The organism is Stenotrophomonas sp. CASM114 (genome assembly GCF_049384325.1).
Lineage (GTDB): Bacteria > Pseudomonadota > Gammaproteobacteria > Xanthomonadales > Xanthomonadaceae > Stenotrophomonas > Stenotrophomonas muris.
The window spans coordinates 338,728-395,180 of record NZ_JBMRGJ010000002.1 but is presented as its reverse complement, the minus strand read 5'-3'; the positions used below and the strand labels follow the sequence as shown (position 1 = coordinate 395,180).

The following is a 56,453-nucleotide window of genomic DNA, read 5'->3' as shown; positions in this document are numbered from 1 at the left end:
CGCGTGGTTGCGGCTGGGCGGCCAGAAACTGCCGACCACCTCCTTGTCCTTCAGGCGCAGGATCGCGATCGCGGTGCTGTCCTCCCTCGGCACCGTTGCCGCTACGTACTCGCCCCCCGGCGAGATCTTGATGTCGGTGAAGGTCTCCCGGCGCAGGTACTGCGTCAGCTCCACCGCCCCCGCGCTGCCTGCGGCAACGCCCCCGATGACGGCCAGTGCGGCCGCCAGAATCGTCCTGTGCATCCTTTCCCTGCTCCTGTGGACACCTTGTCCTGGTCTCCGATTCTAGGCAGGGCAATGGGTTTCCCGCCAGAGCCGGAAAAGACGACGGCACCGTTGCCGGTGCCGTCGTTGCCACTACCTTGGAGAGAGAGTCAGGACGTGGGTTCGGGGGGCGTGCGCCGGGTCAGTGGACCCCGCGCACCGCCAACATGAGGGCCAGGATGCTGAGGATCACGGCGATGGTGCCGTCGAGCACGCGCCAGGTGCTGGGCTTGGTGAACAGCGGCGCCAGCAGGCGTGCGCCAAGGCCCTGCGCGGTCAGCCACAGGCAGCTGGCCGTGACCACGCCCGCAGCGAAGGCCATGCGGGCATTGCCGAAGTTCTCGGCGATGGAGCCGATCACCATCATGTCCAGCCAGAAGTGCGGGTTGATCAGCGAGAAGCCGACCGCGGCCATCAGCACCGCGCGGCGGCTGCCGTCGTCGCTGTCGGCCTCGCCCATGCCACCGCCGCCGGCGATCGCACGGCGTGCCGACTTCATCGCATACCAGGCCAGGAACGCGACACCGGTCCACAGCACGGCGGTGGTCAGCCACGGCAGCGCCGAGGTGAGCGTGCGCAGGCCGGCCACGCTGGCAAAGATGAAGATGGCATCGATGGCCGCGCAGGTGGCGACCACCGGCACGATGTGCTTGCGCAGGATGCCCTGGCGCAGAATGAAGGCGCTCTGGGCCCCGACCACGGCGAACAGGCCGATGCCGGTGGCTGCACCAGAGAACCAGGCACCGAGGCCGGTGCTGGCGGAGATGACCGAGAACATGGGATTCACTGCCTTGTATTGCTTGGGGGACGGTGCCTCGCGAAGGCGGACAGCACCGGAACGGGCGCCATTGTCGCGCCGCAACATGGAAAAGACGAGCTAAACTTCCTAAACCAACATTAGCGGAGCTTAATTCGATGCGCATCGATCACGCCCAGCTGCGCGCCCTGGCCGCGGTGATCCGCGAAGGCAGCTTCGACCGCGCCGCGCAATCGCTGAATGTCACGCCCTCGGCCATCTCGCAGCGGGTCAAGGCACTGGAGGACCGGATCGGCCGCCTGCTGGTCAAGCGTGGCACCCCGGCCACCGCCACTGCCGAGGGCCAGTTGCTGGTGCAGCTGGCCGAGCAGACCGCCCTGCTCGAACACGATGCGCTGCACCGGATGGGCCTGGCGGATGAGGACCTGCCCCAGGCCAGCATCCCGGTGGCAGTGAACCACGACAGCCTGGAAACCTGGTTCCCGCAGGCCGCGGCGCAGTTCGCGCAGGGCACCGGGACCACCCTGGACCTGCGCGTGGAGGACCAGGACCACACCGTCGAACTGCTGCGCCAGGGCACGGTGCTGGGCGCGGTGACCACGCTGGACGAGCCGGTGCAGGGCTGCCAGATCCACGCGCTGGGCAGCATCCGCTATGCAGCGACCTGTACTCCTGAATTCCGCGAACGCCACTTCGCCAAGGGCGTGACCGCGCAGGCACTGGCGCAGGCACCGGTGCTGGTATTCAACCGCAAGGACGACATGCAGTCGCGCTTCGCCCGGCGCATGGCCGGCGACGACCTGCCCAGCACTGCACCGACCTGGTGGATTCCCTCCACGCGCGCCTTCGTGCAGGCCAACCTCGGCGGACTGGGCTGGACCATGAATCCGCTGCCGCTGGTCAAGCGGCACCTGGACGCCGGCCGCCTGGTCTACGTACGCCAGCGCGCGTGGGAAGACGTGCCGCTGTACTGGCAGCACTGGAAGGGCGACGTGCAGACCATGGCCCTGCTGACCCGCGCCGTGCTGGATGCATCCTCGGCATTGATCCGGCGCAAGCGCTGACGCACAGCGCAAAAAGGGGACGGAGGGGATTAAGTCGCTTAAGGCCAATACGACATCCAAGGCAAATGCGACTTAATCCCCTCCGTCCCCTTTTTCGGGGCTCCATCGGATCTCCATCAAGCCTACACACCGGGTCCATGCGCGATGCGGATACTGGCGGGCCGACCATTACAAGGATGTCCGGCATGCCCGTGTACCTGCGCGACGCCCGCCCCGAGGATGCCGCTGCCTGCATCGACCTGCGTGGGCGCACCCGCGAGAACGCCTTCAGCGCCGAGCAGCTGGCCCAGCTGGGCATCACTGTGGACAGCTGGGCGGCCGGCATCGCCCAGGGCGATTCGATCGGCCGCGTCGCCTGGGAGGGCGAGCGCATGGCCGGCTATTGCTTCGCCGACCGCGACAGCGGCGAGGTGCTGGTGCTGGCCCTGCTGCCGGACTACGAGGGCCGCGGCATCGGCCGCCAGCTGCTGCAGGAAGTGGTCAGCCTGACCCGCGATGCCGGCCACCGGCGGCTGTTCCTGGCCTGCTCGGCCGACCCGCGTTCGCGCTCGCACGGCTTCTACCGCCGCCTGGGCTGGCGCCCGACCGGCGGGGTCGATGAGGCTGGCGACGAGATCCTTGAGCTGGCCTGATCCCACCGTCGCCGGGCATCGCCTGCCGCCCGAGTGACAGCGCCGCGAAACGTCGGATGCTGCGTTGCATCAAAAAAGGACCGGATCCGGTTAGAATCACCGGTGGATGATGCAAGGCGTTGTTTCTTCACGCCCTTTCCCTGCCCCACGCGCATCCTGACCCCTTCCCCTCCGCCAACGATCCCGCCCCCATGAAGAAATTTGGCAAGGCTCTTCTCGCCCTGCTCGTGCTGCTGTTGCTGGCCGCCGCGCTGTTCCTGTACTGGCCGCTGACCCAGCGCTCGGTGCCCGCCGCCAGCAACGACAAGCCCGTCGATGTTGTGCTGGTCGGCGCCGGCATCATGAGCATCACCCTGGCCACCTACCTGCAGGAACTGCAGCCGGACTGGAACATCCAGGTCTACGAACGCCTCGACGGCGTCGCCGGTGAAAGCTCCGATGGCTGGAACAACGCCGGCACCGGCCACTCGGCGTTCGCCGAACTGAACTACACCCCGGAACTGCCCGACGGCAGCATCGAGACCAAGCGCGCGGTCGGCATCGCCGAATCGTTCGAGGTCTCGCGCCAGTTCTGGTCGCACCAGGTGAAGGAGGGCCGGTTGAGCCAGCCCAGCGACTTCATCAACCCGACCCCGCACATGAGCTTCGTCTGGGGCGATGACAACATCGCCTACCTGCACAAGCGCCAGCAGGCCCTGGTCAAGAATCCGCTGTTCTACGGCATGCAGTACTCCGAGGATCCGGCCCAGATCAAGCAGTGGGCCCCGCTGCTGATGGAAGGCCGTGACCCGAAGCAGAAGGTTGCCGCAACCTGGATGCCGCTGGGCACCGACGTCAACTTCGGCGTGATCACCCGCCAGCTGACCGCCGGCCTGCAGCGCAGCCCGAACTTCAGCCTGCACCTGAACCATGAAGTGAGCGCGCTGCGGCAGAACGCCGACAAGAGCTGGAACGTGACGGTGAAGGACCTCAAGGCCGGCACCGAATCCACCACCCACGCCCGCTTCGTGTTCATCGGTGCCGGTGGCGCCGCACTGAAGCTGCTGCAGATGTCGGGCATTCCGGAATCGAAGGACTACGCCGGCTTCCCGGTCGGCGGCCAGTTCCTCGCCTTCCAGGGCCAGGACGTGACCTCGCGCCATGGGGTGAAGGCTTACGGCATGGCCGAGACCGGCTCGCCGCCGATGTCGGTGCCGCACCTGGATGCGCGCAAGCTGGACGGCAAGCCGGTGGTCCTGTTCGGGCCGTTCGCGCTGTACAGCACCAAGTTCCTCAAGCACGGCTCGTGGTGGGACCTGTATTCCTCGGTCACCCACAACAACGTTGGCCCGATGCTGGAAGTGGGCAAGGACAACCTGGACCTGGTGCAGTACCTGATGGGACAGGCGCGCCTGAACGATGCCGACCGCCAGGCCGAACTGGTCAAGTACTTCCCCAATGCCAAGCCGGGTGACTGGAAGCTGGTCACCGCCGGCCAGCGCGTGCAGATCATCAAGCGCGATCCGCTGAAGGGCCCGGTGCTGCAGTTCGGTACCGAGATCGTGACCGACAAGGACCACACCCTCGCCGCCCTGCTCGGCGCGTCGCCGGGCGCGTCGACCTCGCCGCCGATCATGCTTGACCTGATGGCCAAGGCCTTCCCGGAGCAGATGAAGGCCGGCTGGGAAACCCGCCTGCGCGAGATCGTGCCGTCGTACGGGCGCAAGCTCAACGACAGCGCCGCGCTGGTCAACGAGATCCGCACGCTGACCAGCCAGACCCTGCAGCTGCCCTACCTGGAGGTGCCGGTGGACGCGAACGCGGCATCGCCCGCTCCGGCCGCGGTTCCGGCGCCGGCCAAGGAAAAGCGCAACGCCAACGAGGAGCTGCAGGCGCTGTAAGCCCGCAGGTTCCTTTCGATGCAGACGGACGGCCACCTTCGGGTGGCCGTTTGCGTTTGGGCAGGCTACCGCCTGTAGAGCCGAGCCCATGCTCGGCTCCGGCAAAAAGCAGCCGAGCATGGCTCGGCTCTACAGAAAGCGATGCCCCGTGCCGGGAACCCTGCGCACAATGACGCGAATTGTAATGTTGTTAAGAATTATTTACATTTGCGTCCTGCGCAGTGACCGCGCCTCGCCCCCAGACGGACCTGACCGTGCCCGAAGCCGCCGCCCCGGGTGCTGGACGACTGTTGCCGCCCCTCCCCGCCTCCACGCTTCGAGCCCACCATGTGCCTGACCTTCGATAACCGCCTGCCCCGCCGCGCGCTGCTGCCGGCCGCCCTGCTTTCGTCGTTGACCCTGCTGGCCACGCCCAGCGCGTTCGCCGCCACTGATGGCGCAGCCGACGCCAAGACCCTGGACCGGGTGAGCGTGCGTGCCGAACAGTCGGCGCCGCCGGCCAGTACCACCCGCCTGCCGATCACCCTGCAGGAAACCCCGCAGTCGGCCACCGCGATCAGCCTGCAGCGCCTGCAGGACGAATCGCTGTTCAGCATCAACGATGTGATGCGCAACGTGACCGGGGTCAGCGTGTCCTTCTATGACACGCAACGCCCGCTGTACTACGCGCGCGGCTTCGCCATCACCGACTTCCAGGTCGACGGCATTCCCACCTACAGCGGCTCGACCAACCAGGAGTACGACACCGCCTTCTACGACCGCATCGAAGTGATCCGCGGTGCCAACGGCCTGCTCAGCGGCGCCGGCGTGCCGTCGGCCACGGTCAACCTGCTGCGCAAGCGCCCCGGCAAGGAATTCGACGCGTCGTTCGCGGTCAGCGCCGGCAGCTGGGACTACCGCCGCATGGAAGCCGACGTAACCGCGCCGCTGACCGCCGACGGCCGCTTCCGCAGCCGCGTGGTCGCCGCCTACACCGATCGTGGCCTGTATTACGACCGCTACAAGGAAAACAAGATGGCCGGCATGGCGGTGCTGGAAGGCGATGTCACCGACAGCACCACGGTCACCGTCGGCTACCAGACCCAGGACAACAACCCGACCGGTTCGACCTGGGGCACCGTGGCGTTCTTCGACAACCAGGGCAACTTCGCCCATCTGGCGCGCTCGACCAACCTGTCGCCGAAGTGGAGCTACTGGAAGCGCGAAAGCAATACCGCCTTCGCCAACCTGGAACAGCGTTTCGGCGACCACTGGCTGCTGAAGATCAACACCGCCTACACCCGCGGCAACGTGCAGAACGTGCGCCTGTACGGCACCGGCAACCCGGACCCGGTGACCGGCGCGGGCATCTACCTGCGCGCGGCCGCCGGTGATTCGAAGGACACCCGCCGCAATGTCGATGCCTACCTGACCGGCAGCTTCCCGCTGTTCGGCCGCGACCACGACCTCACCGTCGGCGCGCAGTGGTCGGACCTGGAAGGCACCACCAATACCGTGGCGCTGAACTTCCCGGGCGACTGGGCGACCTGCGGGCGTGAGCGCTGCTACTACATCCCCAACGTGTTCAACTGGAACGGCGACATCTCCGAAGTGACCTACACCCGCACCGGCGCACGCCGCGTGGCCAAGACCACGCAGAGCGGCGTCTACCTGGCCACCCGCCTGCGCCTGGCCGAGCCGCTGTCGCTGATTGCCGGTGCGCGCCTGAGCCGCTGGGAAACGCTCAGCCGCTCGTACAACGCTGCCGGCGCCTATACCGGCACCAGCGGTGCATACAAGGTGAGCGATGAGGTCACTCCGTACGTGGGCCTGGTCTACGAGATCACCCCGAACGTGTCGGCCTATGCCAGCTACACCGAGATCTTCAATCCGCAAAACTACAAGGACCGCAACGAGAACCTGCTGGCACCGGTGCAGGGCTCGAACCTGGAAGCGGGCATCAAGACGCAGTGGTTCGATGGCCGCCTGACCGCCAATGCGGCGGTGTTCGAGGCCAAGCAGGACAACTACGCGGTGCGTGACATGAGCGTGCCGGAAGGTACGCTGAGCGACGGCAGCTCGGCCTATATCGGCATCAACGGCACCAAGGCGCGCGGTTGGGAGATGGACGTCAACGGCGAGATCCTGCCGGGCTGGACGGTCAATGCCGGCTACACCCGCGTCAAGGTGACCCGCGCCGCCACCGACCTGCTGTACGCCAATCCGCCCAAGGACCTGCTGCAGTTCAACACCCAGTTGCAGCTGCGTGGCGCACTGGAGCGACTGAGCATCGGCGGTGGCCTGCAGTGGCAGAGCCGGGTGCAGGGCTACAACATCGCCTACCCGCTCGGCGGCACGGTGACGGTGAACCAGCCGGCGTATTCGCTGGTGCAGTTCAACGCCAACTACCGCATCAGCGACAACTGGACCGCGACGCTGAGCGTGCGCAACGCGCTGGACAAGACCTACTGGGCCAACCTGGACTACAACAACTTCGGCGAGCCGCGCTTCGTGTCTGCCAGCCTGCGCTGGAAATTCTGAGGCAGGCGGGGTTGCCGGGCTATGCCCGGCACCTTGTAGCGTCGAGCCATGCTCGACTGCTTTTCGATCAGGCGTCGCGGCTTTGGAACGAAGGGCAGTCGAGCATGGCTCGACGCTACAGGGACCTCAATCGCCGCAGCTGCCGCCGTCCCCCCCACCACCATCACTGCTGCAGTCGGAGCTGCTGTGGCTGTGATGGCTGTGGCTGTCACCGGAATAGCCAACGGAGGTGTCATGGCTTGCGCCGCCATCCCCCCGGCTGCCCGAGCCATCGGCCGTGGCCACTGCCAGGCACAGGATGGCGCCGACCAGCGGCAGCAGCCAGACCAGCAGCAGCTGCACCGCGCGGCCACCCGCCGACAGGCCATCACGCCTGACGATCACCACGGTAGCCGCCACGTTCAGGCCCAGCACCAGCAGGACCAGCAGAAGGGCAACGATCAACATTCGGCGGCTCCATGCCTGGACTTGAGGGCATTATGGGCCTGCCAGCCCGGCAATGGCCCTGCCCGTCATGAAGATGGGACAATGCAGGGCGCGCTGGCCTGCCCCGTGGCCGCCGGCGCCCCTCGCACCACACGGAAGAAGAAGAACAACAACATGCTGAAAGTCATTTTCGATACCGACCCGGGCGTCGACGACGCCCTGGCCCTGCTGTACCTGCACAAGCACACCCAGATTGACCTGATCGGCGTCACCACTACCTTCGGCAATGCCTCGGTGGAGTCGACCACGCACAACGCGCTGTACCTGAAGCAGGCCTGGGGCTTCGCCGCCCCGGTCGCGCGCGGTGCCGGTGGCCCGCTGCAGCCGGAAGCCACCCCGGAAGCCTGGCCGGTGCACATCCACGGCCACAACGGCCTGGGCAACCACCCGGTGCCGACCGAACTGGACGTGGCCGCCGACGCGCGCCCCGCTCACCAGCTGATCATCGACCTGGTCCGCGCCCATCCGGGCGAAGTGACCCTGGTCGCGGTCGGCCGCATGACCAACCTCGCGCTGGCCCTGCAGCAGGCCCCGGACATCGCCGGCCTGGTGCGCGGCGTGGTGATCATGGGCGGCGCGTTCCACGTCAACGGCAACATCACCCCGGCCGCCGAGGCCAACATCTGGGGCGATGCCGAAGCGGCCGACGTGGTGTTCACTGCCAGCTGGCCGGTGACCGCCATCGGCCTGGACGTGACCACCCGCGTGGAAATGGACCGTGACGGTCTGGACAAGCTGGCCGCCATCGGCGGTGCCGATGCCGAACTGGTGCGTGCGCTGTCGCAGGATTACGTGGATTTCTACCTGCAGGCCGGCCACAAGGGCATGGTCGTGCACGACTGCTGCGCCTGCATCGCGCTGACCCGACCGGAGCTGTTCCAGTTCGAGCGCGCCAGCGTGCGCGTGGCCACCGACGGCGTCGCCCGCGGCATGACCATTCCCAAGCCGGAAGGCCTGGCGTTCGGCCCCAGCGTGTGGGACGGCCACGTGGTGCAGTCGATCGCCATCGGCGTGGATGCGGCCGCGGTACTGGCCGACATCGAGCAGACCCTCAAGGTCTGACCCGCTAGCGCCTGGCCCTGCCCGGGACCGTCTCGGGCAGGGTCCACAGCACCGGCAGCACCAGCACCGCCACCAGCGCGATCATCGCGCCTGGCGCTGCTGCCCAGCCGCTGCGCTCCACCCACCATTGCGCCAGCCATGGCGTTGCCCCGCCGAAGAAGGCCGTGGCCATGGTCACCCCCAGTGCCAGCCCACTCACCCGCCCTTCGCCGGGGAACTGCTCGGCCGTGGCCGGGGCCGCGACCGCGCTCACGCCGCCGGCCACGCAGGCCAGCAGCACCGCCGCCAGCGCAATGCCCAACGGCGGCGCCTGTGCCATCCAGGCGAACAGGGACAGCGGCAACAGCGCTGCCAGCAGGGTCAGGCCCAGCAGCATCGGCCGCCGCCCGACGCGGTCGGACAATGCGCCACACAGCGGCGTGATCGCAATCACTGCCACCGCCGCAATTGTCGAAAGCCACAGTGCATCGCCCTCATCGTGGCCCCCTGCGTGCAGGAACGCAGGCACATAGGTGATGCCCACGTAGTAGGTGATCGATCCCAAGGCCGAGATCGCGAAGGTGCGCGCCACCGCCAGCGGGTGGTGCTGCAGCACATGCCGCAGCGGCGTGGCAGGAATGCTGCCTTCGCGGCGCTGGCGTTCGAACTCAGGCGATTCGTGCATGCCCGAGCGCGCGACCAGGATCACCAGTGCCAGCGCAGCGCCGACGAAGAACGGAATACGCCAGCCCCAGCTGTCCAGCTGCGCGGGCGCGAGCAGCGCCACGGTGACCGCCGAGATCGCTACCGCCAGCAGTGCGCCTACTTCACTGGCGGCCGAGGCCAGCGAGGTCACCAGGCCACGCCGCCGCGCCGGTGCGCTTTCCAGCAGATATGCCACCACGCCGGTGTACTCACCGCCCACCGAAAACGCCATCACGCAGCGCAATACCAGCAGTAGCACGCCCGCCGTGGTACCTGCGGTGGCCGCGGTCGGCAGCAACGCAGTGGCCAGCATCGCCGCCGCCATCAACGCCATCGAAGCCAGCAGCATCCAGCGCCGGCCCAGGCGGTCGCCCAGGTGGCCGAAGCACAGCGCGCCCAGCGGGCGCATCAGGTAGGACACCGCGAAGCCTGCCAGCGTGACCAGCAGCGCCTGTTCGCCGCCGCCGAAGAACACCCGCGACAGCACCGTGGCGAAATACAGGTACAGGGTGAAGTCGTACCACTCCACTACCGTGGACAGGCCCGCTACCCACATCGAGCGCTGCCGCGCCGCGGTCATTGCGTGTTCGCCTTCAACAGCCTCGGTCCCGGTTGCACAGGTTCGGGGCAGGATGTCATGGCCCGGGTGAAATACCGGTCATCGGCCATCCGCTGCCTGCATGTACTGGGTTTCATGGCCGGTGAAGCGCTCACCGTCAAAACCGAAGCAGAAGCGCCCTTCCTCGAACACGCGGTAGACCAGCAACGCGCCATCGAGGCAGAAATGCTGCCGGTCCACGCCCGTCTCCAGTGTCCCGTAGCCGGTAGCATCACCGCCCTTTCCCGCCGGCCCGGTGAAGGCATCGAACGGCAGTGGCGTCGCCCTGCCCGTGCGGGTATCGACCAGCACCAGCGTGCGCTGGAAATACTCCGGACGATCATCGACCTGTACCAGCAGGTAGTGCCGGTTGAAATTGGGTTTCTGATGCTGGAGGGCATCTTCGATGGCTGCGCGGTGCCGCGCATCGCAGAAGTCGACCGGGCTGTAGCGGTAACTGCAACCGTCGTGGTCGTAGGGCAGGTTCATGCCGGAATAGCTGATGCTTCCCTCGCTGTCCACGTCGTGGCCCAGTTCCGGGGTGCTGCACAGCAGCCACGAACCCTGCGCATCTTCGGGATCGGCCATCAGCTTCGGCTCGCGGCCCGCCTCGTAAGCCGCACCACCCGGGAAGTCCTGGCCGAAACGCTGGCGGACGATGGGACGTGCCTTCTCCAGCGGCAGGCCGATCCTGGCCCCACGGAACGAAACGAATGTCATCGTCGGCAGGATCACCTCTTCCACCGGCAGCCCCTTCCACTGCCCCTGCACGCAGAACGTGGCGATCTCGTTCTCCACGTCTTCCTTGCAGGGCTTCGGCGCGTTCGCCGCCAACCAGGGATGGGCCGGGCGCCCGGTCTGCTGATCGATGTACCAGCCGTCCAGCGCGCAGGTCGGCAAGGCGTCGAGCAGCGGAGAGAGATCTGTTGCGGTGGCCGGGGCGGCAGGCGGTGTGCCCGCTGCGGGTGCGTCGGTCGGTGGGTCCGGTGTGCGCTGGCAGGCCGCCAGCGCGAGCAGACCGACCAGCAGCGCGACGTGGCGCGGGCGCTGGATTGAATGCTGCGTTCCCTGCATTGCGTGTTTCCTGGTTTCGACACTCCCTGCAGATGATCGCCGATCCCAAGGCCGTGCAGGAACGTCACAGATCCCACATCGGGGTCAGAGCCCTCCGCTCCCGCAAAGGGATCCGACCCCGCCCGTTACCCCGGCAGCTGCAGCTCCGCCCTCAGCCCGCCACCCTCGCGGTTGCGCAACCGCAGCGAGCCGCCCAGCGACTGCGCCAGCTGCACCGCGATGGCCAGGCCCAGGCCAGTGCCGCCGGTATCGCGATTGCGCGAGCTTTCCAGCCGGTGGAACGGTGCCAGCACTGCCTGCAGCTGGTCTTCGGGAATGCCGGGGCCACGGTCGGAAATTCCGATCCACACCCTTCCGGCCTCATCGCGGCCCGCCTCGATCTCGGCGGCACCGGCGTAACGCAACGCGTTGTCGACCAGATTGCCGACCACCCGGCGCAGCGGCTGCGGCCAGGTCTGCACGACCAGTCCAGCGGGTGCTCCGCCACTGACCGGCTTGCCCATGTCCTCGTAATCGCCGACCACACTGGCCAGGAACGCGCCCAGGTCCATCGACACCGGCGCGCCACTGGCGACGTGGCTGCTGCGCGCATAGGCCACACCCTCGCGCACCAGTTGCCCAAGGTGGTCGAGGTCGGCCAGCAGTCGCTGCTGGGTGCTGTCTTCAGGCAGGGTCTCCACCCGCAGCTTCATGCGCGTGATGGGGGTCTGCAGGTCATGCGAGATCGCGGCCAGGATCTGCAGGCGTTCACTGACATGGCCACGAATGCGTGCCTGCAGTGCGTTGAGTGCGGCTGCTGCGCCGCCTACTTCCACAGGGCCATCTTCAGGCAGTGCAGGCCCGTCCTTGCCCGGCTGCAGATGCTCCACCGCATGCGACAACTGTTGCAGCGGGCGCATGGCCAGGCGCACCGCCAGCCACGCGCACACCAGCAGCAGCGCCAGCTGCACCAGCAGCACGGCGGGCAGCCAGCGCGCCAGCGGCAGGCCCGACGGGGTGACTTCAATGGTCAAGGGTGTGCCGTCGTGCAGGCGCAGTTCCACCTCGAACCGCTCCGGCAGGCGAGCCACCTGGCGCGCCTGCAACGGATAACGGTGCTGCAGGCTGTCATCGATGATCGCCGTGACCTGGCGTGCACGATCGGTCTGCAGCCCCGGTCCGGCCGCGGCCGGGCGCAGCAGGTAACGGTAGGTGCGCCGCTCCAGCCGCGGCACCCAGGCATCGCGCTGGTCCGCGGGCAGGTGCTCCAGCAGCGCGACACTCACGGCCACGTCTTCGTCCAGATTGCGCAGCATCATGCTGCGGGTGGACTGGTAGCGTTCGAAGAACAGCAGGCCGAAGGACAGTGCGTGGGCCAGCGCCAGTCCGCCCAGCAGCACCAGCAGCAGCCGCGCCGACAGCGTGCGCGGCCAGCGTGGGCGGCGCGCGGTGGTGTTCATTCGTCCGGCCCCAGCAACTGCACCGGCACGCTGAACACATAGCCTTCGCTGCGCACGGTCTTGATGTAGGTCGGCTCGCGTGCGTCGTCACCCAGGCGCTGCCGCACGCGGCTGACCAGCAGGTCGATCGAGCGATCGAACAGTTCGGCATCGCGGCCCTGGGTGAGGCTGAGCAGCTGGTCGCGGCTGAGCACCCGATTGGCGTGATCGAGGAATACGCGCAACAGGCGGAATTCGGCGCCACTGAGTGGATACGCGGTGTCCTGTGCATCCAGCAGATGGCGTGCGGTGGTGTCCAGGCGCCACTCGCCGAAGGCCAGCTGGCGACCGGCTTCGCTCACCTGCAGGTTCGGCGGCAACATCCGGGTACGGCGGATCACCGCATTGATGCGTGCCAGCAGTTCGCGCGAAGAGAAGGGCTTGGTCACATAGTCATCAGCGCCCATTTCCAGGCCGATGATGCGGTCGGTCTCGTCGTCGCGGGCGGTCAGCAGCACCACCGGCACCGCACGATGCTTGCCGGCGCGCAGGTTGCGGCACAGGCTCAGTCCGTCCTCGCCCGGCATCATCACGTCCAGCACGACCAGATCCACGGCATGGGTCTCCATCAGCGCGCGCATGGCCCGGCCACCGTCGGCCTGGCTCACGCGCAGGCCGTTGCGTTGCAGGTAATCGGCCAGCATCTGGCGGATCTCGCTGTCATCGTCGACGACCAGGATGTGCGGTACGTGGTTCATTGCGTTCTCGATGAGGACGAAGGTCAAGGCCGCGCGGCGCGGCCATGGTAGCGCGGCTCAGGGGTTGGCCAGCAGGCGCTGGATCTCGCTTTCGGTACGTGCGTAGTCGCCCTCGCCGTAATGGCGGTAGACCACCCGCCCCTGCCGGTCGAGCAGGTACAGTGCGGGCCAGAAGCGGTTGCCCCAGGCGTTCCAGATCCGGTACTGGTTGTCCTGCACCACCGGCCAGGTGATGTCCAACCGTGCGATGGCCTTGCGCACGTTGCCAGGCAGCCCTTCATAGGCGAACTCCGGCGTATGCACGCCGATCACCCTCAGGCCCTGCGACGCGTAGCGTGCATGCCACTGGTGGACATACGGCGCCACGTTGAGGCAGTTGCTGCAGGTGTAGGTCCAGAACTCGACCAGCACCACCTGCCCCCGCAACTGCTCCAGTGTGAGCGGCGGGCTGTTGTGCCAGGGCCCGCCACCGTCGAACCCGGCGGCGGGAACGGCCTGTGCCGGCTGCGCATCGGCCTCCGGGCTGGGCCAGGCCATCAACAGCGCAGCCCCACCCAGCACGCCCATCAGCAACGGCAGCACGTACGCACGCAGGCCGGCCATCGCTCAGCCCCCCTGCTCGGCCAGTGGCAGTTCCGCCGGCTTCACCCCCGCCGCTTCCAGGATGCTGTCGGCCACCTGCGCCGGATGCGAGAGCAGCGACACATGGCTGCTGCCGATCGATTGCAGCTGCGCGCCAATGCGCTTTGCGGTGGCGGCCTGCAGCTGCGGCGACAGCATGCGATCGTCACGGCTGAGCACGTACCAGCTCGGCTTGCTGCGCCACGCCGCAACGTTCACTACTTCGCCCAGCGCGCTGGCCTTCAACGGGACCTGCGTGCTGTACAGCAGTGCGGCCGACTTCTTCATCACGTCCGGCGCGAAGTCCTGGGCGACAGCGTCAGCCGGCAACGTCAGGTAGCCGTTCCTTTCCTGCAGGCGGGCCAGGCCCGGACCGACCGGGAAGCCTTCGCCCTGTTGCGCCGATGATTGCCCTGCATCCGGCGCGAACGCCGCCACGTACACCAGCGCCTGCACCTTCGGGTCATTGCCCGCTTCGGTGATGACCGTGCCACCCCAGCTGTGGCCGACCAGCACCACCTTGCCAGGCGCAGCGGCAATCGCACGACGGGTGGCGGCGACGTCGTCGGCCAACGAGGTGAGCGGATTCTGCACGGCCACCGCCGGCAGCTTCCAGTCATGCAGGGTGCTGATGACCTTGCTCCAGCTGGAGCCATCAGCGAACGCGCCGTGCACCAGGATGACGGTGGGCGGTGCAGCGGTATCGGCCTGGGCAGCGAAGGCAGGGGCGGCGGCGGCAAGGGCGAGAGCGGCGGCCAGCAAGCAGGTACGGATCATGGGGGGCACTCCGGAGTTGGGAGTGGCCATTTCCGCCTGCCGGTGTATCGGCGCTGTTTCGCCGCAGCGCGGAGTTGTACCGGACTGTAGGGCGCAGGCGGGTTTCTACAGTGGGATACATTCGCGCGCCGGTCCTGGCCGGGCGCTTTCGGGTGGATATCGCTGCCCGCACGCGGGCGCGCAACGCCCCGATGCGCATCCGCGCATCGTCTTTGTATCTGACTGTACGAAACCCCGGCCGCGGCCACAGTCGCTGACAAAACCCCGGGCAACGGCACACGTTGCCGATACCTGCGCCGCCTGGAATGGCTCCCATCGACCACTGGCCCGCAGGACACCACCATGATCAGCACCGCTTCTTCCGTGTATACGCCCCGCCTGGACGCCGTCGGCCGCTGGCTCTCGCCATTGGCGCTGCGCACCCTGCTGGCCTGGGAGTTCTTTGAATCCGGCCGCGAGAAGCTGGGCGGCCAGAACTGGTTCGCCGACCTGGAAGGCCGCTTCCCGTTCCCGTTCTCCACACTGCCCGCGTCGCTGAACTGGCAGCTGGCCACGTGGCTGGAACTGGTGGGTGCGGTGATGCTGCTGCTCGGCCTGGCCACGCGCTCGGTGGCCTACGTCTTCTGGGTACTCACCATCGTTGCCATCGCCGCCGTGCACTGGCCCGACCAATGGAACGGCCTGGGTGAACTCTGGCAGGGCTATGCGATCACCGACCAGGGCTACGGCAACTTCAAGCTGCCGTTGCTGTTCCTGGCCATGCTGCTGCCACTGATCCTCAACGGCGGTGGCGCACTCAGCGTGGACCGGCTGCTGGCCGGCCCCGGCCGTGCCACGGCAGGAAATGACGGCCTGGGTTGGGGCGTCAGCCTGATCGCCCTGCTGCTGCCGGTTGCCGCGCTGTTGCCCGGCATCGGCTTCGGCGGTGCCCTGCTCGGCGGTGTGCTGCTGCTGGGCCATCTGCTGCGCCGTCGCCGCGCCGCCTGAGCCGACTCCCCTGTTCCCGCGCGTTTCGCTTTCCGTCGCCTCTTCGGCGGCGTCCATCCCGCACGCCCCGCGTGCTTTCCCAAGGAGTCACCACCATGTCCATCTCGACCAAGAACACCTCTTCCTCCCGCCAGCCGCGCATCGGTGCCATCGGCATCGCCCTGGCCGGTGGCCTGCTGCTGGCCGGCCAGGCCGCGGCGATCCAGCCGCTGGCGATCAGCGCGGTGGCCATGAGCGCCGCCGCCGAAGGCAAGTGCGGTGAAGGCAAGTGCGGGGCCAACAAGGCCACCACCGGCAAGCCCGCCGGCAAGGCCAAGGTGGCCGAGGGCCAGTGTGGCGAAGGCAAGTGCGGCGACGCCTCGTTTGCCCGCACTGATCGCGACCACGACGGCAAGGTCTCGCGTGCCGAGTTCAATGCTGTGGCCGCCAAGCGTGCCGCCGAGTTCGACCGCATCGACACCGACCACGACGGTTACGTCAGCGAGCAGGAAGCGCACGACTACCTGCGCAGCGTCTACACCGCCAACGGCAAGCCGATGCCGAAGGGCCTGTTCTCCCGCGTTGCCGATTGATCGACGTTCACCCGGCGCCGCCTTCAAGGCGGCGCTCTCTGTGGAGCATCCGCCATGTCCCTGCCCCTGCCCACCCATGCCGCCGGTCTTGGCCTGCGCCGTGGCCTGATCGACGAACTGCTGGCCATGCCGGCCGGTGCCATCGACTTCCTCGAAGTCTCCCCCGACAACTGGATCGGCGTCGGCGGTGCACACGGCGACGCGCTGCGCCAACTCAGCGAGCGCCACCCCTTGACCTGCCACGGCCTGTCGCTGTCGCTTGGCGGTCCTGATCCGCTGGACCGCACCCTGCTGGCACAGACCCGTGCCTTCCTCGACCTGCACCAGGTGCAGCTGTACAGCGAACACCTGAGCTACTGCGCCGCCGGTGGCCATGTCTACGACCTGCTGCCACTGCCGTTCACCGCCGAGGCCGTTCACCATGTCGCCGGCCGTATCGCCCAGGTGCAGGACATGCTGGGCCGACGCATCGCCGTGGAGAACATTTCCTACTACGCCGTTGCCGGCGCGGACATGAGCGAGATCGACTTCATCAACGCCGTGCTCGCCGAAGCCGACTGCGACCTGCTGCTGGACGTCAACAACGTCTTCGTCAATGCCTGCAACAACGGTTACGACGCCTTCGAATTCCTGGCCCACGTGCCGTCCCACCGTGTCGCCTCGCTGCACGTAGCGGGCCACTTCGATGAAGACGACGGCTTCAAGATCGATACCCATGGTGCGCCGGTGAAAGGCGTGGTCTGGGCCCTGTTGCGCGAGGCCTACATGCGGGTGGGCGTGCGGCCCACGCTGCTCGAACGCGACTTCAACTTCCCGCCGCTGGCCGGGTTGCTGGCCGAGATCGCGCAGATCCGCCAGGCGCAGGCTGAGGCACGTTGGCCGGAGGTGGCCCATGGCTGAGCCGCTGGCTACCCTGCAACGGCGCTGGGCCGATCATGTGCGGGACCCTGCAAAGACCGCACCCGATGGCGTGGAGGCGCGCAGGCTGGCGGTATACCGCCGCCTGTGCATCGACAGCCTGGACACCCTGCTGGCCGGCAGCCTGCCGCGCCTGCAACACCAGTTGGGCACGTCGCGCTGGCGCGACACCGTGGCGCACTACTACGCCCACCACGCCTGCCAGACCCCGTTGTTCCCACGGATCGCCGGCGAGTTCGCGGCCTGGCTGGCAGTGCAGGACACGGTGGCACTGCCGGGCTGGGCGGCGGAACTGGCGCACTACGAGAGCACGCAGCAGTCGCTGCACATTGAACCGCGTGGCGCTGGGTGTTTGCTGCAGCGCGTACCCGAGGACAGTGATGTGCTGGCGGTTTCGCCGCTGGTGCGGGTGCTTGGGTACCGGTGGCCGGTGCATGAGGACGAGGGGCTGAAACCGGTGTTGGGCGCAGCTCCCACGCTGCTGGTGATCCAGCGCCGCGCCGATTTCAGCCTGAAGGTCGAGCAACCGTCACCGCTGGCCTACGCGCTGCTTTCGGTCTTCGGTGACGACGGCGCGCGTGTGGATGAGGCACTGCAGGCGCTGTCCGAAACACATGACGTGGCAACGGACGCATTGCGTGCTGCTTGCGTGCCCGTTCTGGGCGAGCTGTGCACGGCGGGGGTGCTGGTTGCATTGCCTGCTTTCTGAGGTGCCGGCCAGCGGCCGGCACTACCCGTTCATTGACCGGCAAGCGGCCGGCACTACCCGCCCCCTACTTCGAGGTCTCATCATGGCTGCTTCCAACATTTCCTTCCTGCACGGCTGGCGCCTGTTCGTAGCCATCGCCGTGGTCCTGATCGCGTTCGCACTGACCGCCTTCGCCCTGTATCCCGATGCAGCCGAAGGCAGCCGCGCGGCGATCCGGCTCACCGCCCGCACATCGTTCCTGCTGTTCCTGGCGGCATTCACGGCATCCTCCTTCGCCACCCTGCTGCCCGGCCCGTTCACCCGGTTCCTGCTGCGCGAACGGCGCATCATCGGTCTGTCCTTCGCGTTCTCGCACCTGCTGCACGCAGTCGCCATCACCAGTTTCGGCATCCTCAACCCGGCGTTCTGGCCAGCACGCTCCGCGCTGGCCAACCTCCCGGGCACGGTGGGCTACATCGCCATCCTGGCGCTGGCCATCACCTCGCACCGGGGGCTCGCCCGGCGCATGGGACCCACCGCCTGGCGTCGCCTGCACGTCACCGGCATGTGGATCATCGCGGCGGTGTTCACCTACTCGTACTTCAAGCGCGTGCCCGGCAACTTCTGGTATGCGGTGCCGTCGGCGCTGCTGTTCACCGCCTTCGTGGTGCGCTGGATCGCCAAGCGTGCGCAGGCCCTGCGTCGAAGTGCGCATGCGCGGCCGCCGCTGCGGGCGGCCTGACGGGCCAGGGTCAGATCCCTTTGCCAAAGGCAAAGGGATCTGACCCCACATCAGGTCAAGGCGCGCGGCGCAGCGTGATCAGGGTGATCTCCGAAGGCACACCGATGCGCGCCGGGAAACCGGCCCAGAGGCCCGCGCCGTTGCCCACGTACAGCGTCATCCCCTCCACGTCGTAGCGGCCGGACACGAAACCGCCATTGGCCCGCTTCACCAGCTGGTCCATGCCAATGATCTGCCCGCCATGGGTATGCCCGGACAATTGCAGCTTCACCCCGCGCGCCGCCGCCTCGCGCGCGTTGCGCGGGCGGTGGTCAAGCAGGATCACCGGTGCAGAGGGATCGGCACCGGCCAGTGCAGCGTCCAGATCCGGCAGCGGCAGGCCGTAGCGTGCGGCCACCGGATCGGTGACACCGGCGATGGTCAGCGCCGCATCGCCGCGCCGCACCTGCAGGTGGCTGTTCTCAAGCACCTGCATGCGCAGCGCGCGGAACGCCTGCATCCATTGCTGATACTGCGCGTAGTACTCATGGTTGCCGGTGATGGCAATGACGCCGTCCGGCGCCTGCAGATCGGCCAACGGGCGCGCGTCGTCACGGCGGGCCTCGACGCTGCCGTCGATCAGGTCGCCAGTGATCACGATCAGGTCCGGCTTCAGCGCGTTGCTCTCGTCCACCACCCTGCGCACCCAGTCGCCGGTCAGCAGGCGGCTGGCGTGGATGTCGGTCAGCTGCAGCACGCGATAGCCGTCGAACGCAGCAGGCAGATCCTTGATCGCCACGTCGATCTGCCTGGGCTGGGGCACGGCCATGCCCTGGCTGACGCCATAGCCACTCACAAGTAGCGCCAGCAGGCCGGCCAACGGCCGCAGCTTCGAGGCGCGCAGGGCCGATACGATGCGCGGCCAACGCAGCAGGCGCGAAAGCAGCAGGCCCACATCCAGCACCAGCATCAGCAACGCCAGCAGCAGCACCGCCGTGGAGCCGGTGGCCAGGACGGCGATGGCCATCCTCGGGATTTCCGGTGATGCCATCGTGCCCCAGAAGGTGGCCACGATGCGCAGCTGCACGGCCATGGCCACCACCAGCAGCGACAGCACGACCTTCAACCCGATGGGCATGCGCAGCGGCCAGAACAGGCGCCAGGCCACATACAGGCCCATCAACAAACCGATCGTACTCAGCACTGCAACCATCCATGACAGAAAGCGGGCCCGCCATGGTGACGGCTGCGGGTCGTGTTGTGTAGAGCCGCGCCCATGCTCGGCTTCTCGACACGCAGCCGGGCATGGGCCCGGCTCTACAACAACAGGCGGTCAGGCCATTCCGTCGAGGCGCTCCACCCGCAGGCGGGCGATACGGCGCTTCTCCATTGCCAGCACGGTGATGCGCACGCTGGCCACCTCCACTGCGTCGCCGACGTCCGGCAGGCGGCCCAGCTGCTCCAGCACCAGACCCGAGATGGTCATGTAGTCGGCACTGCGGGGCAGCGACACGCCCGCCAAACGCTGCAGGTCGTCCAGGGTCAGCGCACCATCGGCCTCCCATTGATCCTCGCCCTGCGCCACCACGCCATAGCGCTCGTCCTGGGTATCAACCAGGTCACCGGCAATCGCCGCCAGCAGGTCGTTGGCGGTCACCAGGCCCTCCACGCTGCCGTACTCGTCCACCGCCACCGCCAGCGGCACCGGATGTTGGCGGATCAGTTCCAGCGCCTGCAGCGCACTGGCAGTGGACAGAACGTACTGCGGTTCGCGCAGGTTGCCCTCCAGCTGCAGTGGCTTGCCCTGCAGCAGGTCGGCCAGCACGTCCCGGCTCTGCACCACGCCACGCAGGCTGTCCAGGTCACCGTCGCCGACCAGCAGGCGCGTATGCGGCGAGGCCACCAGGCGCGCCACCACATCCTCCTGACCACGCGCCAGGTCGATCCATTGCACGTCGGCACGCACAGTCATCACGCTGGACACCGGACGATCGGCCAGGCCCAGCACGCTGCGGATCATTTCGTGCTCCGCCGGCTGCAGGCGCTCGTCGGCGTCCACCTGCTCGTCCACGCCTTCGTCGTCGTGGCCGTTCGCTGGACGCGCGCCCAGCATCCTCAGCACGGCATCGGCGGTGCGCTGGCGGAACGGCTGGCGGCGCTCGTTGCGCTCACGGTTGAAACGCACCCACTGGTTGAACGCCTCGACCAGGATCGAGAAAGCGATCGCTGCGTACAGGTAGCCCTTCGGGATCTTGTAGCCCAGGCCTTCAGCCACCAGGCTGAAGCCGATCATCAGCAGGAAGCCCAGGCACAGCACCACCACGGTGGGATGCTTGTTGACGAAGCGGGTCAGCGGCTTGCTGGCCAGCAGCATCAACGCCATGGCGATGGTCACGGCCGCATACATCACGCCCAGGTTGTCGACCATGCCGACGGCGGTGATCACCGAGTCCAGCGAGAACACCGCGTCGAGCACCACGATCTGTGCCACCACCATCGCGAAGCTGGCATAGACCTTCTTGCCATCCTCGTGATGCTCGCGGCCTTCCAGCCGTTCGTGCAGTTCCATGGTGCCCTTGAACAGAAGGAACAGGCCACCGCCCAGCAGGATCAGGTCGCGCCCGGAGAAGCTGTGGTCGAACAAGGTCACCAGCGGCTCGGTCAACTTCATGATCCAGGCCAGCGCCGCCAGCAGCACCAGCCGCATCAGCAGTGCCAGCGCCAGGCCGATCACCCGCGCGCGGTCGCGCTGGTGCGGCGGCAGCTTGTCGGCAAGGATCGCAATGAACACCAGGTTGTCGATGCCGAGAACGATCTCCAGCACGACCAGGGTTGCAAGGCCCATCCATATCGAGGGGTCAGCCAACCATTCCATTTCAGGTCCGTTTCGTCAGTGGGTAAGGGAAAAGGGCGTCCACTCAGTCGGCATCCTGCGCCTGCGCCGGGTCATGCCCAAGCAGGTCGCCGGGCGTGCACTGCAGCTCGCGGCAGATCGCATCCAGCGTGGAAAAGCGGATGGCTCGCGCCTTGCCGGTCTTCAGGATCGACAGGTTCGCCAGGGTGATGTCGATGCGCCCGGCCAGCTCGGACAGGGTCATGCCCCGTGCCTGCAGCATGCGGTCCAGGGTGATGACGATCGCCATCAGATGACACCATCAAGGTCATCGCGCATCGCCGCGCCCACGGCGAACACGCGTGCGAGCACGAACAGCATCAGCACCGCCACCAGCCCGGTGATCGACATGCCGCCGCCCACCTCCATCCAGGTGAAATCCGGGCCCATCCAGGCCGCGTAGGCACCGATCAGGATCGACAGCAGTTCCATTGCCAGCATCAGCCAGGCCATGCGCTGCAGGCGCTGTGCATTGGCATGGGTGAACGGCCGCTCGCGCGCCGCCGACTTCAGCAGCCTCAGCAGATGGCGCAGGAACAGCAGGCACAGCACCAGCAGCGCGACGATCGCGCCCAGGCCCAGGCAGAAGTGCAGGAACAGGTCGTTGCCATGCGCGGCGGCGGCCTCGGCGTCATGCACGCTGTCGAGCAGCCAGCGGCGGTCATGGGCGACCAGGGGCACCGCCAGCAGTGCGGCCAGGATGCCCAGCCAGCACATCGCCCGGACGGCCTGTACGGCGGCCTGGGCCAGGGTGAACAAGCCTCGCGCGGGTCTGGCGCGGGCGGGACGAGCGGTCAAGCGGCCTCCGGCATTGGGGTGGCCTCGCCGCCCCAGGGTGGATTTATCGATAAACGATATAACACATCCTGCGTGAAAGGCTGAATCGCGGGCATGGTCCACCGGCTGGGCGCGGGCCCCGGCAGGCGTTACGGGGTGGGAGCCGCGGGTTCGAGCATCGCGTCCCCCGGCGTCACCGAGGCCATCGCCTGTACGCCGGCCTCGGCCGCCTGCCGCGTCACCAGCCGGAAGCGCACCTGCAGCTTGGCCTGCCCCGGCGTGGCCCAGCCGTATTGGATCGCCACCTGGTCGGCCGACAGCGGACCACGGCCCGGCAGCGAGCGCGCCTGCAATGGCTTCGGTGCCGCCTGCACCAGCCGTGCGAAGCCCTTCTGCACCACCGCCGCTTCGGCCTTTTCCGCATACACCGAGCAGGTGCCGTCGTCGGCCCAGCTGACCGCATAACGGCCGCTGGCCAGCGGCACCATCCAGGCCACGCCCGACTGCCCCTGCAGCAACGTTGCCGCTTCGGCAGGCTGCAGCGGTGACAGCCCGTTGGATTCCATCAGCGACTGCACCCGCGCCGGCGCGCCGATGTGCTGCATGCAGGCGGTATCGAACAACTCGCTGAAGGGATCCTGCGCCGGGGCCTTGGCCTTGGGAGTACGCGCGGGTTGCGCCACCGCCAGGGTGGGCAGCAGGGCCAAAGCCAGCCAGAACGCAGGACGCATCGGGATTCCACGCTACGGAAAACAGCAGGGAGGATGGCAAAGCCCGGGCGCGCCGCGCAATGGGTCATGGCTTGACAGTCCTAAGCTGCGGGAGCAACATGAATTAACGAATTAGTTAACTAACTCTCCATGGACCGCATCTTCGAAGCCCTTGCCTCCACCGCCCGCCGGCAGATCCTGGCCTATCTCAGCGCCGGCGAGCTCAGCGCGGGCGAGCTGGCCGAGCGCTTCGACTTCAGCAAGCCGGCGTTGTCCAGCCACCTGCGCATCCTCGAGGAAGCCGGACTGATCGAACGCGAGAAGCGCGGCCAGTTCGTGTACTTCAGGCAGGTACCCGACCGTTTGGCCAACACGTTGTTCTCGTGGGCGGCCGAAGTCTGCCCGGTCGGCGGCCCGCTCAAGCGTGAAGCCCGCGCCCGCCGCAAGTCCCCCGCCCGCTGATCCGCCCCGCCAAGGAGCATGACCATGCCTGGTTCGACCCGCGATCGCCGTTCGTTTCCAGCAGTGCAGCTTCCGGCACAGGACGGCGGCAGTCCGACCGAAGTCACCCTGATCGCGCAGCTCGGCATCGGTGCCGGCGACGCGCTGGTGAGTGACGCCGGCCAGCGTCAGCGCCACCACCCGGCGTTCATCGATGCGTTGGATGAACCTTCGGCGCGACTGGGTGGCATGCACCTGCAGCACGGGGATGCCTCCTCGCTGTACAGCTTCACCGTCGGTGCCGGTGGCCACCCGTTTCATCGCCATGCAGGCCCGCGCATGTTCACCGCCATCGCCGGCAGCGCGGGAGCCGAGCTGCGTTTCGCTACCGCCTCCGACGCGCAGCTGGCAGCAGGTCCTGGTGCCTTCGCGCGCACGCTTCGGCGCGTCCGCATCCCACCGGACTGCCTGTTTACCGTGCGCTTCGGCGGCGGCACCTGGCACCAGTTCGCGTCGAACCATCCTGCACATCCGGCGCTGTTTGCGCTGTCCTGCCACAGCGATGAACTGGCAGGCCGAATGAGCGAGCAGACCCGTGCGCAGGTGGAGCGCAATGCCGCCGATATCCCCAGCCTGACCGAGGTGCTTCCGGAATCGTACTGGCCTTCGTGCACCTCGCTTGCGGCGGCACCGCTGTTGCAGCTGTCGCTGCAGGCGGCACCTCCCAGCGTGTGCGCGCACCTGTGCGCGCGTACCCGTGCCGTGCTCGGCCCGCTGCGCCGCATCCCCATGCGGCCGCTGCGCGGGTTCGTCGAACGTGCCACACCGGCCTATCCCATCCATTCGCGGCCCGCGCCCACCGATGGCCTGCTGACCACAGCGCTGCCGCACAGCCACTACCAGGACCTGACCACCCTGTGCCTGGAACCCTCGCAGGTGGTCCACCCTTCCGCGTCGGCGCTGCTGGCCGACGTACTGGAGGGCTTCCTGCGCAATCCACCCAGCGGCGTAGGCCATCTGATGGCGCTGCGAAACCGACTGGTGGCACCGCTGCGGTTGCGCACGTCGCCGCTGGGATGCCCGGTGTCGTCATTGCTGTCGACCGATCGCAGCCGGTTGTTCGCTGGTCGATTCCCGGTGCTGGATTCGCACATCGATACGCAGGACAACGACGCCGAAGTCCTGCTCGGCGCCGACGATCGGCACCTGCGTTTCCGCAGCAGCGTGCGCGTGCAGCGGCATCGCGATGGACACGTCGAGATCAGCCTGGGCTCACGCGTGCAGACCCTCAATGCGTTCGGCGGCATGTACATGGCCCTGATCGACGCCGGGCACCGGCACTATGTCGCACCGGCACTGCTGCGGCGCGCGGTGGAGCACGCCTTGGCACCGGAACTGGCCAACCTTGAGGGTCCGGCAGCACACCCTGCGCACTGCTGACCCTGGAACGCGATGCGCCGGGCGCTGCGCGGTTCCGGTCAGATCACGATTTCGCCCTCGTCCTCGCCATCCCAGTAGTGGATGCGGCTGGCGCGCACATGGATCAGTACCAGCCCCGGTGTATCCACGCCCTGTTCGAACCAGCGCTCCAGGTCCTTCACCCAGTGCTGGCTCATCGTGGCCCGGTCGCGCACCAGCACAGCCCTGCCCTGCACGTGCACGAACAGCGGCGGCTTGCCCAGCAGCGACTTGCTGCCGGAAAAACCCAGCGCAACGGCTGGGTCAGCTTCAATCTCGCGCACCATGTCGGTGTCTTCGGTGGTGAAGAACCAGCTGTCACCGTCATAGTCCACGTCGCCATTGTTGCTCATCGGACGGCCGGCAATCTCTCCACCGGCGTGGGTCTGCAGCAGGCTGAAATCAATGCCGGCCATTTTCCTGGCCAGTTCGGGCAGGGTGAGCTGGGTCATGGCGTCGTCCTTCATGGAATGGAATCCCAGCGTCTGCGCAGCGCGGTGACCTGGGCGTGGACGGGTAGTTGCGGCCTCTTCACAGGAAACGAGATAGAGCGCATGGCGCGTACGTGACGCATTCCTCACCACCACACTGGCGTTAACGGCAGATGGAGGAACGGCCCTGCAAGCCGCGACACGCCCCTAACGGCGTGCTGCCCCAGAATCGCGCAACCCCGTGGCGCGACCGGCATGGCTGCCGGTACAAACGCGGCCTTTCCTCCGCAACCGCATGGCCTCCACATGGACCTGTCCGCCTGGCTCGCGTTCGGCTGCTACCTGTTGGCGTTCTTCATTGTCTCCCTGTTTGCTGCGGCCTATCTGAAACGCTCCGACTTCATGCCCTACCACGGCCAGGCCGTGGACAGGCCGTGGGCACAGATCGACCCCCGCATGCAGGTGCTGCTGATGGCACTCATCCGCGTGGTGGGCGCTGCCTGGATCGCACTGGCCGGTGCCGGCGTGATGCTGGCCTGGTTGATCTTCTTCGGAGGTCACTTCGCACTGCCGCAGCTGCTGGCGTTCCAGCTTTTCTGCCTGGTCGCCACCCTGCCGCCGGTCCTGGTCGCTTCCGGCGTGCGGCGACGCACCGGTGCGCGTACACCGGTGCCCGCCGGCGCCGCTGTGGTGCTGCTGTCGGTCATCGGATTCGTGCTGGCCCTGTTGTCGCTACCGCAGTGAGTTCTTTTTCTCCCCTCTCCCCCGCGAGGCTCCACGATGAATCCCGAATCGATCTTCTACAGCGTGGTCAACGGTGATCTTCCACGCTCCCAGGCCGGCACCCTGCTCGGCTGGCGCTTCGTCGGTTACGACGATGCACTGCGCCGCATCCAGGTCGAGTTCGAGGCCGGGCCGGTGCTCACCAACCCGATGGGCAACGTGCAGGGCGGTTTCCTGTCAGCGATGCTGGACGACTGCATGGGGCCAGCGATCTACGCCACCCTGCCTGCCAACCGCATCGCGGTCACGGTCGAATCCAAGACCAGTTTCGTCCGCCCCGCTCGGCCCGGGCGGATCATCGGCTGGGGCGAAGTCGAGCACAGCAAGGGCAGCATCGCCTTCACCCGCGGCTGGCTGACCGACCCGGCCGGCAAGGTGCTGGCCACTGCCAGCGCCACCTTCCGCGTGGGTGCGCTGCGCTGGCGTGGACTCTCGGTGCCGCGTCCCATCGCACGCCGGATGATTGCGCGCACGCTGCGGCGCGTGCATGCGCAGATCGGCTGATGGGTGCCGTCAACGTGCGTTGCGGCCGCCGCCGGCCACGCGCACGCGGTCGCGGCCCTGCGCCTTGGCCTGGTACATGGCCGCGTCGGCGGCACGCAGCAGGGTGCGCCAGCCCAGCGCGTCGGTGCCGCCCTCGGCCACACCGAAGCTGGCGGTAACCCGCAGCACCTTGCCACCGACCAGGGCGATGTCCAGCCGCTGCAGCGCCACCCGCAGCGACTCGGCCAGCTGGCGGCCACCGGCCAGATCACCGTCGGCCAGCAACACGAGAAACTCCTCGCCACCATAGCGGGCAATGCTGTCGCTGCGGCGCAGGTGGCGCTGCAGCAGCTGCGCCACCTGCACCAGCACCTCGTCACCGGCGTCATGCCCGTGCCCATCGTTGATCGCCTTGAAGCGGTCCACGTCCAGCAGGATCACCACCGCGCTGTTGCCGCCGTCGGCATGACGCTGCTGCACCAACTCGTCCAGCGCGCGCCGGTTCAACAGCCCGGTCAGCTCATCGGTGCCGGCCAGCTGACGCAGCTCGCTGGTCAATGCCCAGCGCTCGCGCGACTTCTCGCGCAGCACTTCGATGGCATCGAACAGGCGCTGCATCTCGGCCAGCGGGTGGGTCACATGCTGCTCCGGGCCGGGCGCTTCCGAGGCGATCTGGATGACCTGCTTCTGCGCCTGCAGCAGCGGCCGCAGGATCTGAAGATGCGCGATGCGCAGCGCCACGCCCAGCACCACCAGCGTGCCCAGCGCCGTCGCCACCAGCACCACCAGGCGCGTCGCTTCGCGATTGCGGGTGCGTTCGAAACGGGCGATGGACACGCTCAGGTAGCCGTCCCGCAGCGCTTCCAGCGACCGCAGGGTCGGCACGTAGCGGGTGGTGAATTCGGCGGTGGTCCACGGCGGCGGCACGCCGCGCCGGCCATCCTCGATCAACTGTTCGATCATCGGCAGCGATTCGCCGAAGAACTGCCGGCGCGCCATGTCCCAATGCCAGGACAGCGCCGGATCACTGCGGAACACCGCTTCATGGCTGCCTGCCAGCCGCCACAGCTCCAGCAGGCGGCCTTCGGTCTGCAATGCCGCCCGCACCTGTTCGTCACGCCAGGCCCCCGGTACCGCCACCGGCGCCATCACGTTCGAGGCCAGGCGGCCGCCATGCTCGCGCAGGTCGATCAGCACCTGGCCCTGCATCGCCGGAATCGCCGCTTCGCGGTCGGCGCTGACCAGCACGTTGATCTGCGCCGAGGTCAGCACGTGCAGGCGATCAACCACGGCGAACATGCTGCTGATCGCGCGCTCCACGTCCTCCACCTGGCGCGCGCCATGCGGCTGTGCCGCCACCCGGTCCACCGCGGCCCGCGCCGATTGCAGGCGACGTTGCGCATCGGCCAGCAGCCCGTGTTCGTCGACCACGCCCGGGTCAGCGTTGAACACGGTGTCCAGGCGTTGCAGGGCGGTATCGACCCGCTTGCGCGCGACTGCCAGCTCCGCCGCCAGCCGGGTCTGTTCGCCCGCATCGGCCGTGTTGGCCCCGAGCAGGCTGTTGGCGGGGCCGCGCTCGGCCGACACCAGGTTGGCCAGGTCGAAGGTCTGCCGCAGCTGGCGCAGGCTGACCAGGTTGTCCTCGGCGGCAGTGAAGCGCAGCGTGCCCTGCACCAGCGCGATGGCCATCAATGGCAGCGTACAGACTACGAACAGCCCGGCCAGGATCCAGACCCAGGTCCGCAATCCGATGGGCGACGCCTTGCGGGCCATGCACATTTCCCCTGTAGTGCACAACACTGTAGCGGCCGCCTGCACAGGCGCCAAGCCGCTACCGGATCAATCGTTGCCATGGGTATACCGCGCCCGCCGCGAACGCACCGACAAAGGCCGCACGGGTTGTCGAATCGGGGCAAATTACGTCATGCCCCGCCGCGTCAGATCCAGCGCTGGTCGACCAGTTCGCGCTTCACGTAGGCATAGAACACCGGTGCGGCGACCAGGCCCGGCAGGCCGAAGGCCGCCTCCATCACCAGCATGGCCAGCAGCAGCTCCCAGGCACGCGCCTGGATCTCGCCACCGACGATGCGCGCGTTGAGGAAGTACTCCAGCTTGTGGATCACGATCAGGTACAGCAGCGCCGCCACCGCCACATAGAACGAGACCGACAGCGCGACGATGGCGATGATCGTGTTGGAAATGATGTTGCCCACCACCGGCAGCAGGCCGGCCAGGAAGGTGATCAGCACCAGGGTCTTGGACAGCGGCAGGTGCACGCCGAACAACGGCAGCACGCCCAGCAGGAAGATGGCGGTGAACACGGTGTTGAGCAGCGAGATCTTCACCTGCGCGAACACCACCTGGCGGAACGCGGTGGCCAGGCGGCTGGTGCGCCCGACCAGCTCCTGCGCCAGCGGGCCCATCTTCGGCAGCGGCAGTTCGTCATACAGCGCGATCATCGCGCCCAGCACCATGCCGATCAGTACGCGCACGCCGACCTGTACCACCGAGGTACCGGCCACGCCCAGCTGCCGCTGGTGCTCGGCGGCCCAGTCGTTCAGCGCCGCGCGCAACGCCGGCATGTCTTCGGGAATGTAGGGTTGCAGCAGCGCCGGCACCTGGTGCCGCGAAGTGTTGAGGATCTCCATCAGGCGCGCCAGCAATGCGTCCGGGCCGCCGGTCTCGTTGCGGAAGAACGAGGCCACGCCGATGCCGGCCAATACCAGCCCGCTGATGATGATCGCCGACAGCACGATCACTGCGATCGCCCGTGCCCGCCCCGGCGGCAGCTTGCCCTCCACGGTGGAGGCCAGCACGTGCGTCAGCTGGAACACCAGCAGGCCGGACAGCAGGGTCACCACCAGGCCGAGCTTCAGCGCCAGCCACATGCCCAGCAACATCATCAGCCACGCCGCGATCCTTGGAATGGGGGGCTTGGGCTGGGCAACGAGAGCGTCTTGCATGGGAGCGCGTCCGGGCGGGGTGGCCCATGGTAGAGGATTGGCGTGCCGATTCCGCGTGCAGGATGAACCGGCATTTCACCCTCGTTCGGCGGCGGCGGTGCCGCACTCACTCGCCGTAGCTGGCCGTGTTCTTGCCCTGCCGCTTGGCGTGGTACAGCGCGCGGTCGGCCAGTGCCAACCAGTCCTCGACACTGCCGCCACGCGGTGTGGCGGCAATGCCGATACTGACGCTGAACTCCACGCCCGGCGTGGCCTGCTGCGCGGCCTCCAGCAGGTGCAGGCGCACCCGCTCGGCCACATGCATCGCATCGACGGGTGCGCAGTCGCGCAGCAGCACCACGAACTCATCGCCCCCCAGCCGCGCGGGCGTATCACCGGGCCGGGCAAAGGTGCGCAATGTCGCCGCGACATGCCGCAGCACCTCGTCACCGGCGCGGTGGCCATGCGAGTCATTGATGCGCTTGAAGTCATCCACATCGAGCATCAGCAGACAGGCAAAACCGCCCTGGCCCTGTGCCCGGTCCAGCGCCTGCTGCGCACGCAGGATCAGGAAGCCGCGGTTGGCCAGCTCGACCGGCGGGTCCATCCGGCTGAGCCGCTGCAGCTGACGGTTCTGCGATTTGACCCGGCGCGCCAGCTGCCAGCTGAGAATGCTGAGGCCGATGCCATACACGAACAGGAATGGGACACTCAGCATGATCGTGCGCTGCGAGGTGACCGGCTGGAAAGGGAAGCCGAGCAGCCACCAGGCGAGAGCGAAACCCAGCAGCAGGGCCAGGGTGGCGCGCATCGCCAGGCGCACGCCACCGGCAGCGATCTTGTCGGCCACCAGCAGTGCGGCGAACAGTGCACTGGGCACCGCGCTCAACGCCATGAAGGCGATCCAGCCACCGCCGAAGAAGGAGTCGGCCACCATGCAGCGGAACTGGACGACCGCCGGCTGGCGCGAGCGCTGGGTCAGCCGCAGTGCCAGTGCCGGCCACGCCAGCGCGTTGAGCAGCAGCAGGACCCAGGCCAGCCCGCCGTCCTGGCGTTCAAGCATGATCGAAGCGATGGGGATCGCCCCCAGCCCATTGCCGACGAAACGCATCCAGCCGATGCGACGTGCCGCGCCAATGCCTTCGACCGCGCCTTCCGCCGAATCGGTGAAGAATGGCATTGCCGACCCCCTTGCGCGATCGCACCTGGTGCTACGGCCCTTGCCGGGCTGCCTGCGATGAGTCTGACAGCTTTGCGTCAATTCGGGATCAAGGTTGCGCGATATCGCGCGGGCCGCTGCCCCTCCCGCTCCCCGTGGTTACCCGGGGCGGGGCGCAGCCGTCGAGCCACGCAGCTTGAAGCTGAACTCCAGCGTCTGCTGAAGCGGCACATCGACGTGCTCGATGATGGCGAGCAGCAGGTTGACCGCACGCTCGCCAATCTCCCGCATCGGCTGCCGGATGGTCGTCAGCGGGGGCGTGAGGTAGCGGGAGGACGCCAGATCATCGAAGCCGACCACGGACAGCTCGTCCGGCACGCGGATGTCCAGGTCCCGGCAAGCGGCCAGGGTTCCCAGCGCCATCTGGTCACTGAAGCAGAACACCGCGGTCGGCGCGGCCGTGCCATCCAGCAGCGCCATCGCCGCTGCATGGCCGGATTCCACGGAAAAGTCACCCGGCACGATGCTCAGCTGGCGCAGGCGGCCACGCGCCTTGCCGGCCGCGCGGACCCCTTCCAGCCGTTGCTGGTGCAGGGGATTGTCAGGCGGCCCGCCGACCACCGCAATCCGTTCGTGTCCCAGCCCGTACAGATGCTCCATCACCGCGCGTGCGGCGGCGGCGTTGTCGATGTGGACGCTGGGGATGCCCAGCGCGGGGTCGAACTCGCAGCCGTTGACCACCGGTGCGGCGGCGCCGCGCTGCTCGACGATCTCGCGCGCGGTCGGTGGCAGGCGATGGCCCAGCACGATCATGCCGTCGGCCTCGTTGCGCCGGAGCATCTGCGCGTAGCGCTCCTCGCGGTCGGGTTGATGCTGGGTATCGCCCAGCAGGACCGCATAGCCCACCGCCTGCGCGGCCTCCTCCGCCCCCTGCAGGATCTGCGCGAAGAACGGATTGGCGATGTCCGGGACGGTGACCAGGATCTTGCCGCTGCGCTGGGTCTTGAGCGTGCGCGCCACCGTGTTGGGCACATAGCCCAGTGCGGCGGCGGCCTGCTCGATGCGCGCGCGGGTGGCCGGCAGCACTTTGTCCGGCCGCGAAAGCGCGCGCGACACCGTACCGGCGGACACGCCGACGTGTTTTGCGATGTCGTAGATGGTGGCCATGGCGTTAGTCCTCCTGCCCGCTGTGCACTGCACAACAGGTCCTGCGTGAGCCCCTGCTAGGATAATGCAATCGATTGCATCGAGGGCGAATCACGTTGAAGACGCTCAAGGGTCCAGCGCTGTTCCTGGCGCAGTTCATCGGCGACACAGCTCCTTTTGATCGGCTGGACACGCTGGCCGGATGGGCCGCGGGTCTGGGCTATTCTGGCGTACAAGTCCCCACCTCCGCGCCCCACCTGTTCGACCTGGCGCAGGCGGCGCGCAGCCAGGCGTACTGCGACGACATTGCCGGCATGCTGGCCGGGCACGGCCTGCAGATCACCGAACTGTCGACCCACCTGCAGGGGCAGTTGGTTGCCGTCCATCCTGCCTACGACAGCCTGTTCGACGGATTCGCGCCACCGGACAAGCGCGGCAACCCGGCCGCCCGCCAGGCCTGGGCGGTGGAGCAGCTGCGGCTGGCGGCGCAGGCCAGCCAGCGCCTGGGGCTGACCGCGCATGCCACGTTCTCCGGTGCATTGGCCTGGCCCTACTTCTACCCCTGGCCGCAGCGCCCGCCGGGACTGGTGGAAGAAGCCTTCGCCGAACTCGGCCGTCGCTGGCGCCCGATCCTGGATGCGTTCGATGCCTGCGGCGTTGACCTGTGCTTCGAGATCCACCCGGGCGAGGACCTGCACGATGGTGCGACCTTCGAGCGCTTCCTCGATGAGGTCGACCACCATCCCCGCGCGAAGATCCTGTACGACCCCAGCCACCTGCTGCTGCAGCAGATGGATTACCTCGGTTTCATCGACCGCTACCACGCGCGCATCGGCATCTTCCACGTCAAGGACGCGGAACATCGCCCCAGCGCAAGCAGCGGCGTGTACGGCGGCTACCAGGACTGGATCGACCGTCCGGGCCGGTTCCGTTCACCCGGTGACGGCCAGATCGACTTCAAGGCGATCTTCTCGAAGTTCGCGCAGTACGACTTCCCCGGCTGGGCGGTACTGGAATGGGAGTGCTGCCTGAAGCACCCGGAAGACGGCGCGCGCGAGGGTGCCGCCTTCATCCGCGACCACCTCATCCGCGTGACCGAACGCGCCTTCGATGACTTCGCCGACAGTGGCACCGACGCCGCATCACTGCACCGCATGCTGGGAATCTGAGCCAAGACCGCCCCGGGAGGGCAAGCCATGACGCACGCCATGTCGCGCCTGGGCGCGATGATGTTTCTGCAGTTCTTCATCTGGGGGGCGTGGTTCGTCACCCTGGGCACCTACCTGGTGCAGGGCCCGCTGCAGGCCAGCGCGAGCCAGGTGGCGACCGCGTTCCTCAGCCAGTCGATCGGTGCCATCGTGGCGCCGTTCCTGGTCGGGCTGATCGCGGATCGCTACTTCGCGGCGCAGCGCATTCTTGCGGTACTGCATCTGGCCGGTGCCGCGCTGATGTGGCTGGCGTCCACGGCAACCAGCTTCAGCATGTTCTCTGCGTGCGTCATGGGCTACATGTTGCTGTTCATGCCGACCCTGGCACTGGCCAACAGCGTGGCCATGCGGCACATGCAATCACCCGAGAAGCAGTTCCCGCTGGTCCGCGTGGCCGGCAGCATCGGCTGGATCGTGGCGGGCGTGCTGATCGGCTGGCTGGGCTGGGAACAGGCGCATCGGCTTGAGCTGACGTTCCGGATGGCGGCGGCGGCGTCGCTGGTGCTCGGGCTGTATGCGTTCACCCTGCCACACACACCGCCACTGGCGCAGCAGCGCGATGCCGGGCTGGGGCAGATCCTGGGGCTGGACTCGCTGCGGCTGCTGAAGTCGCGCGCCTACCTGGTGTTCTTCCTGGCCTCCATCGCCATCTGCATCCCGCTGTCGTTCTACTACAACTTCACCAATCCCTATCTCAACGACCTCGGCGTGCGCGGCGCGGCGGGCCTGCAGTCGCTGGGCCAGGTTTCCGAAGTGCTGCTGATGCTGGCCATGCCGTTCCTGTTCGTTCGGCTGGGGGTGAAGACCATGCTGGCAGTCGGCATGGCCGCCTGGGTGGTGCGCTACGCCATGTTCGCCTTCGGCGATGCGGGCAGCGGCTTCCCGCTGCTGGTGATCGGCATCGTGCTGCACGGCATCTGCTACGACTTCTTCTTCGTCACCGGCCAGATCTACACCGATGCCCATGCCGGCCCTGCCGCGCGCAGCAGCGCACAGGGGTTCATCACCCTGGCCACCTATGGCGTGGGCATGTTGATCGGCACCTTCCTGTCCGGCGCGGTGGTGGAGCACTTCACCACCGAGGCCGGTCCCGACTGGCAGCAGATCTGGCTGTTCCCGGCCGGTGTTGCGCTGGTGGTGCTGGTCGCCTTCCTGCTGCTGTTCCGCGACCGGCCGGCGGCTGCGGCCGCGCCCTCCACACCCTGAGGATCCCCGTCGATGCCCAAGCTTGGAATCGCCATCGTCGGCGCCGGCATGATCGGTGCCGTGCACCGCCGCGCGGCCTTGCTCGCCGGCGCCGAGGTACGCGGCGTGGCCGCCTCGTCACCGCAGCGCGCGCATGAGGCAGCGCACTCCTGGAATGTCCCGCGCGCCTACCGGGATATCGAGGAGGTGATCGCCGATCCGCAGGTACAGGTGGTGCACGTGTGCACGCCCAACCATCTGCACCGCGCCATGGCACAGGCTGCGCTGGAAGCCGGCAAGCACGTGATCTGCGAGAAGCCGCTGGCGACGACGCTGGACGATGCGCAGGCGCTGGCGGTACTGGCCGCCTCGACCGGATTGGTTGCCACCGTCCCCTTCGTCTACCGCTACCACCCGGTGGTGCGCGAGGCGCGTGCACGCATCGCCCAGGGTGACCTGGGGCCGCTGCACCTGATCCATGGCAGTTACCTGCAGGATTGGCTGCTGGACCCGGCCAGCAACAACTGGCGCGTGGACCCGGCGCTGGGCGGCACCTCGCGCGTGTTCGCCGACATTGGTTCGCACTGGTGCGACTTGGTCGAATGGGTCAGTGGCGAGCGCTTCACCGAAGTGAACGCGGCGTTTGCCACGGTGATCGCCGAACGCAGCGCCGTCACCGGCCAGAGCTTCAGCACACCGGCGGCGAACGGCGCGACGCAGGCGGTCGCGAGCGAGGACGTGGCGACGGCGATGTTCAGGACCGGCGCCGGTACGCTGGCGTCGTTGACGGTGAGCCAGGTTTCGGCCGGACGCCGCAACCGCCTCTGGTTCGAGATCGATGGCGCCAAGGCCAGCATGGCGTTCAACCAGGAGGACGCCGAGCGGCTGTGGATCGGCCTGCCCGACCAGCGCGAGGAGATCTTCGTGCGCGGGCCAGGCGCCGGCAGTGCCGAGCAACGCCGGCTGTCGGCGCTGCCGGCGGGGCACGCGCAGGGCTACGCCCAGTGCTTCGAGGCGTTTGTCGCCGACACCTATCGCGCCATCGACGGCGAGCAACCGGACGGCCTGCCCACCTTCGAGGACGGCATGCGTTCGGCGCGGATCGTTGATCGTGTCATTGCATCGGCCAGGTCACGCGCCTGGACCACCATCGGTTGAATCCCGGGAGGATCTGTTGATGAAAGCCCTTGTCCGTCGAAGTGCAAGCCTCGTCCTGCTGCTCGCGGCGCTGCCCGCCTTCGCAGTCGAAGCCGCCAGCGCGCAGAAGCCGATCGCGGTGCAGATGTACACCCTGCGCGATGCCGGCTCGCTCGAGCAACAGTTGAAGATCGTCCACGATGCCGGTGTGCACGCGGTGGAAACCGTCGGCACGCAGAACGTCAGTGCCGCGGAACTGAAGCAGCTGCTGGACCGGTATTCGATCAAGGCCATTTCATCGCATGTGCCGCTGGCCGAGCTGCGCAGCAACCTGGATGGGGTGGTGACCTTCAACCAGTCGATCGGCAACACCACGCTGGTGGTGCCGTACCTGGACAGGAAGGAACGCCCGAGCGATGCCGCCGGCTGGACCGCCCTGGGACAGGAACTGGGCCGGATCGCGAAACAGGTGCGCGGCAAGGGCATGCGCCTGGCCTATCACAACCACGACTTCGAGCTGGTCGACTTCGATGGCAGGACCGGGCTGGAACTGCTGTTCGCCGCCGCCGGCCCCGAACTGCAGACCGAGCTGGACCTGGCCTGGGTCGCGCGTGCGGGCCTGGACCCGGCGGTGATGCTGGGAAAGTTCCGCGGCCACGTATTCGCGGTACACGCCAAGGACAATGCGCCCAAGGGCCAGGCCGAAGACGAAGGCGGATTCGCTGCGGTGGGCCAGGGCGTCTTGGACTGGAACGCGATCCTGCCTGCTGCGGCGGTCGCCGGCGTGCATTGGTACATCATCGAGCACGACCAGCCACGCGAGCCGGCCAAGGTCGTCCAGGCCGGCGCCGACTATCTGCGTGAACACCTGACCACCAATACGCCTGCCCGTGCGCGGCGCTGACGCATCAAGGAGCCCCACATGAAAATGATCCTGGCAATGGCGGTGGCCCTGGGCGGCATGAGTGTTGCGACAGCCGCCTGGTGCAAGGGCGACCCGGCTGCGGGAGCAAAGCTCTACACCGCGAACTGCGTGGCCTGCCACGGCGCCGATCGCGCGGGCATGCCGGGCGCGTTCCCGGCACTCACCGACATCGGCAAGCGCATGGCACCTGCACAGATCAAGGAAAAGATCAGCAAGGGCGGCGGCCTGATGCCGCCCTTCTCCCAGCTGTCACAGCAGGAGATCGACGATATCGCCAGCTACCTGGCGAAGTAAGCGGCCGGCGACCACGCCGGCCGTGTTCGGCTACAGCTCGCGCACCCAGATGTTGCGGTAACTGACCCTGGAGTCATGCTCCTGCAGATAGAGCGGCGCACACGCATGGGGCGAATACGAGGGCGCCCCGATGTATTCGGTCTTGCCTGCCAGCACGGTGTCATCCTGCACCAGCACGCCGTTGTGCAGCACCGTGATGCGCGCGGGCGACACAAGCCCACCGCCCACCGAGAAGCGCGGTGCCTTCCAGAGGATGTCGTAGGCCTGCCACTGGCCCGGCGCGCGCGAGGCATTCACCCGCGGCATGGCCTGCTTGTAGATGGAGCCCGCCTGGCCATTGGCATAGGTCGGGTTGTTGTAGCTGTCGAGCACCTGCAGTTCATACAGTTCCTGCAGGAAGATCCCGCTGTTGCCCCGGTTCTGGCCGTCGAAGCCCTTCGTGTCAGTGGGCGTGCGCCACTCCACATGCAGCTGGACATCGCAGAAGCGTTGCCGGGTGCGGATGCCCTTGCTGCCCGGAACGACGGTCATGGCGCCCCCGGCAACCTTCCAGGGCACGCGTCCGCCCTGCTCCGATTCCCACGCGGAGACATCCTTGCCATCGAACAGCACGATCGCGTCGGAGGGGGCCTTGCCTGGCGGCGTGGCCACGACAGCGGGCACGGGGGTCCACACTTCGGTCTTCTTCGGGTCGCGCGCAGCGTCGGCACTGTCCTGCGCGAATGCAGATGCAGCGGCCAGCAGGCCAACAGTGATCAACGCAGGGCGGATCATCAGGGTGGTGTCCATCAGCTGGTCCCCCACGCGGGCGTACCGGGGACATAGGCGAGGTCGCCGTCGTAGCGGCCGGGCACCGCGACGTACTGCAGCACGCCGGTCGCCCCGACCTTGGAGGTGAAGAAGCCGAAGATGGCCAGCTGCTTGATCATCGTGAAGTAATGCGGCATCGCCTCGCCCTCTTCAGGCATACCGGTCTCGGTCACATCGGCAGAGCGCGCCTTGGCTTCGGCGTCCAGCGTTCGCAGCAACTGGGTGCGGGCTTCCGGCGTAAGCGCCACAAACCGGCCGCCGGCGCGCTTGTCGATATCGACCAGGCCTGCCCGGAACGTTGCCTGCTGCCGGGCGCTGTAGCAATCGCTGACGAAGGTCGCCATGAACAGGCCAGCGCCGGCATCCTTCGCCCCTGGCGTCCGGGTCCGCGGCAGGATGGTCTCGGCGATCTCGTCCAGCGTGCCGATGTCGGCATCGGAGAACAGGGTCTTCACCGGTGCCGCGGCGGCGTTTCCCTGCGCGAGCGCAGGCAGGCCGACCATGGCCGCGCCGGTGGCGGCAACGATCATCTTCAACAGTTCGCGGCGATCCATCAGAGGTTCCCCGCTTTCAGTTCGCGTACCGCGTGGTCGGCCGCGCGCGCGGTCAGCGCCATGTAGGTCAGCGAGGGATTCACGCAGGCGCTGGAGGTCATGCAGGCACCGTCGGTCACATAGACGTTGGGCGCATCCCATACCTGGTTGTGCGCGTTCAATACCGAGCTCTTCCGGTCACGTCCCATGCGTGCGGTCCCCATCTCGTGGATGCCCTTGCCCGGGGCATAGTCGTGGTCGTGCATCTTCACGTCCTTGACGCCGGCCGCCTCCAGCATCTCGGCAGCATCGGCGGCCATGTCCTTGCGCATCGCCAGTTCGTTGGCGCGCATGGACACGTCCATCGCCAGCACCGGCAGCCCCCATTTGTCCTTGCGGTCGTGGTCCAGGCGGATCGTATTGTCGTGGTGCGGCAGCATTTCACCGAACCCGGTCATGCCGATGCGCCAGTCGCCCGGTACGGTCAGCGCCTCCTTCAGGTCGGCACCGATGTTGAGCTCGGCGATCTCGCGCGACCAGCCGGTGCGGCTGGCACCGCCCTGGTAACCGAACCCGCGCAGGTAGCCGCGCTTGTCGGCCGCGACGTTGCGGAAGCGCGGAATGTAGAAACCGCACGGACGGCGGCCGAAGTAGTACTTGTCTTCGTAGCCCTCGACCCGGCCCGAGGCGCCCGCACCGAAATGATGGTCCATCACGTTGTGCCCCAGCTCGCCCGACGAAGAACCCAGTCCCCCCTCCCACACATCGGTCGCCGAGTTCATCAGCAGCCAGGTCGAATTGAACGACGATGCATTGAGGAAGATGACCTTGGCGGTGTACTGGTAGGTCTGCCCGGTCTCGGCATCGATCACCTCCACGCCGCGCGCACGCTTGCGATCCTTGTCGTAGAGCACTTCCTTGACGATCGAGAACGGCCGCAAGGTCAGGTTGCCGGTCTTCATCGCCGCTGGCAGCGTCGCCGCCTGGGTCGAGAAATAGGCACCGAAGGGACAGCCCAGGATGCACTTGTTGCGGTACTGGCAGTTCACGCGCCCCTGCTCGGGCATCGGCTGGGTGATGTTGGCGGTGCGCGAGTGGATCATGTGCCGCGTTCCGCCAAAGGCCTTCTTGATCCGCGCGGCCACCTCCTTCTCGACGATGTTCAACGGGATCGGCGGCAGGAACTCGCCGTCCGGCAGCACGTCCAGTCCTTCGCGCGTGCCGGCGATGCCGGCGAACCTCTCTACATGGTCGTACCACGGCGCGATGTCGGCATAGCGGATCGGCCAGTCGGTGGCGATGCCATCCTTGAGGTTCGCTTCGAAGTCCAGGTCGGAAAACCGATAGCTCTGCCGGCCCCACATCAGCGAGCGCCCGCCCACGTGGTAGCCACGGAACCAGTCGAAGCGCTTGGTTTCGATGTAGGGTGAGTCCTGCTCGTTGGCCCACATTCCTTCCAGGTTCTCGGCCAGGCCGTAGTCGCGCATCAGCACCGGGAAGGCGGCCTTCATCGCCTGCGTCGGCCGGTTGCGATGCGGGAAGTCCCACGCTTCCTTCATCGCATTGACGTAGTCCTTGACGTGCTCGATGTTGCGCCCGCGTTCCAGCATCAGGACCTTCAGGCCCTTCTCGGTCAGCTCCTTCGCTGCCCAACCGCCACTGATTCCCGAGCCAACAACAATGGCGTCGTAGTGATTATCTGCCATGGTCTCTCACCTGGGTGGATATCGTTTCAGACGTCGCAGAGGCGGATCGCCTCGCGCAATGAGGCAACGGGATCGGGCGCTGCAGGCGTGAATTCCTGCGCCAGATACCCCTTGAAACCGGTGTCGCGGATCGCGCGACAGATGGCCGGATAGTGGAGTTCCTGCTGGTCTCCAATCTCGTTCCGGCCCGGCACGCCTGCAGTGTGGTAATGCTTGAAGCAGGCGTGATGCTTGCCGATGGTGGCGATGATGTCGCCCTCCATGATCTGCATGTGGTAGATGTCGTAGAGCAGGCCGAAATTGTCCGAGCCGAGCCGCTGGCACAGCTCCACGCCCCAGGCCGAGTGGTCGCACAGGTAGTCACGATGGTCGACTTTGGAGTTGAGCAGCTCCATCACCAGCACGACGCCGCGCTTCTCGGCATGCCCGAGGATGCGCTTGAGGCCCGCCTCGGCATTGGCCATGCCGTCCTGCGGGTCCATGCCGTTGCGATTGCCGGAGAAGCAGATGAGGTTGCGGTAACCGGCATCGGCGACCAGGTCGATGTGCCGCGTGTAGCGCTCCACCAGCGGGTCGTGGAATTCGCGGCCGGCAAAGCCCTTGGTCAGGCCCAGCTCCGCGCCATTGCACATCGAGCTGTAGACGCCATTCGCCTTCAGCGTGGGCCAGTCTTCCGGGCCGACCAGGTCGATGGCGGCGAAGCCGATGTCCTTCACCGTCGTGCAGAGCTGGGCGACCGACAGCTGCGGGAAGGTCCAACGCGCCACGGAGTGCTTCAAGTTGCCCCTGAGCGCTGCGGTGGCGGCGAATGCAGGCAACGCTCCCGCAGTACCCAGCGCTACGCCTCCAGCAACCGCCATGCGCAACGCATCGCGCCGCGTGAGGCCCGTCGCCGGAGCCGGTCTGATCGAATGGATGGACATCCACCTGCCGGCCTCCCAACCGGTATCAAACGCAACGATTCACAGCAATGCAATCGATTGCACCATAGGGGAGGAAATTGGGCGCTTGCAAGTTGCGGTGCACGAAAATTGATGCTGCGAAGCACAACTCCGAAGGAATCGCGGACAAAGAAAAGCCCCGCATGAGCGGGGCTTTCTTTTCTGCTGCAGGCGAGCGTCCGATCAGAACGGAATATCGTCGTCAGCGAAGTCGTCCATCGGCGGCGCCTGCTGCGGCTGCGGGCGCTGGTTGCCACCCTGGTTGCCGTAACCCCCGCCCTGGTTGCCGCCCTGGTTGCCATAGCCACCGCCCTGGCCACCACGCTGGCCACCGCCGCCACCGCCATACTCCTGGCGCGGCGCCTGCTGGCGCTGCGGACGATCGCCGCCGTAATTGCCACCACCGCCACCGCCGCCGCCTTCACCGCGGCCGCCCAGCATCTGCATTTCATCGGCGATGATGTCGGTGGAGTACTTCTCCACGCCGTCCTGGCCGGTGTACTTGTCGTAGCGCAGGCTGCCTTCGACGTAGACCGAGCTGCCCTTGCGCAGGTACTCGCCGGCGATCTCGCCGAGCTTGCCGAAGAACACCACGCGGTGCCATTCGGTGCGCTCCTGCTGGTTGCCATCCTTGTCCTTGCGGACGCTGGTGGTGGCCAGGCTGATGCGGGTGATCGCCATGCCGCCCTGGGTGTACTTCACGTCCGGGTCGTTGCCGAGATTGCCGACCAGGATGACTTTGTTGATGCCGCGCGCCATAGGTACCTTCGTCCGTTGTCCAGGGGCAGACCGCCAGTGATAGCACAGCCCCGGGCGGGGTGCAGTACGCTGGGCCGCCCCTGGTGAAATTTGGGGGAATGCGAGAACGACGCATCTTACCATTGCCGCCGCCATCCGCCCGGTCAGGAGACCCCGACCGCACCGAAGGATCAGGCTGATTTCCTTGTCCGGCAATGACTTACCTGTGCCCAGGCCGACGCCCGGAGGGGCATTCGCGTCTGCGCATGGCATCATGCCCGGGCACCTTCCACCTGCCCGCTCCGCCCGCACATGACGATCAAAGGCAAAGCCACCTCCCTGGACATCGCCCACCTGGCCGGGGTCTCCCAGCCGACCGTGTCGCGGGCCCTGCGTGGCAGCCCGATGGTCAACGCCGAGACCCGCGAGCGCATCCTGCGCATTGCCCGCGAGCTGAACTACAAGGTCGACAAGAATGCCTCCAGCCTGCGCCTGCGCAACGCCGGCACGCTGGCCCTGCTGTTCTTCGAGGACCCGACCAACGACGACTCGCTGATCAACCCGTTCTTCCATTCGATGCTGGGCTCGATCACCCGCGCCTGCGCGCTGCACGGGCAGGACCTGCTGGTCTCGTTCCAGCAGCTGTCCACCGACTGGCAGGCCGATTACGAGGACAGCAACAAGGCCGACGGCATCATCCTGCTCGGCTACGGCGACTATCACGAATCGCGCGACCGCCTGCAGCGGCTGGTCGAACAGGGCACGCACTTCGTGCGCTGGGGCGCCGCCCTGCCCGGCCAGCCCGGTGTCTCGATCGGCAGCGACAACTTCCAGGGCGGGCATGACATCACCACCCACCTGCTGCAGCAGGGCTGCCGCCGCATCGCCTTCCTCGGCCATGCCTCCAGCCACTACCCCGAATTCCAGGAGCGCTACCGCGGCCACGTCGCGGCCCTGCAGGACCACGGCCTGGCCGCCGAACCGGCGCTGCAGCACGATGCGATCACCACTGAAGCCTCCGGCCAGGAAGCCTGCCAGGCCCTGTTGGCGCGCGGCGAGCCGATCGATGCGATCTGCGCGGCCAGCGACCTGATCGCCATCGGTGCGATGCGCGCCCTGCGCGAGGCCGGGCTGCGGGTGCCGCAGGACGTGGCGGTGACCGGCTTCGACGACATCCCGCTGGCCGCTTCGGTGTCCCCCGCGCTGACCACGGTGCAGCAGGACACCAAGCAGGCCGGCCAGCTGCTGGTCGAGCGCCTGCTGGCGCTGATCGGCCGGCAGCCGGTGGACAGCCAGAGCATCCCGGTGAAGCTGGTGGTGCGCGAATCATCCCTGCGCGGGTAAGGCGCCGCTGGGCCGGCGCGCCGGCCAACGCACGACGGCGGGATTCTCCCCCCATGACCAACGGCGGATGCGCACGGAGGCGGTTGCGCGGATAACGCGCAGACATTGCCCAGGGAAAGGTGTACGTCGCATGCTGAAGATCGATTCGCTGTCCAAGACGTACGCCAACGGCGTGCATGCCCTCAACAACGTCACCCTGGACATCCCGCGGGGCATGTTCGGCCTGCTCGGCCCGAACGGCGCCGGCAAGTCCTCGCTGATGCGCACGCTGTCCACCCTGCAGGAGGCCGACAGCGGCACGGTGACGCTCAGCATTCCGGGCGAGGCGCCGATCGACGTGCTGCGTGACAAGGACGCCGTGCGCCGTCGGCTGGGCTACCTGCCGCAGGATTTCGGCGTGTACCCGAAAGTCAGCGCGCTGGACCTGCTGGAGCATTTCGCAGTGCTCAAGGGCCTGACCCAGCGCGCGCAGCGCCGCGAGGTGGTCGATGGGCTGCTGCAGCAGGTGAACCTGTGGGATGCCCGCAAGCGCAAGCTGGGCACCTACTCCGGCGGCATGCGCCAGCGCTTCGGCATTGCCCAGGCGCTGCTGGGCGACCCGCGGCTGGTGATCGTCGACGAGCCCACCGCCGGCCTCGACCCGGAGGAACGCAACCGCTTCCTCAACCTGCTGGCGGCGATCGGCGAGAACGTAGCGGTGATCCTGTCCACCCACATCGTCGAGGACGTGACCGACCTGTGCCCGACGATGGCGATCATGAACAAGGGCCAGGTGCTGCTGACCGGCCGCCCCAGCGAAGCGATCAACGCCCTGCAGCACCAGGTCTGGCGCAAGCAGGTCGATCCTTCGGAGCTGGCCGACCATGAAGCGCGCTACGTGGTGCTGTCGACCCGTCTGGTCGGTGGCCGCCCGGTGATCCATGTGCACAGCGCCAACGACCCCGGCGACGGCTTTGCGGCCGTGGCTCCCGACCTCGAAGACGTGTACTTCCAGCGCCTGCGCCTGCAGGCCCGTGCTCGCGCGGCAGCCTGAGCGGAGCACGCCATGATCCTCGATTTCTTCCGTTTCGAGCTGCGCGAGCAGCTGCGTTCCCCGCTGCTGTGGCTGCTGGCCGGGCTGTTCGCCCTGCTCGCCTTCGCCGCTGCGTCCAGCGACGCCGTACAGATCGGTGGTGGCAGCGGCAACGTGCACAGCAACGCGCCCACCGTGATCGCGCAGATGCTGGGCATCTTCACCCTGCTCGGCATGCTGGTCACCGCCCTGTTCGTCAGCAATGCGCTGCTGCGTGACTTCGAACTGGGCACCGCCGAGCTGATCTTCGCCAGCCCGGTGAAACGCCGCGATTACCTGGCCGGCCGCATCGCCGCCGCCCTGGCTACCGGCCTGCTGTTCTACCTGCTGGTCGCTTTCGGGCTCTGGCTGGCACCGTTCATGCCCTGGGTGGACGCCGAGCGCATGGGGCCGATCAGCTGGCAGGGCTATGCCTGGAGTTTTGCGGTCATCGTCATTCCCAACCTGTTGTTCACCACCGCGCTGCTGTCACTGCTGGCAGCGGTCACGCGTTCAATCCTGTGGGTCTACATCGGGCTGGTGGCCTACCTGGTCCTGTTCGGCGCCAGCGCGGCGGTGCTGCGCGACATCGACAACACCTGGCTGGCGGTGCTCAGCGAGCCTTTGGGCATGCGCGCCCTGTCGCGCACCATCCGCTACTGGTCCACCGCCGAGCACAACAGCGGCGTTCCCGGCCTGGCGGGCTACCTGCTGGCCAACCGTGCCCTGTGGCTGGGTGTGACGGCGCTGCTGTTCGCCGCCACGTTCGCCCTGTTCCGCACCGAGCGCAGCGGCAGCGGCCGTCGTCGCTGGGGCCGCCGGCAGGCGCAGCCGGTTGCCGACGCCGCCGCCCTCCGGCCCAACCGCAACCCGTTGCCGCGCGTGGTACCGGCATTCAGCGCGACCACCGCGTGGCAACAGTTCCTGCGCCAGGCGCGCTTCGACACGCGCGGCGTCCTGCGCAGCGTGCCGTTCATCGTGCTGCTGGTGCTGGGCCTGGCCAATTTCCTGCCCAACGCGCTGTTCCGGCAGACCCTGTACGGCACCTCGATCTGGCCGGTCACCTCGCAGATGATCATGGGCCTGCAGGGGGCCTTCAGCTGGCTGCTGGTGATCATCGTGCTGTTCTTCGCCGGTGAGCTGGTGTGGAAGGAACGCAGCGCGCGCATCAACGAAGTGACCGATGCCATGCCGGTGCCGAACTGGGTACCGCTGCTGGCCAAGTTCACCGCACTGCTGGCAGTGATCATCTGCTTCCAGGCCGCCGGTGCACTGGCGGCGATGGGCGTGCAGCTGGTCAAGGGCTACACCCACCTGGAGCCGCTGCTGTACCTGCGCAGCCTGGCGCTGGATTCGGTGATCTACATCCTGATGGGGGGCCTAGCACTGGTGCTGCAGGTGCTCACCAACAACAAGTTCGTCGGTTACGCGCTGCTGATCGTGGTGATGATCGGCCAGGGCGTGCTCGGCATGCTGGACTACACGCAGAACCTGTACACCTTCGGTGGCTGGCCCAACGCTCCCTATTCGGACATGAACGGCTACGGCCACTTCCTGCCGGGGCAGCTGGCATTCCAGGGCTACTGGGCGCTGTTCCTGCTGACCCTGATGTGCCTGGCATCGGCGCTCTGGGTGCGCGGTGTCAGCCAGGGCCTGCGCCAGCGCCTGGCCCTGGCCGGCCGCCGCCTGCGCGGCCCGACCGGCGTCTTCGCCGGACTTGCGGCATTGGCCTTCGCCGGCGTGGGCAGCTGGCTGTACTGGAGCACCAATATCCGCAACGAGTTCATCTCGCCCGACCAGCAGCTGGACCTGCAGGCCCGCTACGAGCGCGAGCTGTCGAAGTACCGCACCCTGCCGCAGCCGCGCATCGTGGCGGTGGACAACCGCGTGGACCTGTTCCCGGAATCGCAGTCGATGGTGATCGATGCGAACTGGACGGTGCGCAATACCCATGCCACGCCGATCCAGGACGTGCATGTCTCGATAGGCGATGACAAGCAGCTGGTCGACGTCGACCTGGGTGGGCAGACGCTGTCGTTGCACGATGCCGATCTCGGCTACCGCATCTACCGCCTGCAGAAGCCGCTGCAGCCGGGCGAAACCCGCAGCGTGCATTTCCGGGTGGTGCAGAAACCCAACGGCATCACCGCCGGGCTGGCGCCGAGCAACATCGTGGACAACGGCACCTTCTTCAACAGCCGCGTGCTGCCCTCGTTCGGCTACAACGAGGGCGCCGAGATCAGCGACCGCAACGAGCGGCGCAAGCGCGGCCTGGGTGAGCCGCGGCGCATGCCCAGGCTGGAGGACGAAGCGGCGCGTGCCAACACGTACATTGCCAACGATGCCGACTGGCTCGACTTCCGCACCACGGTCTGCACCGCACCGGACCAGGTGGCGCTGGCCCCGGGCTACCTGCAGCGCGAGACCACGATCAACGGCCGGCGCTGCTTCAGCTACGCCATGGACCGGCCGATGCTGAACTTCTATGCCTATCTATCGGCACGCTGGGAGGTGCGCAAGGCGAAGTACAAGGACATCCCGATCGAGGTCTACTTCGATCCGGCGCACGGCTACAACGTGAACCGGATGATCGAGGCGGTGCAGAAGTCGCTGGCCTATTACGAGGCGAACTTCACCCCGTACCAGCACCGCCAGGTACGCATCATCGAATTCCCGGGCTATGCCCGCTTCGCGCAGTCCTTCGCCAACACCATCCCCTATTCCGAGGCCATCGGTTTCATCGCCGACCTGCGCGACCCGGACAAGGTGGACTACGTGTTCTACGTGACCGCGCACGAGATCGCGCACCAGTGGTGGGCGCACCAGGTGATCGGCGCCAACGCGCAGGGCGCGACCGTGCTGTCCGAATCGCTGTCGCAGTACTCGGCCTTGATGGTGATGGAGCAGGAATACGGCCGCCAGCACATGCGCCAGTTCCTCAAGCGCGAACTGGACGGCTACCTGTCCGGCCGCGGTGGCGAAGCCATCGAGGAACAGCCGCTGGAACGCGTGGAGAACCAGCAGTACATCCACTACCAGAAGGGTTCGCTGGTGTTCTACCGCCTGCGCGAGGAAATCGGCGAGCAGGCGCTGAACCGTGCGTTGAAGCGCTTCCTGCAGGACAAGGGCTACCAGCAGCCGCCGTACACCACCTCACGCGAGCTGCTGGGCTACATCCGCGCCGAGACCCCGGCCGACCGCCAGCAGCTGGTCACCGACCTGTTCGAGAAGATCAGCTTCTACGACAACCGGGTGATGGCCGCCAGCGCCCGCAAACGTGCTGACGGCCGCTACGACGTGACCCTGGACCTGCATGCCGCCAAGCAGTACGCCGATGGCAAGGGCAGGGAGAGCGACGCGAAGATGGATGACTGGGTCGAGATCGGCGTGTTCGCCACCGGACCGTCGGGCAAGGAACGCGACCAGAAGGTGCTGTACCTGCAGCGCCACCACATCACCAGCGCCGCGCCGAAGATCACGGTGACGGTGGATGAAAAGCCGGACGAGGCAGGCTTCGATCCCTACAACAAGCTGATCGACCGGGTGAGCGATGACAACCGGCGCAAGGTGACGATGTGAAGCAACGGGGCGCCGGCCGATGTGCCGGTGCTCCGCGCGACGCGTGCGGGCTTGGCTTGGCCTTGCTGTAGTGCCGAGCCCTGCCCCGCACACCGTCCACGACAACCGCGAAGGTTCAGCGCACCGGGGCCTTCGGCCCCAGCAGCGCCAGCAGCACGAAGACCACGATCGAGGCGACGGTGCCAAGCACCGCCGGCAACCCGAATGCCCACGCCGGACGGCCCTGCTGGCGCGCCCACTGGCCCAGATGCCAGGCGGCCCCCAGGTTGATCAGCCAGGCAATGGCGAACACCGGCCACAGCACCATGCCCACCGCACGCAGAACAGGCATGGACACCAGTGCGGCGACGATGGCCGCGAACAGGAAGACCAGTGCGGAGCGGGAATGGCGTGATCGTGCCGGTGCGTCGGCGGGTGATTCGCTGAATTCCATGGAGAGAGCCTCGATCCCGATGTTGTCCAAAGGGGATCACGTACGGTGCCCGAAGGGAAGCTCTCTGTAGTATCGAGCCGTGCTCGACTGATCCGGCATTGCGCGAACGGCAGCCGAGCATGGGCTTGGCTCTACATGACAATCAACCCTGGGCGAAGTCCTTCAGGATCTCGCCGACGCCACTGGGCGAGATCTCGAAGCCCAGCGAAGTGCCCGGGTTGATCACCACGCCGTAGCCACCCGGCACGCGGCGCAGCACGTCCAGCATCCGCCAGCGGATCTGGTGTTCGGCCTGCTGGCTGTAGATGCCCACCCGCGACGGATCGGTGAACACGGCCACGTGCAGGGTGCCCTGCTTGTCGAACAGCAGCGGGTCGAAGCCGCTGCCATCGGGGGTCACCAGGCTGCCGGTCAGCAGTACCACCTCGGAGGCGACGAAGGCCTCCATGAAGGCGCGGATCGGCACCGACCCGTCCATCGCCGCCTTCAGCAGGGTTTCGATCGGGGTCTGCGGGGCGAGGTCGGTCATGGCGATACGGCGGGGCGTGAGGGGGGCCTATTGTGCCGGATATGGTCACCCCGGTAGTGCCGGCCGCTGGCCGGCACCTGAAGGTGCCATGGATTCATGGGTTGCCGGCCAGCGGCCGGCACTACCGCCCCAGCCGCACGTCCCGCGCCCGCTGGTCGGCCATCGCCTTGTCCAGCTCGGCCTGCAGCGCCGGCTGCTGCACGGCGGCATCGAGCACGTACACCTTCACCCCGTGCGCCGGCACTTCGGCCCTCAGGGAGGCATCCACCTGCAACGAACCGCCGTCCAGCGCATCACGCCAGCGGCCTGCCTGGACGTACCGCGCCACGGTGAAGGTCTTCGCACTGTCGCCCTTGTTCAGCAGCACCAGCGCGGTCTGCGCCACCCCGCCATGCTGCAGCACGCGGAAGAACACCGCCTCATCACCCTGCAGGCGCTCGTTCACCTGCAAGCCGCGCTGCAGCGCCGGAGTGGCTGCGCGCAGCCGGGCGATACGCTGCAGCGGCGCGAAGATCGGACTCTTCGGCGCAGCATCCACACGCGTCTGGCCGAAGTAGGCGCGATTGCCGGCATGCTCGGCACGGCCACGCATGAAGCCCGTCTCCGAGCCGTAATAGACGACCGGAATGCCGCGCGCGGTGAACAGCCAGTTGTGCGCATCGATGAAGCCGTTGTCACTGGCCTGCAGGCGCGGCATGTCGTGGTTGTCGTAGAAGCTCATCAGCTCGTACGGGTTGGCATACGGCCCACCCCTCAGGTGCAGCGGCTCGGCCAGGGTTTCAAAGCCCTTGCCGGCGGTGCCGAACGCCTGCTCCAGCGCACCACGCAACGGGAAGTCGAGCACGCTGACGTTGGCGTTGGCCGGCCAGGTGTGCTCTGCAATGCGCGCGGCATCGTAATCGAACGCTTCGCCGAACATGAACATGCCCGGGTGCTCGGCGCGGATGCGCTTGACGAAGGCATGCCACCACGGGTGCGGCAACCAGCCGATGGTGTCGATGCGCAGCGCATCCACGCCCTGCGCGGTCCATTGCAGGTAAGCACCGACCAGGTAGTCCATCACCGCCGGATTGTCCTGGTTGAAGTCGGACAGCTCGGCCAGGTTGCCATCGAAGATCGAGCCGTCCTTGCTGTCGACCGGTCCAATGTTGTTGTAGAACGCGTGCAGCGGGTTGTGCTTCGGATCCAGTTCCTGCGGCGGCAGGTTCTGGTGGTCGGCGATCAGCTTTCCGTCCTTGTCGAAGATCTGCCCGAACTGCGGCTGCCGTGTCGGCATGGTCCAGGCCGGCGAACCGTGGTTGCCTACGATGTCCAGCACCACCTTCAAGCCGGCACCGTGCAGGCCCTTGGTCAACCCGGCGAAGTCCAGGTCCTTGCTCGGCAGGTGCTCATCAAGTCTGTAGAAGTTGATGCCCCAGTAGCCGTGATAACCGGTCTTGCCGCGGTCGGTCAGCGTGCTGGTGCAGCTGATCGGCTTGCTGCCGGTAAAGGCCTCGTCCGGATTGTCAACGATGGGCGTGATCCACACCGCACCGAAGCCGAGGTTGCGGATGTACTGCGCATTGTCGAGCACGCCACGGAAGTCGCCGCCGAGATAGCCGATGTTGCCGTCCACCTTGTCCGGGCAGGGCACCGGGATGTCGAAGGTGCGGAGCTTGCCGCCCTGGTCACGATGGTCATTGGACGGGTCACCGTTGACGAAACGGTCGGTGACCACGAAGTACACCGCATCGCTGGCGAACGGTTCGGTGGTGCCCACATAGTCCGGGCGCGGCGCGGCCGCCGCATGGCCAGCCAGCAGCATCAAGGAAACAGCAACAGACAACGCAGCACGCATCACACCACCTCCGGACGGGACGGAACCCACAACACGCACAGGCCGGCAATGAACAGGCTGCAGCCGCCCAGCACCAGCACATGCATTGGCTGGCCGCCCAGCAACGTGCGCAGGGCGAAGCCGAGTGCACTGGCCGCCACCAGCTGCGGGATCACGATGAAGAAATTGAAGATACCCATGTACACGCCCATCTTCGATGCCGGCACGCTGTCGGACAGCAGTGCATACGGCAGCGAGAGGATGGACGCCCAGGCGAAACCGACGCCAACCATCGACAGCAGCAACCAGTGCGGATCGCGGATGAACATCAGCGAGACCAGGCCGGCACCGCCCAGCCACAGGTTGACCAGATGGCTCCAGCGCAGGCCGATCGCGCGCACCATGAGTGGAATCAGCACCGCCGCCAACGCGGCGAACCCGTTGTAGGCGCCAAACAGCACGCCCACCCAGTTGGCACCCTCGTTGTAGGCCGCCGACTCTGGTTCAGTCGAACCGAAATGGGCGCCAGCCACCGCGGCGGTGGTGTAGATCCACATCGCAAACAGCGCGAACCACGAGAAGAACTGTACCCACGCCAGGCGACGCATGGTGACCGGCATCGCGCGCAGGTCGCCGACGATGGCGGCCAGCATGTGCGTGGCCGGCAGCGTACGCGCGAGCGCCAGCAGCAGGCCATAGCCGGCACACAGGCCGGCCAGCACGTACAGCATCCGGTCGCCCTGCCGCCAGGTGATCAGCAGCGCCAGCAGCACGCCCAGCCCCAGCCATGCGGCCACCTGCACCCAGGGCGCCGGGCCGCTGATCGGCGCTGCTGCGTGATGTGCCGGAGGTTCGGCGTCATCGAAACCGGCCAGCTCCGCCGGTGAGTATTCGCGGGTGCTGACCACCGTCCAGGTGATTGCCGCCAACAGCACCAGCGCGCCGAAGTAGAACGCATAGCGCACGGTATCAGGCACCTCACCTGCGGCAGCCGTATTGGCGACCCCGAAGTGGGCCAGGATGAACGGCAGGAAGCTGGCGACGATGGCGCCCACGCCGATGAAGAAGCTCTGCATGGCATAGCCGGCCGGACGCTGGCGCGGCGCCAGCTGGTCACCGACGAAGGCGCGGAACGGCTCCATCGACACGTTGATCGAGGCATCGAGTACCCACAGCGTGCCGGCGGCGATCCACAGCGTCGGCGAGTTCGGCATCACCAGCAGCGCCAGCGTGGTCAGCACCGCTCCGATCATGAAATAAGGACGGCGGCGCCCCCAGCGCGTCCAGGTGCGATCGGACAGGTAACCGATCACCGGCTGCACCAGCAGGCCGGTCAGCGGCGCGGCGATCCACAGCCCGGGCACCGCGTCGATGTCCGCGCCCAGCGTCTCGAAGATGCGGCTGGCATTGGCGTTCTGCAGGGCGAAGCCGAACTGGATGCCCAGGAAGCCGAAACACATGTTCCAGATCTGCCAGAACGACAGCTGCGGCTTGGCGGAACGATTCATCGTGCGCCCTCTGCCGCGGCCACCGGCGCCACCATCAGCGCCTGCACATGGGCCTGGTTGAGCACGCCATCGCGCCCGCCCTTGCCCCCGGTGTAGTGCGCGAAGTGCTGCAGCGCGCTCATGTTGAAGCCTTCTTCAAGCGTGACCGTGCATCGGCCCTTGGGCACCGTGAATGTCGCCGAGGTCGAGTCCTGCATGGCCACGTTGTGCGGCAGGGTGACGGTGTGCCGCTGCAACGGCTGGCCCGGGCACTGCAGCACCAGCTGCTTCACCGCAGCGGTGACGCCGGTGTTGATCGGCCCGTTCGGATTGCGGTACTGCAGGCGCAGGCGCACCTGCCCGGCCCTGGCGGGGGTGAACTGCCAGCGCTGCGTACCCTTCAGTCGCTGCTGCGGACCGACGCAGACCATCGGGCTGTGCAGCGATTCAATTGCACCGTCGCGCCGGGTCAGGCTGAGGCAATGCTGCAGGCCATCGTCACCGATGCGTGCCAGGCCATTGCTGGCGGCGAGCGCCCGGCCGTCCTGCCACAGCACCTGGCCTGCAGCGACCACGACATTCCAGCCCCTGCCCTTGCGTTGCACCTGCGGTGCGGCCGGCGTGGCCGGTGCGCGCGCATCTGCGTCGGCCGTCGTCGCCGTGCTGCGTGGCGCCGCTGCGGCGGGCACCAGCTGCACGGTGGTGGTGGCGCCACGGGTCTTCACCTTGCCCGCCACCAGCAGGCCATCACCCACCTGCTTCGGTCGCTCCAGCACATAACGCCTGCCATCGGCCTCCAGGGAGATGCGGCGCTGATTGCCGAACAGTTCGGGCACCAGCACGGCCGGCAGCTTGGGCTGCACGCGGCCATCGTCCTGCACGCCGAACACGCCCTCGACCACCATCGACAGATAGCCGGCCACCGACCACAGCTGGCGTTCGGAGTTGACCACCGGGCCGCTCAGCACGCCCTCGTCAACATGCACCGCCTGGCTGACCAGCTCGTAGTTCTCCATGTTGGAACCGGCCAGCGCGGCGCCCTGCATCAGCGAGCGGATCTCGGCGGCGATGCGCGGTGCATCGTCCAGCTGGCGCGCCGCGCGCAGCGAATAGGCACTGACGAATGGCCAGATCGCGCGGTTGTGGTAGATCGGCTGCTGCGCCTCCTGCGGCCACACCACCGGACTGCCGGCCGGCCCCATCGGATAGGCGGCCAATGCACGGCGCGCGCGCTCGGGTGGCAGCACCTCGGCCAGGATGCCCAGCGACAGGCCAAGCAGATCGACCTTGGCGTACGGCACCGGGTGCGCGGCCTCGCCGATGTAGCTCATGTACTGGCCGATATCCTCGCGCCAGAAGCGTGCATCGATCTGCTGCGCCAATGCATCGGCCCAGGCCTTGTAGTCGGCCGCGCGGGCATCGCCGTGCTGCCCGGCCAGGCGTTCGGCCAGGCGCAGTGCCTGGTAGTGCAGCACGTTGGTGGACAGTGCGTAGGAATCACCGATGAAACGCACATCCTCGCGGGTCCAGTCTGGATAGGTCTGCTCGCGCCAGTCCAGGAAGGAGGTCTCGCCGCGGTACAGGCCCATCTGCGCGTCGAACACCATCGCGCGGTCCTGCGCCAGCGTGCCCTGCAGCGCCTGCCAGACCTGATCGGCAAACGCTCGGTCCTCCAGCAGGTGGCGTGCCGCCAGGAACCACACCACGCGATCACTGCTGATCGGCCAGCTGCCGCCGGAACCGGTGTCCTGCGCCACGAACAGGCCGGGCGTACGCCCGTCACGGGCTGCCGACAGCTTGAACTGCAGCGACTGCCGGGTGCGCTGCGGGTCCAGCCGCGCCAGCGCCAGGTCGGCGGCGAAGCTGACATCACGGGTCCACACATAGGGCCAGCGTGCCCCGGTCTGGAAGCACTCGCACGGGACCGGCCGACCCTCGTCGAACGCCGGATCGCGGATCGCGTCCACGCGGTCCTGGGACATCTCCTGCTGGGCCAGCGCGAACAGGGCATCGAACATCACGCTGCCGGTCTGGCTGCGCATCGGTGCGGCTGCGATCTGCACTGCGCCCTTCGGCGCATGCAGCACGAAGCTGCCCTTGGCAGCGGCTTCGGCGCGCGCATGGCGACCGTCGAATTGCAGGTCGGCCGCCTGCGCGGTCGATCCCAGCGCTGCCCCCAGGGCAGCGGTCAGGCAAATGATCTTCAGCATCGAAGCGGCGGACCGGCTTGCGCCCGTCGGCCTCCCTCCCTCTCTGCACGCGTTGTAGGTCCGCACCGTCGTTGCCGGCGGGCGGGCGCGGCCCCTCCCTCAAGGTGCCTGGGCCCCATGGTAGACGCGGGGCTGTCGGCTGCGTCCAGTTGCATACGTATTCATGGCATCGCGCGGTGGCGCGCCCGCCGCGCTGGCTTATGGTCCGGGTCTGCCAACGGCGCCTTGGGAGGGGAATTGCCGATGTCATCCACTGCTGTACGCGCGGTGTTCGCGCACATGCTCGGCCTGGCCCTGATCGGGTGGGCCACGCTGGTACAGGCCGCGCCACAGGTGGCCAGCGTCGAATCGCCGGGCAAGGTATTGAAGGTCAGTCTGCTGCTGGACGGCGGCACCGCCCGCTACCGTGTCGAGCGCCTGGGCGACACCGTGGTGGAGGATTCGAAGCTCGGCTTCGCCCTGCGCGACGGTCGCCTGGACCGCGATTTCGCCCTGCTGGGCCAGCAGCGGCGCAGCGTCGATGACACCTGGGAGCAGCCGTGGGGCGAGCGCCGGCTCACCCGCAACCACTTCAACGAGCTGACCGTGCAGCTGGCTGAAACCACCGGCCGCAAGCGGCGGCTGGATGTGGTGTTCCGCGTCTACGATGATGGCCTTGGCTTCCGGTATGTGTTCCCTGAGCAACCGAACCTGCGCGAAGCCATCATCGATGACGAACTGACCGAGTTCGCCATCGCGCCCGAATCAACCGCTTGGTGGATTCCCGCCGGCGAACCGATCCACTACGAATACCTGTATCAGCGCACGCCGCTGCGCGAAGTGCCGCTGGTGCATACGCCGATGACCCTGCGCAGCCGCGATGGCCTGCACGTGGCGATCCACGAGGCCGCGCTGGTGGACTATGCCGGCATGTGGCTGCGGCGCACCGAGGGGCAGCGCCTGCGCGCGCAGCTGTCGCCCTCGGCCGAAGGCTGGAAGGTACGCCGCACCCCGCCCTTCGCCACGCCGTGGCGGACGCTGCAGATCGCCGATCGTGCCGGTGGCCTGGTTGAATCGGACCTGGTCCTCAACCTCAATGAACCCAACGCGCTGGGCGATGTGAGCTGGGTGAAGCCGGCCAAGTACCTGGGCGTGTGGTGGTCGATGCACCTGGACAACGAGAGCTGGGCAACCGGACCGAAGCACGCGGCCACCACCGCCAAGACCAGGAAGGTGATCGACTTCGCCGCCGCGCATGGCTTCCGTGGCGTGCTGGTGGAAGGCTGGAACCCGGGCTGGGACGGCAACTGGGTGGGCAATGGCTACGACTTCGATTTCACCCGTGCCACGCCCGATTTCGATATCGAAGCGCTGTCGGCGTACGGCCTGAAAAAGGGTGTGCACCTGATCGGCCACCATGAAACCGGCTGCGCCATCGAGCACTACGAGGACCAGCTGGGCGCCGCGCTGGACCTGTACGCACGGCTGGGCGTGGACCAGTTCAAGACCGGCTACGTCTGCGACGATGGCCAGGTCGACCGCCGCAACCCCGCGGGGGGCCCACTGTGGCGCGAGTGGCACGACGGGCAGTTCATGGCCCGCCACCACCTGAAGGTGGTGCAGGAAGCCGCGCGCCGGCATCTGTCGGTCAACCCGCATGAGCCGATAAAGGACACCGGCCTGCGCCGCACCTATCCCAATTGGATCTCACGCGAAGGCGCGCGCGGCATGGAATACAACGCCTGGGGCCAGCCGCCGAACCCGCCGGAGCATGAGGTCAACCTGGTGTTCACCCGCATGCTGGCCGGGCCGATGGATTACACCCCCGGCATCCTCAGCCTGAAGGACCGCCACGGCCAGGCCATTCCCAGCACGCTGGCCCGCCAGCTTGCCCTGTACGTGGTGCTGTACAGCCCGATCCAGATGGCCGCGGACCTGCCCGAACACTACCTGCAGCATCGCGAGGCGTTCCGTTTCATCGAGGACGTGGCGGTGGACTGGGAGCAGAGCCGCGTGCTCGATGGCGAAGTGGGTGACTACGTGACGATCGTGCGCCGCGACCGCAACAGCCGCGACTGGTTCCTCGGCAGCATCACCGACGAACACGGCCGCGTGCTGCCGGTACCGCTGGGCTTCCTGGAGCCAGGCGTGCGCTATCGCGCCGAGATCTACCGCGATGGTGAAGGCGCTGATTTCCGCAGCAACCCGTTCGCGTTCGCACGCGAAACCCGCGAGGTGACCAGTGCCGATGCACTGACGCTGGTGCTGGCACCGGGCGGTGGGCAGGCCATTCGCTTCACGCCCATCCATTGAACGTTTTCCTACCTGCGCTCCCGTAGCGCCCGAGCCCATGCTCGGGCGGCGGTGCGTAGCACCGAAACGCAGCCGAGCATGGGCTCGGCTCTACCGAACAAGGCACCTGAAAGCGATTACAACCCTGCAGACGCCATTGAATACGTATGCAGGGTGATTCCCGCGAAGAACGCGCTGCCTACCATAGCGGCGACGACAGCGGCCACCGCGTCGCACGTTCACGGCCCCGCCGGAACGCTCACAAATCGATCTGCAACATTGCCTGGGAGGGGAAAATGTTGAACCACAAGCGCAGCGCGCTGAGCATCGCGCTGGCCGTTGTCCTGGCGCCGACGCTGGCGTCGGCACAGTCCACGCAGAACACCACCACGCCGGCCGGCACCGCCGCCACCAACCTGGATACGGTGCAGGTCACCGGCATCCGCCGCGGCATCGAGAGCGCGATCGCGGTCAAGCAGGACGCCACCTCGGTGGTCGAGGCAATCTCCGCTGAAGACATCGGCAAGCTGCCCGACGTCAGCATCGCCGAAT

At 67.3% G+C, this 56,453-nt stretch carries 53 protein-coding genes (2 of these 53 only partly in view); 24 read left to right on the top strand and 29 right to left on the bottom strand.

Features of this window, described 5'->3' with window-relative positions; genetic code table 11:
* Window positions 1-243, bottom strand: partial view of an alpha/beta hydrolase family protein gene (locus VG566_RS04435; protein ID WP_134966952.1) — the start only. The gene continues 1,746 nt to the left of window position 1, outside the view; the window shows 243 of its 1,989 coding nt (coding positions 1-243); the start codon lies at window positions 241-243; its stop codon lies beyond the left edge, outside the window.
* 163 nt (window positions 244-406) lie between these two features.
* Window positions 407-1,042 (bottom strand): LysE/ArgO family amino acid transporter, encoded by a 636-nt coding sequence (locus VG566_RS04430; RefSeq protein WP_005415673.1) that lies wholly within the window; start codon window positions 1,040-1,042, stop codon window positions 407-409.
* 137 nt (window positions 1,043-1,179) lie between these two features.
* Here VG566_RS04430 and VG566_RS04425 point away from each other — a divergent pair, with 137 nt between their 5' ends.
* The 4 genes from VG566_RS04425 to VG566_RS04410 all read left to right on the top strand — a co-directional run bounded on the left by VG566_RS04425 (window position 1,180) and on the right by VG566_RS04410 (window position 7,117).
* Window positions 1,180-2,085, top strand: coding sequence for a LysR family transcriptional regulator ArgP (locus VG566_RS04425; RefSeq protein WP_134966951.1), 906 nt, complete (start codon window positions 1,180-1,182; stop codon window positions 2,083-2,085).
* 185 nt (window positions 2,086-2,270) lie between these two features.
* Window positions 2,271-2,717: a GNAT family N-acetyltransferase gene (locus VG566_RS04420; RefSeq protein WP_241884122.1), complete on the top strand. Its 447-nt coding sequence runs from the start codon at window positions 2,271-2,273 to the stop codon at window positions 2,715-2,717.
* Window positions 2,718-2,908: 191 nt separating this feature from the next.
* Window positions 2,909-4,597 (top strand): malate dehydrogenase (quinone), encoded by a 1,689-nt coding sequence (mqo, locus tag VG566_RS04415; RefSeq protein ID WP_046429482.1) that lies wholly within the window; start codon window positions 2,909-2,911, stop codon window positions 4,595-4,597.
* A 327-nt stretch (window positions 4,598-4,924) separates the two neighbouring features.
* Complete coding sequence (locus VG566_RS04410) at window positions 4,925-7,117, top strand: TonB-dependent siderophore receptor (RefSeq protein WP_241884121.1); 2,193 nt, start codon at window positions 4,925-4,927, stop codon at window positions 7,115-7,117.
* A 126-nt stretch (window positions 7,118-7,243) separates the two neighbouring features.
* Here the strand turns inward: VG566_RS04410 and VG566_RS04405 are convergent, their stop codons facing one another.
* Complete coding sequence (locus tag VG566_RS04405; RefSeq protein WP_164165380.1) at window positions 7,244-7,564, bottom strand: hypothetical protein; 321 nt, start codon at window positions 7,562-7,564, stop codon at window positions 7,244-7,246.
* Between the two features lie 153 nt (window positions 7,565-7,717).
* Between VG566_RS04405 and VG566_RS04400 the strand changes: the two genes are divergently transcribed.
* Entirely contained in the window at window positions 7,718-8,665 is a 948-nt protein-coding gene (locus tag VG566_RS04400) for a nucleoside hydrolase (RefSeq protein ID WP_241884120.1), read from the top strand.
* A 4-nt stretch (window positions 8,666-8,669) separates the two neighbouring features.
* Here the strand turns inward: VG566_RS04400 and VG566_RS04395 are convergent, their stop codons facing one another.
* The 6 genes from VG566_RS04395 to VG566_RS04370 form a co-directional block, all read right to left on the bottom strand.
* Window positions 8,670-9,929: an MFS transporter gene (locus tag VG566_RS04395; protein WP_241884119.1), complete on the bottom strand. Its 1,260-nt coding sequence runs from the start codon at window positions 9,927-9,929 to the stop codon at window positions 8,670-8,672.
* Between the two features lie 78 nt (window positions 9,930-10,007).
* The gene (locus tag VG566_RS04390; RefSeq protein WP_241884118.1) at window positions 10,008-11,021 is read right to left on the bottom strand and encodes a hypothetical protein; all 1,014 of its coding nucleotides are present in this window, start codon (window positions 11,019-11,021) and stop codon (window positions 10,008-10,010) included.
* Window positions 11,022-11,146: 125 nt separating this feature from the next.
* A complete protein-coding gene (locus VG566_RS04385) occupies window positions 11,147-12,460 on the bottom strand; it encodes a sensor histidine kinase (protein ID WP_134967334.1) in 1,314 nt (437 codons plus the stop codon).
* Window positions 12,457-13,197, bottom strand: a complete 741-nt coding sequence (locus tag VG566_RS04380; RefSeq protein WP_134967333.1) for a response regulator — start codon at window positions 13,195-13,197, stop codon at window positions 12,457-12,459. Before VG566_RS04380 ends, VG566_RS04385 begins: the two co-directional genes overlap by 4 nt.
* Before the next feature lie 57 nt (window positions 13,198-13,254).
* A complete protein-coding gene (locus VG566_RS04375; protein ID WP_049406394.1) occupies window positions 13,255-13,800 on the bottom strand; it encodes a redoxin family protein in 546 nt (181 codons plus the stop codon).
* Between the two features lie 3 nt (window positions 13,801-13,803).
* Window positions 13,804-14,595, bottom strand: coding sequence for an alpha/beta fold hydrolase (locus VG566_RS04370; protein WP_100449599.1), 792 nt, complete (start codon window positions 14,593-14,595; stop codon window positions 13,804-13,806).
* A 342-nt stretch (window positions 14,596-14,937) separates the two neighbouring features.
* Here VG566_RS04370 and VG566_RS04365 point away from each other — a divergent pair, with 342 nt between their 5' ends.
* From VG566_RS04365 to VG566_RS04345, 5 genes are all read left to right on the top strand, one after another.
* Entirely contained in the window at window positions 14,938-15,582 is a 645-nt protein-coding gene (locus VG566_RS04365) for a DoxX family protein (RefSeq protein WP_049469733.1), read from the top strand.
* 95 nt (window positions 15,583-15,677) lie between these two features.
* The gene (locus tag VG566_RS04360; RefSeq protein ID WP_241884117.1) at window positions 15,678-16,154 is read left to right on the top strand and encodes an EF-hand domain-containing protein; all 477 of its coding nucleotides are present in this window, start codon (window positions 15,678-15,680) and stop codon (window positions 16,152-16,154) included.
* 54 nt (window positions 16,155-16,208) lie between these two features.
* Entirely contained in the window at window positions 16,209-17,054 is an 846-nt protein-coding gene (locus VG566_RS04355) for a DUF692 domain-containing protein (RefSeq protein ID WP_053494608.1), read from the top strand.
* Complete coding sequence (locus VG566_RS04350; protein ID WP_241884116.1) at window positions 17,047-17,781, top strand: putative DNA-binding domain-containing protein; 735 nt, start codon at window positions 17,047-17,049, stop codon at window positions 17,779-17,781. Before VG566_RS04355 ends, VG566_RS04350 begins: the two co-directional genes overlap by 8 nt.
* A gap of 82 nt (window positions 17,782-17,863) precedes the next feature.
* Window positions 17,864-18,502, top strand: a complete 639-nt coding sequence (locus tag VG566_RS04345) for a ferric reductase-like transmembrane domain-containing protein (protein ID WP_014646319.1) — start codon at window positions 17,864-17,866, stop codon at window positions 18,500-18,502.
* A gap of 55 nt (window positions 18,503-18,557) precedes the next feature.
* Here VG566_RS04345 and VG566_RS04340 read toward each other — a convergent pair whose 3' ends face one another.
* From VG566_RS04340 to VG566_RS04320, 5 genes are all read right to left on the bottom strand, one after another.
* Complete coding sequence (locus tag VG566_RS04340; protein ID WP_049441145.1) at window positions 18,558-19,694, bottom strand: metallophosphoesterase; 1,137 nt, start codon at window positions 19,692-19,694, stop codon at window positions 18,558-18,560.
* Between the two features lie 120 nt (window positions 19,695-19,814).
* Window positions 19,815-21,356, bottom strand: a complete 1,542-nt coding sequence (locus VG566_RS04335; RefSeq protein ID WP_241884115.1) for a TerC family protein — start codon at window positions 21,354-21,356, stop codon at window positions 19,815-19,817.
* A gap of 43 nt (window positions 21,357-21,399) precedes the next feature.
* On the bottom strand, window positions 21,400-21,624 hold the full coding sequence (locus VG566_RS04330; protein ID WP_012479411.1) for a helix-turn-helix domain-containing protein: 225 nt from the start codon (window positions 21,622-21,624) through the stop codon (window positions 21,400-21,402).
* Window positions 21,624-22,091, bottom strand: a complete 468-nt coding sequence (locus VG566_RS04325; RefSeq protein WP_041864087.1) for a DUF2975 domain-containing protein — start codon at window positions 22,089-22,091, stop codon at window positions 21,624-21,626. The genes VG566_RS04330 and VG566_RS04325 overlap by 1 nt, the downstream gene beginning before the upstream one ends.
* A 209-nt stretch (window positions 22,092-22,300) precedes the next feature.
* A complete protein-coding gene (locus VG566_RS04320) occupies window positions 22,301-22,882 on the bottom strand; it encodes an NMCC_0638 family (lipo)protein (protein WP_241884114.1) in 582 nt (193 codons plus the stop codon).
* 129 nt (window positions 22,883-23,011) lie between these two features.
* Between VG566_RS04320 and VG566_RS04315 the strand changes: the two genes are divergently transcribed.
* Window positions 23,012-23,323, top strand: a complete 312-nt coding sequence (locus VG566_RS04315; protein ID WP_004147836.1) for a metalloregulator ArsR/SmtB family transcription factor — start codon at window positions 23,012-23,014, stop codon at window positions 23,321-23,323.
* 24 nt (window positions 23,324-23,347) lie between these two features.
* Window positions 23,348-24,742 carry a DUF2867 domain-containing protein gene (locus tag VG566_RS04310; RefSeq protein ID WP_241884113.1) on the top strand — a complete coding sequence of 465 codons (1,395 nt, stop codon included), beginning with the start codon at window positions 23,348-23,350 and terminating at the stop codon, window positions 24,740-24,742.
* A 38-nt stretch (window positions 24,743-24,780) separates the two neighbouring features.
* On the opposite strand, the gene VG566_RS04305 is transcribed toward VG566_RS04310, so the two are convergent.
* Entirely contained in the window at window positions 24,781-25,212 is a 432-nt protein-coding gene (locus VG566_RS04305; protein WP_046429427.1) for a pyridoxamine 5'-phosphate oxidase family protein, read from the bottom strand.
* Window positions 25,213-25,497: 285 nt separating this feature from the next.
* Here VG566_RS04305 and VG566_RS04300 point away from each other — a divergent pair, with 285 nt between their 5' ends.
* Both VG566_RS04300 and VG566_RS04295 read left to right on the top strand, forming a co-directional pair.
* Complete coding sequence (locus tag VG566_RS04300; protein ID WP_049418964.1) at window positions 25,498-25,935, top strand: hypothetical protein; 438 nt, start codon at window positions 25,498-25,500, stop codon at window positions 25,933-25,935.
* 36 nt (window positions 25,936-25,971) lie between these two features.
* Window positions 25,972-26,478, top strand: coding sequence for a PaaI family thioesterase (locus VG566_RS04295; RefSeq protein ID WP_241884112.1), 507 nt, complete (start codon window positions 25,972-25,974; stop codon window positions 26,476-26,478).
* Window positions 26,479-26,487: 9 nt separating this feature from the next.
* Here VG566_RS04295 and VG566_RS04290 read toward each other — a convergent pair whose 3' ends face one another.
* The 4 genes from VG566_RS04290 to VG566_RS04275 all read right to left on the bottom strand — a co-directional run bounded on the left by VG566_RS04290 (window position 26,488) and on the right by VG566_RS04275 (window position 31,725).
* Window positions 26,488-28,230, bottom strand: coding sequence for a GGDEF domain-containing protein (locus tag VG566_RS04290; RefSeq protein WP_241884111.1), 1,743 nt, complete (start codon window positions 28,228-28,230; stop codon window positions 26,488-26,490).
* 164 nt (window positions 28,231-28,394) lie between these two features.
* A complete protein-coding gene (locus tag VG566_RS04285; RefSeq protein ID WP_032961540.1) occupies window positions 28,395-29,420 on the bottom strand; it encodes an AI-2E family transporter in 1,026 nt (341 codons plus the stop codon).
* Between the two features lie 106 nt (window positions 29,421-29,526).
* Window positions 29,527-30,579, bottom strand: coding sequence for a diguanylate cyclase domain-containing protein (locus tag VG566_RS04280; protein WP_423172596.1), 1,053 nt, complete (start codon window positions 30,577-30,579; stop codon window positions 29,527-29,529).
* Between the two features lie 138 nt (window positions 30,580-30,717).
* Complete coding sequence (locus tag VG566_RS04275) at window positions 30,718-31,725, bottom strand: LacI family DNA-binding transcriptional regulator (protein ID WP_241884110.1); 1,008 nt, start codon at window positions 31,723-31,725, stop codon at window positions 30,718-30,720.
* Between the two features lie 95 nt (window positions 31,726-31,820).
* On the opposite strand from VG566_RS04275, the gene VG566_RS04270 reads away from it, so the two are divergent.
* The 5 genes from VG566_RS04270 to VG566_RS04250 are packed head-to-tail and all read left to right on the top strand — an operon-like array spanning window position 31,821 to window position 36,453.
* On the top strand, window positions 31,821-32,873 hold the full coding sequence (locus VG566_RS04270) for a sugar phosphate isomerase/epimerase family protein (RefSeq protein ID WP_032961535.1): 1,053 nt from the start codon (window positions 31,821-31,823) through the stop codon (window positions 32,871-32,873).
* Between the two features lie 27 nt (window positions 32,874-32,900).
* Window positions 32,901-34,118 (top strand): nucleoside permease, encoded by a 1,218-nt coding sequence (locus VG566_RS04265; protein WP_241884109.1) that lies wholly within the window; start codon window positions 32,901-32,903, stop codon window positions 34,116-34,118.
* Between the two features lie 12 nt (window positions 34,119-34,130).
* Window positions 34,131-35,255, top strand: a complete 1,125-nt coding sequence (locus VG566_RS04260) for a Gfo/Idh/MocA family protein (RefSeq protein ID WP_241884108.1) — start codon at window positions 34,131-34,133, stop codon at window positions 35,253-35,255.
* 19 nt (window positions 35,256-35,274) lie between these two features.
* Window positions 35,275-36,138, top strand: coding sequence for a sugar phosphate isomerase/epimerase family protein (locus VG566_RS04255; protein ID WP_241884107.1), 864 nt, complete (start codon window positions 35,275-35,277; stop codon window positions 36,136-36,138).
* Between the two features lie 18 nt (window positions 36,139-36,156).
* Window positions 36,157-36,453, top strand: coding sequence for a c-type cytochrome (locus VG566_RS04250; RefSeq protein ID WP_032961525.1), 297 nt, complete (start codon window positions 36,157-36,159; stop codon window positions 36,451-36,453).
* 30 nt (window positions 36,454-36,483) lie between these two features.
* Here the strand turns inward: VG566_RS04250 and VG566_RS04245 are convergent, their stop codons facing one another.
* The 5 genes from VG566_RS04245 to VG566_RS04225 all read right to left on the bottom strand — a co-directional run bounded on the left by VG566_RS04245 (window position 36,484) and on the right by VG566_RS04225 (window position 41,202).
* A complete protein-coding gene (locus VG566_RS04245) occupies window positions 36,484-37,242 on the bottom strand; it encodes a 3-keto-disaccharide hydrolase (protein WP_164165340.1) in 759 nt (252 codons plus the stop codon).
* The gene (locus tag VG566_RS04240; protein ID WP_241884106.1) at window positions 37,242-37,817 is read right to left on the bottom strand and encodes a gluconate 2-dehydrogenase subunit 3 family protein; all 576 of its coding nucleotides are present in this window, start codon (window positions 37,815-37,817) and stop codon (window positions 37,242-37,244) included. The genes VG566_RS04245 and VG566_RS04240 overlap by 1 nt, the downstream gene beginning before the upstream one ends.
* Complete coding sequence (locus tag VG566_RS04235; protein ID WP_241884105.1) at window positions 37,817-39,502, bottom strand: GMC family oxidoreductase; 1,686 nt, start codon at window positions 39,500-39,502, stop codon at window positions 37,817-37,819. Before VG566_RS04235 ends, VG566_RS04240 begins: the two co-directional genes overlap by 1 nt.
* A gap of 26 nt (window positions 39,503-39,528) precedes the next feature.
* Entirely contained in the window at window positions 39,529-40,425 is an 897-nt protein-coding gene (locus tag VG566_RS04230; RefSeq protein WP_241884104.1) for a TIM barrel protein, read from the bottom strand.
* A 201-nt stretch (window positions 40,426-40,626) separates the two neighbouring features.
* Entirely contained in the window at window positions 40,627-41,202 is a 576-nt protein-coding gene (locus tag VG566_RS04225) for a single-stranded DNA-binding protein (protein ID WP_006423759.1), read from the bottom strand.
* A gap of 291 nt (window positions 41,203-41,493) precedes the next feature.
* On the opposite strand from VG566_RS04225, the gene VG566_RS04220 reads away from it, so the two are divergent.
* From VG566_RS04220 to VG566_RS04210, 3 genes are all read left to right on the top strand, one after another.
* Window positions 41,494-42,525: a LacI family DNA-binding transcriptional regulator gene (locus VG566_RS04220; protein ID WP_014646297.1), complete on the top strand. Its 1,032-nt coding sequence runs from the start codon at window positions 41,494-41,496 to the stop codon at window positions 42,523-42,525.
* 130 nt (window positions 42,526-42,655) lie between these two features.
* Entirely contained in the window at window positions 42,656-43,558 is a 903-nt protein-coding gene (locus VG566_RS04215) for an ABC transporter ATP-binding protein (RefSeq protein ID WP_046429400.1), read from the top strand.
* Window positions 43,559-43,570: 12 nt separating this feature from the next.
* Entirely contained in the window at window positions 43,571-47,155 is a 3,585-nt protein-coding gene (locus VG566_RS04210) for a M1 family aminopeptidase (RefSeq protein WP_241884103.1), read from the top strand.
* A gap of 115 nt (window positions 47,156-47,270) precedes the next feature.
* On the opposite strand, the gene VG566_RS04205 is transcribed toward VG566_RS04210, so the two are convergent.
* The 5 genes from VG566_RS04205 to VG566_RS04185 all read right to left on the bottom strand — a co-directional run bounded on the left by VG566_RS04205 (window position 47,271) and on the right by VG566_RS04185 (window position 53,630).
* The gene (locus VG566_RS04205; protein ID WP_032960678.1) at window positions 47,271-47,588 is read right to left on the bottom strand and encodes a hypothetical protein; all 318 of its coding nucleotides are present in this window, start codon (window positions 47,586-47,588) and stop codon (window positions 47,271-47,273) included.
* Between the two features lie 142 nt (window positions 47,589-47,730).
* Window positions 47,731-48,117 carry an SseB family protein gene (locus VG566_RS04200; RefSeq protein ID WP_032960680.1) on the bottom strand — a complete coding sequence of 129 codons (387 nt, stop codon included), beginning with the start codon at window positions 48,115-48,117 and terminating at the stop codon, window positions 47,731-47,733.
* Between the two features lie 121 nt (window positions 48,118-48,238).
* On the bottom strand, window positions 48,239-49,954 hold the full coding sequence (locus VG566_RS04195) for an alpha-amylase family glycosyl hydrolase (protein ID WP_423172597.1): 1,716 nt from the start codon (window positions 49,952-49,954) through the stop codon (window positions 48,239-48,241).
* Window positions 49,954-51,441, bottom strand: coding sequence for an MFS transporter (locus tag VG566_RS04190; RefSeq protein ID WP_241884101.1), 1,488 nt, complete (start codon window positions 51,439-51,441; stop codon window positions 49,954-49,956). The genes VG566_RS04195 and VG566_RS04190 overlap by 1 nt, the downstream gene beginning before the upstream one ends.
* Window positions 51,438-53,630 (bottom strand): Six-hairpin glycosidase-like protein, encoded by a 2,193-nt coding sequence (locus VG566_RS04185; protein ID WP_241884100.1) that lies wholly within the window; start codon window positions 53,628-53,630, stop codon window positions 51,438-51,440. Before VG566_RS04185 ends, VG566_RS04190 begins: the two co-directional genes overlap by 4 nt.
* A 237-nt stretch (window positions 53,631-53,867) precedes the next feature.
* Here VG566_RS04185 and VG566_RS04180 point away from each other — a divergent pair, with 237 nt between their 5' ends.
* A complete protein-coding gene (locus tag VG566_RS04180) occupies window positions 53,868-55,922 on the top strand; it encodes a glycoside hydrolase family 97 protein (RefSeq protein ID WP_241884099.1) in 2,055 nt (684 codons plus the stop codon).
* A 275-nt stretch (window positions 55,923-56,197) separates the two neighbouring features.
* Window positions 56,198-56,453, top strand: partial view of a TonB-dependent receptor gene (locus VG566_RS04175; RefSeq protein ID WP_241884098.1) — the 5' end (the start) only. 2,501 nt of this gene lie beyond the right edge of the window; the window shows 256 of its 2,757 coding nt (coding positions 1-256); it begins with the start codon at window positions 56,198-56,200; its stop codon lies off the right edge, out of view.

Bases quoted from the DNA above. Each gene is read 5' to 3' on its own strand.
- VG566_RS04430 (WP_005415673.1), bottom strand. From the start codon at position 1,042: ATGTTCTCGGTCATCTCCGCCAGCACCGGCCTCGGTGCCTGGTTCTCT.
- VG566_RS04425 (WP_134966951.1), top strand. From the start codon at position 1,180: ATGCGCATCGATCACGCCCAGCTGCGCGCCCTGGCCGCGGTGATCCGC.
- VG566_RS04420 (WP_241884122.1), top strand. From the start codon at position 2,271: ATGCCCGTGTACCTGCGCGACGCCCGCCCCGAGGATGCCGCTGCCTGC.
- mqo (WP_046429482.1), top strand. From the start codon at position 2,909: ATGAAGAAATTTGGCAAGGCTCTTCTCGCCCTGCTCGTGCTGCTGTTG.
- VG566_RS04410 (WP_241884121.1), top strand. From the start codon at position 4,925: ATGTGCCTGACCTTCGATAACCGCCTGCCCCGCCGCGCGCTGCTGCCG.
- VG566_RS04405 (WP_164165380.1), bottom strand. From the start codon at position 7,564: ATGTTGATCGTTGCCCTTCTGCTGGTCCTGCTGGTGCTGGGCCTGAAC.
- VG566_RS04400 (WP_241884120.1), top strand. From the start codon at position 7,718: ATGCTGAAAGTCATTTTCGATACCGACCCGGGCGTCGACGACGCCCTG.
- VG566_RS04395 (WP_241884119.1), bottom strand. From the start codon at position 9,929: ATGACCGCGGCGCGGCAGCGCTCGATGTGGGTAGCGGGCCTGTCCACG.
- VG566_RS04390 (WP_241884118.1), bottom strand. From the start codon at position 11,021: ATGCAGGGAACGCAGCATTCAATCCAGCGCCCGCGCCACGTCGCGCTG.
- VG566_RS04385 (WP_134967334.1), bottom strand. From the start codon at position 12,460: ATGAACACCACCGCGCGCCGCCCACGCTGGCCGCGCACGCTGTCGGCG.
- VG566_RS04380 (WP_134967333.1), bottom strand. From the start codon at position 13,197: ATGAACCACGTACCGCACATCCTGGTCGTCGACGATGACAGCGAGATC.
- VG566_RS04375 (WP_049406394.1), bottom strand. From the start codon at position 13,800: ATGGCCGGCCTGCGTGCGTACGTGCTGCCGTTGCTGATGGGCGTGCTG.
- VG566_RS04370 (WP_100449599.1), bottom strand. From the start codon at position 14,595: ATGATCCGTACCTGCTTGCTGGCCGCCGCTCTCGCCCTTGCCGCCGCC.
- VG566_RS04365 (WP_049469733.1), top strand. From the start codon at position 14,938: ATGATCAGCACCGCTTCTTCCGTGTATACGCCCCGCCTGGACGCCGTC.
- VG566_RS04360 (WP_241884117.1), top strand. From the start codon at position 15,678: ATGTCCATCTCGACCAAGAACACCTCTTCCTCCCGCCAGCCGCGCATC.
- VG566_RS04355 (WP_053494608.1), top strand. From the start codon at position 16,209: ATGTCCCTGCCCCTGCCCACCCATGCCGCCGGTCTTGGCCTGCGCCGT.
- VG566_RS04350 (WP_241884116.1), top strand. From the start codon at position 17,047: ATGGCTGAGCCGCTGGCTACCCTGCAACGGCGCTGGGCCGATCATGTG.
- VG566_RS04345 (WP_014646319.1), top strand. From the start codon at position 17,864: ATGGCTGCTTCCAACATTTCCTTCCTGCACGGCTGGCGCCTGTTCGTA.
- VG566_RS04340 (WP_049441145.1), bottom strand. From the start codon at position 19,694: ATGGTTGCAGTGCTGAGTACGATCGGTTTGTTGATGGGCCTGTATGTG.
- VG566_RS04335 (WP_241884115.1), bottom strand. From the start codon at position 21,356: ATGGAATGGTTGGCTGACCCCTCGATATGGATGGGCCTTGCAACCCTG.
- VG566_RS04330 (WP_012479411.1), bottom strand. From the start codon at position 21,624: ATGGCGATCGTCATCACCCTGGACCGCATGCTGCAGGCACGGGGCATG.
- VG566_RS04325 (WP_041864087.1), bottom strand. From the start codon at position 22,091: ATGTGCTGGCTGGGCATCCTGGCCGCACTGCTGGCGGTGCCCCTGGTC.
- VG566_RS04320 (WP_241884114.1), bottom strand. From the start codon at position 22,882: ATGCGTCCTGCGTTCTGGCTGGCTTTGGCCCTGCTGCCCACCCTGGCG.
- VG566_RS04315 (WP_004147836.1), top strand. From the start codon at position 23,012: ATGGACCGCATCTTCGAAGCCCTTGCCTCCACCGCCCGCCGGCAGATC.
- VG566_RS04310 (WP_241884113.1), top strand. From the start codon at position 23,348: ATGCCTGGTTCGACCCGCGATCGCCGTTCGTTTCCAGCAGTGCAGCTT.
- VG566_RS04305 (WP_046429427.1), bottom strand. From the start codon at position 25,212: ATGACCCAGCTCACCCTGCCCGAACTGGCCAGGAAAATGGCCGGCATT.
- VG566_RS04300 (WP_049418964.1), top strand. From the start codon at position 25,498: ATGGACCTGTCCGCCTGGCTCGCGTTCGGCTGCTACCTGTTGGCGTTC.
- VG566_RS04295 (WP_241884112.1), top strand. From the start codon at position 25,972: ATGAATCCCGAATCGATCTTCTACAGCGTGGTCAACGGTGATCTTCCA.
- VG566_RS04290 (WP_241884111.1), bottom strand. From the start codon at position 28,230: ATGGCCCGCAAGGCGTCGCCCATCGGATTGCGGACCTGGGTCTGGATC.
- VG566_RS04285 (WP_032961540.1), bottom strand. From the start codon at position 29,420: ATGCAAGACGCTCTCGTTGCCCAGCCCAAGCCCCCCATTCCAAGGATC.
- VG566_RS04280 (WP_423172596.1), bottom strand. From the start codon at position 30,579: ATGCCATTCTTCACCGATTCGGCGGAAGGCGCGGTCGAAGGCATTGGC.
- VG566_RS04275 (WP_241884110.1), bottom strand. From the start codon at position 31,725: ATGGCCACCATCTACGACATCGCAAAACACGTCGGCGTGTCCGCCGGT.
- VG566_RS04265 (WP_241884109.1), top strand. From the start codon at position 32,901: ATGACGCACGCCATGTCGCGCCTGGGCGCGATGATGTTTCTGCAGTTC.
- VG566_RS04260 (WP_241884108.1), top strand. From the start codon at position 34,131: ATGCCCAAGCTTGGAATCGCCATCGTCGGCGCCGGCATGATCGGTGCC.
- VG566_RS04255 (WP_241884107.1), top strand. From the start codon at position 35,275: ATGAAAGCCCTTGTCCGTCGAAGTGCAAGCCTCGTCCTGCTGCTCGCG.
- VG566_RS04250 (WP_032961525.1), top strand. From the start codon at position 36,157: ATGAAAATGATCCTGGCAATGGCGGTGGCCCTGGGCGGCATGAGTGTT.
- VG566_RS04245 (WP_164165340.1), bottom strand. From the start codon at position 37,242: ATGGACACCACCCTGATGATCCGCCCTGCGTTGATCACTGTTGGCCTG.
- VG566_RS04240 (WP_241884106.1), bottom strand. From the start codon at position 37,817: ATGGATCGCCGCGAACTGTTGAAGATGATCGTTGCCGCCACCGGCGCG.
- VG566_RS04235 (WP_241884105.1), bottom strand. From the start codon at position 39,502: ATGGCAGATAATCACTACGACGCCATTGTTGTTGGCTCGGGAATCAGT.
- VG566_RS04230 (WP_241884104.1), bottom strand. From the start codon at position 40,425: ATGTCCATCCATTCGATCAGACCGGCTCCGGCGACGGGCCTCACGCGG.
- VG566_RS04225 (WP_006423759.1), bottom strand. From the start codon at position 41,202: ATGGCGCGCGGCATCAACAAAGTCATCCTGGTCGGCAATCTCGGCAAC.
- VG566_RS04220 (WP_014646297.1), top strand. From the start codon at position 41,494: ATGACGATCAAAGGCAAAGCCACCTCCCTGGACATCGCCCACCTGGCC.
- VG566_RS04215 (WP_046429400.1), top strand. From the start codon at position 42,656: ATGCTGAAGATCGATTCGCTGTCCAAGACGTACGCCAACGGCGTGCAT.
- VG566_RS04210 (WP_241884103.1), top strand. From the start codon at position 43,571: ATGATCCTCGATTTCTTCCGTTTCGAGCTGCGCGAGCAGCTGCGTTCC.
- VG566_RS04205 (WP_032960678.1), bottom strand. From the start codon at position 47,588: ATGGAATTCAGCGAATCACCCGCCGACGCACCGGCACGATCACGCCAT.
- VG566_RS04200 (WP_032960680.1), bottom strand. From the start codon at position 48,117: ATGACCGACCTCGCCCCGCAGACCCCGATCGAAACCCTGCTGAAGGCG.
- VG566_RS04195 (WP_423172597.1), bottom strand. From the start codon at position 49,954: ATGCGTGCTGCGTTGTCTGTTGCTGTTTCCTTGATGCTGCTGGCTGGC.
- VG566_RS04190 (WP_241884101.1), bottom strand. From the start codon at position 51,441: ATGAATCGTTCCGCCAAGCCGCAGCTGTCGTTCTGGCAGATCTGGAAC.
- VG566_RS04185 (WP_241884100.1), bottom strand. From the start codon at position 53,630: ATGCTGAAGATCATTTGCCTGACCGCTGCCCTGGGGGCAGCGCTGGGA.